This window comes from Sphingomonas sp. JUb134 (assembly GCF_004341505.2).
Classification (GTDB): Bacteria; Pseudomonadota; Alphaproteobacteria; order Sphingomonadales; family Sphingomonadaceae; genus Sphingomonas.
Window position 1 is genome coordinate 2,282,977 of sequence record NZ_SLYP02000001.1, and the last position, 55,892, is coordinate 2,338,868.

General features: G+C 67.1%; 55 protein-coding genes, 1 tRNA gene and 1 pseudogene (2 of these 57 only partly in view). 33 read left to right on the top strand and 24 right to left on the bottom strand.

The features are described from left to right. The 6 genes in view from EDF69_RS10500 to EDF69_RS10525 are tightly spaced (at most 22 nt apart) and all read left to right on the top strand, a layout consistent with a single transcriptional unit that may run on beyond the window. A protein-coding gene (locus EDF69_RS10500) for a sensor histidine kinase (protein WP_132883837.1) crosses the window boundary here: on the top strand, positions 1-1,351 show its 3' portion. 221 nt of this gene lie to the left of the window's left edge; 1,351 of the gene's 1,572 nt are visible here — the last part of the coding sequence; the start codon falls outside the window, past its left edge; the stop codon is at positions 1,349-1,351. Continuing rightward, positions 1,351-1,779 (top strand): HPr kinase/phosphorylase, encoded by a 429-nt coding sequence (locus EDF69_RS10505; RefSeq protein WP_204991444.1) that lies wholly within the window; start codon positions 1,351-1,353, stop codon positions 1,777-1,779. Before EDF69_RS10500 ends, EDF69_RS10505 begins: the two co-directional genes overlap by 1 nt. After that, on the top strand, positions 1,776-2,699 hold the full coding sequence (gene rapZ, locus EDF69_RS10510; RefSeq protein WP_125959612.1) for an RNase adapter RapZ: 924 nt from the start codon (positions 1,776-1,778) through the stop codon (positions 2,697-2,699). The genes EDF69_RS10505 and rapZ overlap by 4 nt, the downstream gene beginning before the upstream one ends. A 22-nt stretch (positions 2,700-2,721) precedes the next feature. Further along, the gene (locus EDF69_RS10515) at positions 2,722-3,129 is read left to right on the top strand and encodes a PTS sugar transporter subunit IIA (RefSeq protein ID WP_125959611.1); all 408 of its coding nucleotides are present in this window, start codon (positions 2,722-2,724) and stop codon (positions 3,127-3,129) included. Next, positions 3,126-3,398, top strand: a complete 273-nt coding sequence (locus tag EDF69_RS10520) for an HPr family phosphocarrier protein (RefSeq protein ID WP_125959610.1) — start codon at positions 3,126-3,128, stop codon at positions 3,396-3,398. Before EDF69_RS10515 ends, EDF69_RS10520 begins: the two co-directional genes overlap by 4 nt. Before the next feature lie 17 nt (positions 3,399-3,415). Next, positions 3,416-4,228, top strand: a complete 813-nt coding sequence (locus EDF69_RS10525; protein WP_132883835.1) for a TrmH family RNA methyltransferase — start codon at positions 3,416-3,418, stop codon at positions 4,226-4,228. Positions 4,229-4,277: 49 nt separating this feature from the next. Here the strand turns inward: EDF69_RS10525 and rmuC are convergent, their stop codons facing one another. Continuing rightward, positions 4,278-5,672: a DNA recombination protein RmuC gene (gene rmuC / locus EDF69_RS10530; RefSeq protein ID WP_132883834.1), complete on the bottom strand. Its 1,395-nt coding sequence runs from the start codon at positions 5,670-5,672 to the stop codon at positions 4,278-4,280. Between the two features lie 149 nt (positions 5,673-5,821). On the opposite strand from rmuC, the gene EDF69_RS10535 reads away from it, so the two are divergent. Continuing rightward, positions 5,822-7,486 carry a formate--tetrahydrofolate ligase gene (locus EDF69_RS10535; protein ID WP_132883833.1) on the top strand — a complete coding sequence of 555 codons (1,665 nt, stop codon included), beginning with the start codon at positions 5,822-5,824 and terminating at the stop codon, positions 7,484-7,486. Positions 7,487-7,522: 36 nt separating this feature from the next. Here the strand turns inward: EDF69_RS10535 and def are convergent, their stop codons facing one another. Both def and recR read right to left on the bottom strand, forming a co-directional pair. Continuing rightward, positions 7,523-8,047 carry a peptide deformylase gene (def, locus tag EDF69_RS10540; RefSeq protein ID WP_129341025.1) on the bottom strand — a complete coding sequence of 175 codons (525 nt, stop codon included), beginning with the start codon at positions 8,045-8,047 and terminating at the stop codon, positions 7,523-7,525. Between the two features lie 44 nt (positions 8,048-8,091). Further along, a complete protein-coding gene (gene recR, locus EDF69_RS10545) occupies positions 8,092-8,688 on the bottom strand; it encodes a recombination mediator RecR (RefSeq protein WP_125959606.1) in 597 nt (198 codons plus the stop codon). 54 nt (positions 8,689-8,742) lie between these two features. Here recR and fmt point away from each other — a divergent pair, with 54 nt between their 5' ends. Together fmt and truA are read left to right on the top strand one after the other, a co-directional pair. Next, the gene (gene fmt, locus EDF69_RS10550) at positions 8,743-9,645 is read left to right on the top strand and encodes a methionyl-tRNA formyltransferase (RefSeq protein WP_132883832.1); all 903 of its coding nucleotides are present in this window, start codon (positions 8,743-8,745) and stop codon (positions 9,643-9,645) included. After that, positions 9,642-10,391 (top strand): tRNA pseudouridine(38-40) synthase TruA, encoded by a 750-nt coding sequence (truA, locus tag EDF69_RS10555; protein WP_132883831.1) that lies wholly within the window; start codon positions 9,642-9,644, stop codon positions 10,389-10,391. Before fmt ends, truA begins: the two co-directional genes overlap by 4 nt. On the opposite strand, the gene EDF69_RS10560 is transcribed toward truA, so the two are convergent. The 7 genes from EDF69_RS10560 to EDF69_RS10590 form a co-directional block, all read right to left on the bottom strand. Next, complete coding sequence (locus EDF69_RS10560) at positions 10,381-11,571, bottom strand: class I SAM-dependent RNA methyltransferase (RefSeq protein ID WP_339538259.1); 1,191 nt, start codon at positions 11,569-11,571, stop codon at positions 10,381-10,383. The genes truA and EDF69_RS10560 overlap by 11 nt on opposite strands. Continuing rightward, positions 11,568-12,965: an NAD(P)H-hydrate dehydratase gene (locus tag EDF69_RS10565; protein WP_239555427.1), complete on the bottom strand. Its 1,398-nt coding sequence runs from the start codon at positions 12,963-12,965 to the stop codon at positions 11,568-11,570. Before EDF69_RS10565 ends, EDF69_RS10560 begins: the two co-directional genes overlap by 4 nt. Continuing rightward, on the bottom strand, positions 12,962-13,330 hold the full coding sequence (locus EDF69_RS10570) for a hypothetical protein (RefSeq protein ID WP_132883829.1): 369 nt from the start codon (positions 13,328-13,330) through the stop codon (positions 12,962-12,964). Before EDF69_RS10570 ends, EDF69_RS10565 begins: the two co-directional genes overlap by 4 nt. Then, positions 13,327-14,085: an N-formylglutamate amidohydrolase gene (locus EDF69_RS10575; protein WP_132883828.1), complete on the bottom strand. Its 759-nt coding sequence runs from the start codon at positions 14,083-14,085 to the stop codon at positions 13,327-13,329. The genes EDF69_RS10570 and EDF69_RS10575 overlap by 4 nt, the downstream gene beginning before the upstream one ends. Before the next feature lie 198 nt (positions 14,086-14,283). Beyond that, positions 14,284-15,114 (bottom strand): 4-(cytidine 5'-diphospho)-2-C-methyl-D-erythritol kinase, encoded by an 831-nt coding sequence (locus EDF69_RS10580; RefSeq protein ID WP_132883827.1) that lies wholly within the window; start codon positions 15,112-15,114, stop codon positions 14,284-14,286. After that, positions 15,111-16,610 (bottom strand): tetratricopeptide repeat protein, encoded by a 1,500-nt coding sequence (locus EDF69_RS10585; protein ID WP_132883826.1) that lies wholly within the window; start codon positions 16,608-16,610, stop codon positions 15,111-15,113. The genes EDF69_RS10580 and EDF69_RS10585 overlap by 4 nt, the downstream gene beginning before the upstream one ends. 115 nt (positions 16,611-16,725) lie before the next feature. Continuing rightward, entirely contained in the window at positions 16,726-18,387 is a 1,662-nt protein-coding gene (locus EDF69_RS10590) for an electron transfer flavoprotein-ubiquinone oxidoreductase (RefSeq protein ID WP_132883825.1), read from the bottom strand. Between the two features lie 117 nt (positions 18,388-18,504). Between EDF69_RS10590 and EDF69_RS10595 the strand changes: the two genes are divergently transcribed. Genes EDF69_RS10595 through EDF69_RS10615 form a run of 5 tightly spaced genes read left to right on the top strand, consistent with a single transcriptional unit; the run spans position 18,505 to position 24,137 of the window. Then, on the top strand, positions 18,505-19,239 hold the full coding sequence (locus EDF69_RS10595; RefSeq protein WP_132883824.1) for a uracil-DNA glycosylase: 735 nt from the start codon (positions 18,505-18,507) through the stop codon (positions 19,237-19,239). Positions 19,240-19,268: 29 nt separating this feature from the next. Continuing rightward, on the top strand, positions 19,269-21,014 hold the full coding sequence (locus tag EDF69_RS10600; RefSeq protein WP_132883881.1) for a lytic transglycosylase domain-containing protein: 1,746 nt from the start codon (positions 19,269-19,271) through the stop codon (positions 21,012-21,014). A 28-nt stretch (positions 21,015-21,042) separates the two neighbouring features. After that, positions 21,043-21,531: a molybdenum cofactor biosynthesis protein B gene (gene moaB, locus EDF69_RS10605; RefSeq protein ID WP_425336674.1), complete on the top strand. Its 489-nt coding sequence runs from the start codon at positions 21,043-21,045 to the stop codon at positions 21,529-21,531. A 46-nt stretch (positions 21,532-21,577) separates the two neighbouring features. Further along, a complete protein-coding gene (locus EDF69_RS10610) occupies positions 21,578-22,645 on the top strand; it encodes a PA0069 family radical SAM protein (RefSeq protein WP_132883822.1) in 1,068 nt (355 codons plus the stop codon). A gap of 55 nt (positions 22,646-22,700) precedes the next feature. Next, on the top strand, positions 22,701-24,137 hold the full coding sequence (locus EDF69_RS10615) for a M48 family metalloprotease (RefSeq protein ID WP_132883821.1): 1,437 nt from the start codon (positions 22,701-22,703) through the stop codon (positions 24,135-24,137). A gap of 3 nt (positions 24,138-24,140) precedes the next feature. Here the strand turns inward: EDF69_RS10615 and dnaE are convergent, their stop codons facing one another. Then, positions 24,141-27,656: a DNA polymerase III subunit alpha gene (gene dnaE, locus EDF69_RS10620; protein ID WP_132883820.1), complete on the bottom strand. Its 3,516-nt coding sequence runs from the start codon at positions 27,654-27,656 to the stop codon at positions 24,141-24,143. A 102-nt stretch (positions 27,657-27,758) separates the two neighbouring features. Here dnaE and EDF69_RS10625 point away from each other — a divergent pair, with 102 nt between their 5' ends. Continuing rightward, complete coding sequence (locus EDF69_RS10625; RefSeq protein WP_132883819.1) at positions 27,759-28,343, top strand: HdeD family acid-resistance protein; 585 nt, start codon at positions 27,759-27,761, stop codon at positions 28,341-28,343. A gap of 4 nt (positions 28,344-28,347) precedes the next feature. Here the strand turns inward: EDF69_RS10625 and EDF69_RS10630 are convergent, their stop codons facing one another. From EDF69_RS10630 to EDF69_RS10640, 3 genes are read right to left on the bottom strand one after another with little or no spacing between them, the layout of a single operon-like run. Beyond that, positions 28,348-28,833: a glutathione peroxidase gene (locus EDF69_RS10630; protein ID WP_132883818.1), complete on the bottom strand. Its 486-nt coding sequence runs from the start codon at positions 28,831-28,833 to the stop codon at positions 28,348-28,350. A gap of 13 nt (positions 28,834-28,846) precedes the next feature. Then, positions 28,847-29,521: an ABC transporter ATP-binding protein gene (locus tag EDF69_RS10635; RefSeq protein WP_125959589.1), complete on the bottom strand. Its 675-nt coding sequence runs from the start codon at positions 29,519-29,521 to the stop codon at positions 28,847-28,849. Next, positions 29,514-30,764, bottom strand: coding sequence for a lipoprotein-releasing ABC transporter permease subunit (locus EDF69_RS10640; RefSeq protein WP_125959588.1), 1,251 nt, complete (start codon positions 30,762-30,764; stop codon positions 29,514-29,516). The genes EDF69_RS10635 and EDF69_RS10640 overlap by 8 nt, the downstream gene beginning before the upstream one ends. 451 nt (positions 30,765-31,215) lie before the next feature. Between EDF69_RS10640 and EDF69_RS10645 the strand changes: the two genes are divergently transcribed. Next, positions 31,216-31,701: an Hsp20 family protein gene (locus EDF69_RS10645; RefSeq protein WP_132883817.1), complete on the top strand. Its 486-nt coding sequence runs from the start codon at positions 31,216-31,218 to the stop codon at positions 31,699-31,701. A gap of 114 nt (positions 31,702-31,815) precedes the next feature. On the opposite strand, the gene EDF69_RS10650 is transcribed toward EDF69_RS10645, so the two are convergent. After that, the gene (locus EDF69_RS10650; protein ID WP_132883816.1) at positions 31,816-33,447 is read right to left on the bottom strand and encodes a CTP synthase; all 1,632 of its coding nucleotides are present in this window, start codon (positions 33,445-33,447) and stop codon (positions 31,816-31,818) included. A gap of 94 nt (positions 33,448-33,541) precedes the next feature. After that, positions 33,542-33,910, bottom strand: coding sequence for a preprotein translocase subunit SecG (secG, locus tag EDF69_RS10655; protein ID WP_132883815.1), 369 nt, complete (start codon positions 33,908-33,910; stop codon positions 33,542-33,544). Between the two features lie 221 nt (positions 33,911-34,131). On the opposite strand from secG, the gene EDF69_RS10660 reads away from it, so the two are divergent. The 9 genes from EDF69_RS10660 (at position 34,132) to EDF69_RS10700 (ending at position 42,544) form a co-directional block, all read left to right on the top strand. Further along, positions 34,132-34,458 (top strand): MarR family transcriptional regulator, encoded by a 327-nt coding sequence (locus EDF69_RS10660; protein ID WP_125959725.1) that lies wholly within the window; start codon positions 34,132-34,134, stop codon positions 34,456-34,458. Between the two features lie 91 nt (positions 34,459-34,549). After that, positions 34,550-35,293 (top strand): hypothetical protein, encoded by a 744-nt coding sequence (locus EDF69_RS10665; RefSeq protein ID WP_204991362.1) that lies wholly within the window; start codon positions 34,550-34,552, stop codon positions 35,291-35,293. Next, positions 35,290-36,216, top strand: coding sequence for an N-acetyl-gamma-glutamyl-phosphate reductase (gene argC, locus EDF69_RS10670; RefSeq protein WP_132883813.1), 927 nt, complete (start codon positions 35,290-35,292; stop codon positions 36,214-36,216). Before EDF69_RS10665 ends, argC begins: the two co-directional genes overlap by 4 nt. Positions 36,217-36,299: 83 nt before the next feature. After that, positions 36,300-37,757 (top strand): glucose-6-phosphate dehydrogenase, encoded by a 1,458-nt coding sequence (zwf, locus tag EDF69_RS10675; protein WP_204991363.1) that lies wholly within the window; start codon positions 36,300-36,302, stop codon positions 37,755-37,757. Positions 37,758-37,844: 87 nt separating this feature from the next. Further along, complete coding sequence (gene pgl / locus EDF69_RS10680; RefSeq protein ID WP_132883811.1) at positions 37,845-38,552, top strand: 6-phosphogluconolactonase; 708 nt, start codon at positions 37,845-37,847, stop codon at positions 38,550-38,552. Continuing rightward, a complete protein-coding gene (gene edd, locus EDF69_RS10685; RefSeq protein ID WP_132883810.1) occupies positions 38,549-40,369 on the top strand; it encodes a phosphogluconate dehydratase in 1,821 nt (606 codons plus the stop codon). The genes pgl and edd overlap by 4 nt, the downstream gene beginning before the upstream one ends. 41 nt (positions 40,370-40,410) lie before the next feature. Further along, positions 40,411-41,379, top strand: a complete 969-nt coding sequence (locus EDF69_RS10690; RefSeq protein ID WP_132883809.1) for a glucokinase — start codon at positions 40,411-40,413, stop codon at positions 41,377-41,379. Further along, positions 41,376-41,987 carry a bifunctional 4-hydroxy-2-oxoglutarate aldolase/2-dehydro-3-deoxy-phosphogluconate aldolase gene (eda, locus tag EDF69_RS10695; RefSeq protein ID WP_204991364.1) on the top strand — a complete coding sequence of 204 codons (612 nt, stop codon included), beginning with the start codon at positions 41,376-41,378 and terminating at the stop codon, positions 41,985-41,987. The genes EDF69_RS10690 and eda overlap by 4 nt, the downstream gene beginning before the upstream one ends. Positions 41,988-41,995: 8 nt before the next feature. Continuing rightward, a complete protein-coding gene (locus EDF69_RS10700) occupies positions 41,996-42,544 on the top strand; it encodes a nucleoside 2-deoxyribosyltransferase domain-containing protein (RefSeq protein ID WP_132883808.1) in 549 nt (182 codons plus the stop codon). A 5-nt stretch (positions 42,545-42,549) separates the two neighbouring features. On the opposite strand, the gene mltG is transcribed toward EDF69_RS10700, so the two are convergent. From mltG to fabD, 5 genes are all read right to left on the bottom strand, one after another. Next, positions 42,550-43,518, bottom strand: a complete 969-nt coding sequence (gene mltG, locus EDF69_RS10705; protein WP_132883807.1) for an endolytic transglycosylase MltG — start codon at positions 43,516-43,518, stop codon at positions 42,550-42,552. 37 nt (positions 43,519-43,555) lie between these two features. Beyond that, on the bottom strand, positions 43,556-44,815 hold the full coding sequence (gene fabF, locus EDF69_RS10710) for a beta-ketoacyl-ACP synthase II (RefSeq protein WP_132883806.1): 1,260 nt from the start codon (positions 44,813-44,815) through the stop codon (positions 43,556-43,558). A 130-nt stretch (positions 44,816-44,945) separates the two neighbouring features. Further along, entirely contained in the window at positions 44,946-45,182 is a 237-nt protein-coding gene (locus EDF69_RS10715) for an acyl carrier protein (protein WP_125959575.1), read from the bottom strand. Positions 45,183-45,285: 103 nt separating this feature from the next. Beyond that, a complete protein-coding gene (gene fabG / locus EDF69_RS10720) occupies positions 45,286-46,023 on the bottom strand; it encodes a 3-oxoacyl-[acyl-carrier-protein] reductase (RefSeq protein WP_132883805.1) in 738 nt (245 codons plus the stop codon). A 14-nt stretch (positions 46,024-46,037) separates the two neighbouring features. After that, a complete protein-coding gene (gene fabD / locus EDF69_RS10725; protein WP_132883804.1) occupies positions 46,038-46,997 on the bottom strand; it encodes an ACP S-malonyltransferase in 960 nt (319 codons plus the stop codon). A 170-nt stretch (positions 46,998-47,167) separates the two neighbouring features. Here fabD and EDF69_RS10730 point away from each other — a divergent pair, with 170 nt between their 5' ends. The 5 genes from EDF69_RS10730 to EDF69_RS10750 all read left to right on the top strand — a co-directional run bounded on the left by EDF69_RS10730 (position 47,168) and on the right by EDF69_RS10750 (position 49,460). Continuing rightward, positions 47,168-47,551 carry an RcnB family protein gene (locus EDF69_RS10730; RefSeq protein WP_132883803.1) on the top strand — a complete coding sequence of 128 codons (384 nt, stop codon included), beginning with the start codon at positions 47,168-47,170 and terminating at the stop codon, positions 47,549-47,551. Positions 47,552-47,722: 171 nt separating this feature from the next. Then, entirely contained in the window at positions 47,723-48,139 is a 417-nt protein-coding gene (gene rpsF, locus EDF69_RS10735) for a 30S ribosomal protein S6 (protein ID WP_125959571.1), read from the top strand. A 12-nt stretch (positions 48,140-48,151) separates the two neighbouring features. Next, positions 48,152-48,376: a 30S ribosomal protein S18 gene (rpsR, locus tag EDF69_RS10740; RefSeq protein WP_125959570.1), complete on the top strand. Its 225-nt coding sequence runs from the start codon at positions 48,152-48,154 to the stop codon at positions 48,374-48,376. A gap of 12 nt (positions 48,377-48,388) precedes the next feature. Then, positions 48,389-48,982 (top strand): 50S ribosomal protein L9, encoded by a 594-nt coding sequence (gene rplI, locus EDF69_RS10745; protein WP_125959569.1) that lies wholly within the window; start codon positions 48,389-48,391, stop codon positions 48,980-48,982. Positions 48,983-49,385: 403 nt separating this feature from the next. Further along, positions 49,386-49,460, top strand: a tRNA-Glu gene (locus tag EDF69_RS10750). A 280-nt stretch (positions 49,461-49,740) separates the two neighbouring features. Here the strand turns inward: EDF69_RS10750 and EDF69_RS10755 are convergent. Then, a complete protein-coding gene (locus EDF69_RS10755; RefSeq protein WP_132883802.1) occupies positions 49,741-51,648 on the bottom strand; it encodes a hybrid sensor histidine kinase/response regulator in 1,908 nt (635 codons plus the stop codon). 133 nt (positions 51,649-51,781) lie between these two features. Continuing rightward, positions 51,782-52,444 (bottom strand): annotated as a pseudogene (locus EDF69_RS10760) (TolC family protein); the annotation flags it as partial. Positions 52,445-52,504: 60 nt separating this feature from the next. On the opposite strand from EDF69_RS10760, the gene istA reads away from it, so the two are divergent. Both istA and istB read left to right on the top strand, forming a co-directional pair. Next, positions 52,505-53,992 carry an IS21 family transposase gene (istA, locus tag EDF69_RS10765; protein WP_132884630.1) on the top strand — a complete coding sequence of 496 codons (1,488 nt, stop codon included), beginning with the start codon at positions 52,505-52,507 and terminating at the stop codon, positions 53,990-53,992. A 14-nt stretch (positions 53,993-54,006) separates the two neighbouring features. After that, positions 54,007-54,840 (top strand): IS21-like element helper ATPase IstB, encoded by an 834-nt coding sequence (istB, locus tag EDF69_RS10770; RefSeq protein WP_204991410.1) that lies wholly within the window; start codon positions 54,007-54,009, stop codon positions 54,838-54,840. Positions 54,841-54,893: 53 nt separating this feature from the next. Here the strand turns inward: istB and EDF69_RS10775 are convergent, their stop codons facing one another. Further along, the gene (locus EDF69_RS10775) at positions 54,894-55,628 is read right to left on the bottom strand and encodes a sugar-binding domain-containing protein (protein WP_204991365.1); all 735 of its coding nucleotides are present in this window, start codon (positions 55,626-55,628) and stop codon (positions 54,894-54,896) included. Between the two features lie 88 nt (positions 55,629-55,716). On the opposite strand from EDF69_RS10775, the gene EDF69_RS10780 reads away from it, so the two are divergent. Continuing rightward, positions 55,717-55,892 (top strand): IS5 family transposase gene (locus EDF69_RS10780; protein ID WP_125962533.1); it runs 582 nt beyond the window's last position. Within the gene, positions 55,717-55,892 belong to an annotated coding region that runs on past the window's edge; the region does not span the whole gene.

Sequence of the window (55,892 nt, forward strand, 5' to 3'; positions counted from 1 at the left end):
CGCGGTGGACCCGGAAGCACGTACCCGGCTCCTGCTGCGAATGGCCCGCGCCCAGGGTGCGCGACTGCGCGTGTATGACGCCGGTGGCATCGAGCGCTTCGACAGTCGCGCGGCGGGCGTGCAGAATTTCCGACTGCGGGATCCCGACAAGGAGCCGTGGCAGCAAGATGTCGCACGGCTGCTCGACGCGATGATCGACACCGTCGCCGGCACCCGCCGTGCCCCGCTGTACCGCGAACGCGGCAAGTCGGACGGGCTGAAATGGCCCGAGGTAGTCAGCGCAGCCGCCACGGGGAGAGGCGTCGCAACCGTCTGGCGCGCACCGGATCGCTCGCCGGTGATCACCGCCGCGGCGCCACTCGCGGCCGGTGCCACGCTGCACTCGACGGTGGACGCGCGTGACATCGTCCAGACCGTTCGCGCCGAACGCCTGCGGTTGAGCGTCGTCCTGCTGGTAGTGGCGCTCGTCTCCATACTGCTGTCGCTGTTCCTCGCGCGGACGATCGTGCAGCCGCTCCGGTTGCTCGCGCGTGCGGCGGTGCGCGTCCGCCTGGGCCGGGCGCGCGAGGTCGTCGTGCCCCGCCTGCCATATCGACGGGACGAGATCGGGATGCTGGCCCGCGCGATTTCCGACATGAGCGGCGCCCTGCGCGCGCGGATCGACGCAACGGAAGCCTTCGCCGCGGATGTGACGCACGAGCTCAAGAACCCCCTCGCCTCGCTGCGCTCTGCGATGGACAGCCTCGACCACGTCAAGGACCCTGCCTTGCAGGAACGGCTGATGGCGATCATGCGCGACGATGTGCACCGTTTGGACCGGCTGATCAGCGACATCTCGGATGCTTCGCGCTTGGACGCGCAGCTGAGCCGCGCCAAGTTCGAGCCGATCGACGTGGCGGCGCTGCTGGAGGCGCTGGTTCGCCTGCGCGCCGAACGCGAGCCGGTCAGAGGCGTGCGCGTCCGCTTCGATCGGCTCAGCGAAGGGCCTTTGCTCGTCTCCGGCGAAGGCTCGCGGCTGGAGCGGGTGTTCGAGAACCTGCTGGACAACGCCGTCTCTTTTTCGCCGGACGATGGACTCGTCACCGTGTCGGCGGTCGCCGAGGACAGCTCGATCGTGGTTCGCGTGGAGGACGAGGGTCCCGGCGTGCCCGAGGAAGCGCGGGACGCGATCTTCCGCCGCTTCCACTCGGTCCGTCCGGCCAGCGAGGCTTTCGGCACCCACTCGGGCCTGGGCCTTGCCATCGCACGCACCATTGTCGAAGGGCATGGAGGCATGATCGCCGTCGAATCCCGAGAAGACCGCCTGAGTGGTGCCCGCTTCGTCGTCCGCCTGCCGCAGGTCGCGGCGTGATGCCGGCTGCGGAGACACTCCACGCCTGCTGTGTCGCCATCGACGGCCGTGGCGTGCTGATCGAAGGACAGTCGGGCGCTGGCAAGTCCGACCTGACGCTCCGGCTCGTGGATCGCGGCGCCGAGCTGGTCAGCGACGACTATACGGTGCTCGAGGTGCAGGAAGCCCGCCTGATCGGTCGCGCACCGGAACGAATTGCGGGGCGGATCGAAGTGCGCGGGATCGGCATTGTCTCTCTGCCCTTCCGGAACGAGGTACCCGTCGCCATGATGGTCCGCATCGAGCCCACGCCAGAGCGGCTGCCGGAACGCCCGGAGCAGCGCTGCATCGCCGGTATAAAAATCCCGCTCGTGGCGCTTCCTGCCCTCGAGCCCTCAGCACCGATCAAAGTGGAACTCGCCCTTCGCATGTTCGCGGGCGCTGCATGAGCGCGCGGAACGAGCCTCAGCGCATTCTTCTCGTCACCGGCCTGTCCGGCGCGGGCAAGTCGACCGTGCTCAAGACGCTTGAGGATCTCGGGTGGGAAGTGGTCGACAACCTGCCGCTGCTGCTGCTCGATCGCCTCCTCGCGACCGAACAGCCGGTCACCCACCGCGAAGGCGGTCAGCCGCTGGCCATCGGCATCGGTTCGCGCACTCGCGGCTTCGACGCGGAGAGCATCGTCCGCCGCATCAAGCTCCTGAACGAGGAAGGCGGCCGCGACATCGGCACCCTGTTTCTCGACTGTGCCAGCACCGAACTGGAGCGCCGCTATGCGGAGACTCGGCGGCGGCACCCGCTCGCGCTCGATCGGCCGGCGAGCGACGGCATCGCGCGGGAGCGGGAGCTGCTGGCGCCACTGCGCCGCTGGGCGAGCCAGCTCGTCGACACCACCGACATGTCCGCGGCCGATCTGGCGCAGCAGGTCCGCGTCACTTATTCGATCCCGGGCCACGGCGAGCCGACGCTGTCGGTGCTTTCGTTCGGGTTCGCACGGGGACTGCCGCGCAACGCCGACATCGTCCTGGACATGCGCTTCCTGCAAAATCCCCATTGGGTGCCGGAATTGCGCCCCGGAACGGGACAGGACGCCGACGTTGCCGCCTATGTGGCGGAGGATCCGGCCTATCCAGCGGCGATGCAGGCGATCGAGACGCTGCTGGGCACCCTCCTCCCGCGCTACCGCGCCGAAGGAAAGGCCTATGTTACGGTCGCGTTCGGGTGTACCGGGGGGCGACACCGTTCGGTCCACGTCGCAGAACGGATGGCGTCATGGTTGCGCGACGCAGGATTTTCGCCCACGGTGACCCACCGCGATCTGGGAACAATTCCCCAGAACTCGCTGGAGGATGCACCGCAGGCTCCATGAATCGCTCGGGGGCTCGAGAGAAATGATCGGCTTGGTACTCGTGACGCACGGGCGGCTCGCAGAAGAGTTCGTCGTCGCGATGGAGCATGTCGTCGGCCGGCAGGAACGGATCGCAACCGTCTGCATCGGCCCGGAAGACGACATGGAAGAACGCCGCGCGGACATCGCGCACGGCATCGAGGAAGTGAACGACGGCAACGGCGTGATCGTGCTGACCGACCTGTTCGGCGGCACCCCGTCGAACCTCGCCATTTCGCTGATGGAGACGGGACGGATCGAGGTGATCGCCGGCATCAACCTGCCGATGCTGATTCGCCTCGGCGGTGCGCGCAAGACGATGAAGGTCGTCGAGGCCGTGGCGGCCGCGCGCGACGCCGGCCGCAAGTATATCTCCGTCGCCTCTGAAGTGCTTGGGGAAGCTGCTGCATGAGCGAGGTCCGCCGTGAGGTCCGCATCGCCAACCGGCGCGGCCTGCATGCCCGTGCCAGCGCGAAGTTCGTGACCCTGGCCTCGAGCCAGCCGATCCCGCTTACGGTGGAAAAGGACGGCTCGCAGGTTACCGCCACCTCGATCATGGGCCTGATGATGCTGGGCGCGGCCATGGGCGACACGATCGTGATCAGCGCCACCGGACCGGAGGCCGATCGGGTGGTCGGTGAGATGGTCGCCCTCGTCGAGGATCGTTTCGGCGAGGATTGATCCTCGCTCCTGCCGCCATGCCCAGAGAAATCACCGCCTATTCGAACCCGCTGGTGAAGCGGGTCCGCACCCTTCGCGACAAGAAGCACCGTCGGGACGAGGGGCTCTTCCTGGCCGAGGGGCTCCGCATCCTGACGGAGGCGCGGGAAGCCGGCCACCTGCCGCGCTACCTGTTCTACACGCGCGCGAGTGCCGACCATGCGCTGGTTCGGTCACTGGTCGCCGCCTGTGAAGCTGCGGGCGGCGAGGCGATCGAAACGAATGCTGACATCCTTTCCAAGCTTTCGGGCAAGGACAATCCGGGTGCGGTGCTCGGCGTCTATGACGAATTGCCGACTGCGCTCGATCGACTGGATCGCAACACCGCCCCCCTGTGGCTCGTGGCCGAGCGGCTCCGGGATCCGGGCAACCTGGGTACGATCCTGCGAACGGCGGATGCGACCGGCGCAGGCGGCGTGATCCTGCTCGACGACTGCGTCGACCCCTTCTCGGTCGAAGCCGTGCGGGCGAGCATGGGCGCGATCTTCACCGTGCCGTTCGCGCGTGCGCGATGGGACGAGTTCCGCGATTGGCTGCGCTCGGGTCCCGGCCAACTGGTCGGGCTCAGTCTCGACACGCAGCATGACTACCGCACGCCGGCCTATCAGGCGCCGACATTCCTGCTGACGGGCAACGAGGCCCAGGGAATGCCCGACTTCATGGCGGCGGAATGCGACCTGCTGGTCAAGATCCCGATGCGGGGCAAGGCCGACAGCCTCAACGCGGCCGTCGCAACCGCCGTGATGGCCTACACCGTACTGGATCGGCTGGAGCAGCCGCCGACCCGCTGATCGCCTGCCGATGTGCCGCCGGCGACACCGGCAGCACGTCGGAAGCACGTCACTCGGCCGGTTCGGGTTCCGCTGCCGGCAGGACCGCTGCCAGCTTGGTCAGCGGTCGGGTCGTCTGCTCCACGACCGGGAGCGGATCGAGCGACTTGCCCGCCGTATCGATGTTGAGCGTCTCGAAGCGCTTGGCGGAGGTCAGCACCTGCGACTCCAGGCTGCCGACAAAGGCATTGTAGGCGCTGGTCGCGGTCTCCAGGTTCTTGCCGAGCTTCGCGACATGGGCTCCCATGGTGCAGAGGCGGGTATGGAGCTCCTTGCCCAGCTCCGCGATCTGGCGGGCTTCGCCAGCGAGCTTCTCCTGCCGCCAGACCGCCGCCACGGTCCGGGCGATCGCGATCAGGTTGGTCGGGGTGGCGATCAGCACCCGACGGTCGAAGGCGAAGTCCCAAAGATCGGGCGCATGCTCCAGGGCCGCCGAGAGGAAGTGCTCGCCTGGCACGAACATGATGACGTAGTCGGGCGTGTCGTCGAACTGCGCCTGGTACGACTTCGCCCCCAGCTGCGTGATGTGCGTCTTCATCGACACCACGTGCGCCTGCATGTGGGTCGCGCGTTCGCGTTCGTCGAGCGCGCCATGCGCGTCCTGATAGGCGTTCAGCGACACCTTGGCGTCGATCACCAGGCTCTTGCCGCCGGGGACGCGGACGATGGCGTCCGGACGAAGCCGCCCGCCCTCGCTCTCGACGCTCACCTCCATCGCGAAGTCGGTGTGCTCGGCCAGCCCGCAGGTCTCCAAGACGTTGCGGAGCTGCTGCTCGCCCCAGCGTCCGCGCGCCTTGGGCGCGGAGCGCAGCGCGTTGACGAGCTTCGCCGCCTCGCTCTTCACCGACTCCTGCCCGATGCGCATCGCCTCCATCAGTCCCGCGAGATTGCCATAGGCCTCCTTACGCTCGCCCTCGACCTTGCTGACGTTCTGCTCATAACGCTGGAGCGTCTGCTCGACGGGTGCGAGCAGCGCCTTCAGCTTCATCTCGTTGGTCTCGCCGGCCTGCTGGAACCGCTCGCTCGCCCGCTCCAGGAAGGTCCGCTGCGCCCCGTCCAGCATCACCTGGGCAGTCTCGCGGAACTGCGCCGACATCGCCTCGCGCGCGTCCTTGAACTCCTGGAGGCGCTCGTCGAACGCTTCGGCGGTGGCCTTCAACCGGGCATGCTCGACCCGCTCCGTCTGGAGGTCGCGACGGAGCCCCTCGACCTCCTGGCGCAGGGTGCCCGCCTCTTTCGCGCGTTCGCTTGCGAGCGCGAGATCCGCGATCGCGGCCTTGAAATCGGCCTCACGCCGATCCCTCTCGCCCCGCGCCTCGGCGATGCCACGCTGCCCGAGGAACCAGCCAACCGCGAGCCCCACGACCATCGCCAGCACGATCACCAGCAGAACCACAGCGTCCATCAACTCAAACCCCTCACGCGAACGAACCCGGAACTTACGCGTCCGTCCAAGAGGTCACAAGCAGAACATCCACGGCCTCGCGGGCGCTCCGCACCAGAGCCTGTCCGACCACCCTTCCCGCCGACACCCCGCTCGCCTAAGTCGCACCGATGCCGACCGACATCGAAATCTCCCGCGCAGCAACCCTGCTCCCCATCGCCGAGGTGGCGGCGAAGCTCGACATCCCGCCTCAGGCGGTGGAGCCCTATGGCCACCACAAGGCCAAGATCGCAGTCGAAGCGCTGCCGAAGCGAGATACGACCGGCAAGCTGATCCTAGTCACGGCGATCAATCCCACGCCCGCCGGCGAAGGCAAGACCACGACCTCGGTCGGACTTGCCGACGCCCTTTCGCGGAGCGGCCGCCGCACCGCGCTGTGCCTGCGCGAGCCATCGCTTGGCCCCTGCTTCGGCACCAAGGGCGGGGCAGCCGGCGGCGGTTATGCGCAGGTCGTACCGATGGAGGACATCAACCTCCATTTCACCGGCGATTTCCATGCGATCACCAGTGCGCACAACCTGCTCGCCGCCATGATCGACAACCACATCTACTGGGGCAATGCCCTGGGGCTGGACGTGCGCCGCATCAGCTGGCGCCGGGTCGTCGACATGAACGACCGCGCGTTGCGCGACATCGTCCACTCCCTGGGCGGCGCCACCAACGGCTACCCCCGGGAATCCGGGTTCGACATCACGGTCGCGTCCGAGGTGATGGCGATCCTCTGCCTGGCGAGCGACCTCGCCGACCTGGAGACCCGCCTCGGGCGCATCATCGTCGGCTACACCGCCGACCGCCGCGCCGTCACCGCGCGCGACCTGCATGCGGCGGGGGCGATGGCGGCGCTGCTTGCCCAGGCCGTGAAACCCAACCTCGTCCAGACGCTGGAGGGCACTCCCGCCTTTGTCCATGGCGGCCCCTTCGCCAACATCGCGCATGGCTGCAATTCGGTGATCGCCACGCGCACCGCACTCGGCCTCGCCGATTATGTCGTGACGGAAGCGGGGTTCGGGGCTGATCTGGGCGCGGAGAAGTTCTTCGACATCAAGTGTCGGATGGCCGAGCTCGCACCGGATGCGGTGGTGATCGTGGCGACCGTACGGGCGCTCAAGATGAACGGCGGGGTCGCCAAGGCGGACCTTGCGGCGGCCGACGTTGCCGCCGTGCAGCGGGGTGGCGCGAACCTGATGCGCCACCTGGAGAACGTCGCCCAGTTCGGCGTACCGGCGGTGGTGGCGATCAACCGCTTTGCTTCGGACACGGAAGAGGAGATCGCGGCCGTGCGCGCGATCGCCGAGGCGCAGGGATGCGAGGCGGTGGTCTGCACCCACTTCTACGATGGCGGAGCGGGCGCTGGCGAACTGGCGGAGGCGGTCGCGGCGCTGGCCGATGCAGGCTCGGCCCGGTTCATGCCGCTCTATGACGATCGCCTGAGCCTGTTCGACAAGATCAACACGGTCGCGAAGCGGATCTACCGTGCCGAGGAGGCGGTGGCAGACGCGAGCGTCCTCGCGCAGCTTCGTCGCTGGGAGGCCGACGGCTTCGGCGACCTGCCGGTCTGCATGGCGAAAACCCAGTACAGCTTCTCGACCGATCCGACCCGGCTTGGCGCCCCATCGGGGCATGTGGTGCACGTGCGCGAAGTGCGCCTCGCCGCAGGCGCCGGCTTCGTAGTGGCGATCTGCGGGGAGATCATGACCATGCCTGGCCTGCCGCGGGTACCCGCGGCCGAAGGCATTCGCGTCAACGCGGCCGGGCAGATCGACGGACTCTCGTGAGAGTGCGGGCGGCGGGACCCAATCCCGCCGTCGCGATCAGGCGGCCTTGCGGGCCTTGTTGAGCCGCTTGATGACCATCTCCCGCTTCAGCCGCGAGAGGTGATCGATGAACAGCACGCCGTTGAGATGGTCCATCTCGTGCTGGAGACAGGTCGCGAGCAGCCCCTCGAGCCACTCGTCATGCTCGGCCCCCTGCTCGTCTAGCCAGCGCACGCGGCAGCGCGCCGGCCGCTCGACATCCGCAAACTGATCCGGGATCGACAGGCAGCCCTCCTTGTACAGGGAGCATTCGTCGGAGGTTTCGAGGATCTCGGGATTGACGAAGGCGCGCGGCTCCTTGACCGGCTTGCCCTCCTCATCCTCCTGCTCCTGAAGATCGATCACCAGTACCCGCTTGGGCACCGCAACCTGGATCGCCGCGAGGCCGATGCCGGGCGCGTCGTACATCGTGTCGAACATGTCGGCGATGAGCGTGCGAACCTCGTCGTCGACCGCATCCACGGGGGTGGAAATCAGCCGCAGGCGCGGATCGGGAATCTCGATGATGGGCAGGATGGCCATGGGCGCTAGCTAGGTAAGCCCCCCCGGCACGTCAAGCGATGCACTCACACCACCGGGCGTCGCGCTCGCAGCGCCTGTGCCAAGGTGCCCTCGTCCAGATAATCCAGCTCGCCGCCCACGGGCAAGCCATGCGCCAGCTGCGTGATCCGTACAGGATACGCCTCGATCCGCTCTGCCAGATAGTGCGCAGTCGTCTGTCCCTCCAGCGTCGCGTTCATCGCGAGCACCACCTCGTCGACGCCGCCATCGGCCACGCGCGCGACGAGCCGGTCGATGGCGAGATCCTCCGGGCGAACGCCCTCGAGTGCCGACAGCCGCCCGCCCAGAACGTGGAAGCGACCTGGGAACAAGCGGGAGCGCTCCAGCGCCCATAGATCCGCGACTTCCTCCACGACGCACAGCGCACGCGCGTCCCGCCGCGGATCGGCACAGACGGCGCAAGGGTCGCTGGTATCGACATTGCCGCAGACCGAGCAGGTGGACAGCCGCTCGCTTACCCGCTCCAAAGCGCCGAGCAGCGGAACCAGTGCCGTTTCGCGCTTCTTGATGAGGTGCAATACGGCCCGACGCGCGGAGCGTGGGCCAAGGCCCGGCAAGCGGGACAGCGCCTGCGTCAGCGCCTCGATCTCTGGGGAAGCCATCGCTACGACAGATAGGGGGTTGCGTGCCGCGCCGCTAGCGTGTCGAGAGCCACCATGCGCATCATCTTCATGGGCACGCCCGGCTTCGCGGTTACGATCCTGGACGCGTTGGTGGCTGCCGGACACGAGATCGTCACCGTCTACACACAGCCGCCGCGTGCAGGCGGCCGCCGCGGCAAGGCACCGACCCCGACACCGGTCCATGCCCGCGCCGAAGCGCTCGGAATCCCGGTCCGGCACCCGACGACGTTGCGCACTGCCGAAGCCCAAGCGGACTTCGCCGCCCTGGGCGCGGATGTGGCGGTCGTCGCGGCCTATGGGCTCATCCTGCCGCAGGCGGTTCTGGATGCGCCGCGGCTCGGCTGCCTGAACGTCCACGCCTCGCTGCTGCCGCGCTGGCGGGGCGCTGCGCCCGTGCAGCGCGCGATCCTGGCCGGCGACACCGAGACTGGCGTCGGCATCATGCAGATGGAGGCTGGCCTGGACACCGGGCCGGTGCGGCATGAGGTGCGCACTCCGATCGGCAGGGACACGGCGGCCGAACTAACCGACCGGCTTGCGCAGCTAGGGGGTGCGGCAATGGTCGAAGTGCTTGGCAACATCGACGCCTATCCCCCTGTTTCGCAGCCAGAGTCTGGCGTCACCTACGCCGCGAAACTCGACAAGTCGGAGGCGCGGTTGCGCTTCGATGCGGCAGCGTACGCGGTCGAGCGGCAGGTCCGGGCGTTTCATCCGACGGCATTCTTCGAAATCGATGGCGAGCGCTTCCGCGTCCTGACGGCGGACGTCTCGGACGAGAGCGGCGCGGCGGGTACCGTGCTGGACGAGCGGCTTACGATCGCGTGCGGCACGGGGGCGATCCGGCCCACGCTGCTTCAGCGTGCCGGCCGGGGCGCCATGCCTGCGGCAGACCTGCTGCGCGGCTTCCCCATTCCGACGGGTACGCGGCTGTCGTGAGCCGCTTCGCGCTGACGGTCGAGTTTGACGGCCGACCCTTCATGGGCTGGCAGCGGCAATCGCACGGCCCGAGTGTCCAGCAGGCGATCGAGGACGCAGCCTGGCGGGTGACCGGTGAGCAGGTCGCGGTGCACGCTGCCGGACGCACGGACGCAGGCGTCCATGCGCTCGCCATGCGCGCGCACGTCGAGATCAGAAAGGCGATCCTGCCCTTCCGCCTGATGGAAGCGCTAAACGCGCATCTGCGGCCGGACCCTGTCGCCATTCTCGCCTGCGAGGCAGTCGAGGACGACTGGCACGCCCGCTTCTCCTGCGTCGGCCGCTCCTATGAATATCGGATCGTTAACCGGCGGGCGCCGCTCACCTGGGAAGCGGGTCTCGCGTGGCAAGTACCGCAACCGCTCGATGTCGATGCGATGCAGACCGCGGCGCACTTCCTCGTCGGGCGGCACGACTTCACGACCTTCCGCTCCGCGCATTGCCAGGCGGAGAGCCCGGTACGTACTCTCGATCGTCTGGATGTCGAACGGCGTGGCGACCGCGTGCTCATCCACGCCGCCGCTCGTTCGTTCCTGCACCACCAGGTCCGGTCGATGGTCGGATGCCTCGCCTTGGTGGGGCAAGGACGCTGGCGCCCGGAGCAGGTGCGCGAAGTGCTCGTCGCGCGCGATCGCTCGCGGCTGGGCCTTAATGCGCCGCCGGACGGACTCTATTTCACCGGCGCCGTGTACCCCATTAGCGGCTGAGCCGCGCCACCAACTCGACATGGGTGGACCAGCGGAACTGACCTACCGGCTGCACCCAATCGAGCCGGTAGCCGCTCTCGCACATCGTCTTCACATCTCGTGCGAAGCTGCTGGGATTGCACGAAACATACGCCACGACCGGCACCTTGCTGGCGGCGATCGCTGCTGCCTGCTCGCGAGCACCGGCACGCGGCGGATCGATCACGACTGCCGAGAAGCGATCGAGTTCGGCAGGCGCCAGCGGGCGGCGGTAGAGGTCCCGATGCTCGGCAAATACGGGGCGGCCGGCGCGCGAGGCAGCGGCCTTTAGCGCCAGGATCGGCTCCCGGGCGGCTTCGCCCGCATACACCTTGGCGCGCTCTGCCAACGCGAGAGAGAAGGTGCCCAGTCCGGCGAACAGGTCTGCAACGATCGGAGCGCTCCCGACCGCATCCTTCACGCCTGCGACTAAGGCCGCCTCGCCCTCTCGCGTAGCCTGAAGGAAGGCACCCGGTTGAAGCGCGACCGGCACACCCGCGAAGCTGATCGTCGCGGGCTCCGGCTCCCACCGGGTCTCCGGACCATAGCCATCATCCACCGACAGGCGGGCGAGGCCGTGCCGCTCCGCAAAGCCGGTCAGCGCCTCCACTTCGGAGAGCTTATCACCGAGGAAGCCGGTGATCAGCACGTCGACGCCGCGATCGGTCTGCGCCAGATGCACGTCCGCGCGGCGCTCTCCCAGCATGGCCGCCAGCAGCGTCCTCAGCGGCGCGACCAGCGCGAACAGCTCCGGAAGCAGTACGTGGCATTCCATCATGTCGACGATGCGATGGCTGCCGGTCTCCGTGAAGCCAAGCAACACCTGGCGTCCGCGACGCTCGGCATGCAGCGTTGCGCGACGCCGGGTGCGCGGCGGCGAGACAAGCGCGAGACGAACTTCCGTCGCCAGGTTCTGGGTCGAAAGCGCGCCAAGCACGCGATCGCGCACGAACAGGGCGTAGCTTTCTTCGTCGAGATGCTGGAGTTGGCAGCCGCCGCACGCCGGGAAATGCCGGCAGGGTGGCACCTGATGATGGGAACCGCGCACCACGCTGTTGTCCGGGAGCAGCCGGTCGCCGGGGGCCGCGAAGGCTACGTGACGGCCATCGGCGGAGATGCCCTCGCCGCGGGCCGCCACGCGCACGATCAGATCGCCGCTCACAGGCATTCTCCCATTGCGACTGGGATCCGGCCGATCAGGTCGTCGGCTGCGAAGGCGGGGCCGGCAAGTCGCGCGGCGCGGCTGTGCAGCCACACGGCCTCGTCGGCGCTGCCACCGGCGGCGTGACGCGCGGCGACGAGCCCCGCCAGGACGTCCCCGGTACCGGCGGTCGACAGCCACGACGATGCCGCGGATGCGACCACGGCCTTGCCGCCGGCCCACGCGATCACCGTGTCCGCGCCCTTGTGGATCACTGTAGCGCCGCTGTTCCTGGCGGCAGCGAGTGTCGCCTCGATCTTGCTGCCGGCGGCATCGAACATGCGCGCAAACTCGCCCGCGTGGGGGGTAAGCAGCGTCGCGGCCTTGCGGGTACGCAGACGTTCGGCAGCCGCCTCGCCCAGCAGGCTGAGCGCGTCGCCGTCGATCACCAGATCCCGCTCGCAGCCAATCGCCGCCTCGAGGAGGTCCTTGGCCGCTTCGTCCCGGCCGAGGCCGGGCCCGATCACCACCGCGCCGATGCGCGGGTCGGTCAGCAACTCGGCGAGCGCATCCCTGCCCTCGATCGTGCGTTGGACGATCGCGTCTGGACCGCCAGTAGCAGGCTCCGGCGCCGCCAGGATCACATAGCCGGCGCCACCGTGGAGCGCCGCGCGCGCCGCGAGACGGGAGGCTCCGGCCATGCTGCCGGCGACCACGACCACCAGCCCACGATCATATTTGTGCGCTTGGGGTTCCGGAGCCTGTAGCCTCGGACGTGCGATGCTGCTCCAAATTGCGCCCGGCTCCACGCCGATATCGGCAAGCAGGACGTGGCCGCACTTGGAGACACCGGCGCCGAGCAGATGCGCCGGCTTGAGCGCGCCGAGCGCCACCGTGGCCGTGATCCCGTCCGGGGCGCCCAGATCGAGGCCGGTGTCGGTCTCGATGCCCGAGGGGATATCGATCGCCACTGAGACAGAGGCCGCGGCAACGAGCCGGGCCAGGTGGGCGGCTACGGGAGCGTCTAGAGCGCACGACATGCCGGTACCGAACAAGCCGTCCACCAGGACTGGCCTTGCGCTCACCTGCTCCAAGCTCTCCACCTTGCCCTGCCACGCGGCGGCGTTGGCTGCCGCCGCACCGCTCGTAGGCCGGCCGATCGCCGCGACTGCCACGTCATGGCCCCAGCCGCGCAGCAATCTCGCGACGCCATAGGCATCGCCGCCGTTGTTCCCCGGTCCCGCAAGCACCAGCGCCGGCTGCCCCGCGCCCAGCCGGGCGACTTCCCGCGCAACGGCGAGCGAGGCACGCTCCATCAGTTCGGATTGGGAAACGCCGGCACCGAAGCAGCGCTGCTCGGCAGCCCGCATCTCGTCTGCACGCAGGATGGGGGCGCCTGAAGGCAGGATCCTCATGCCCCAGCCGCTCCATCTACACGTGCAGGCAAACGGTACCGATCGCGGCCGATCTGCACCTCGATCTCGCTGGGCGACCGCAAGCGCACGACCGCCGGCTCCGCACCGTCCGCCGCCGTGACGCCGCTCCCGTCCCTGGCGACGAGAAGACGCCGGAAACCACCATCGGCACGCCGCACGGTCAGCACCAGGCCTTGCTGCCCCTCGCTTTGTTCGACCAAGCAGTTCTGCGCCAACTGCGTACCCTCCGTTGCGCAGGCGATCCGCAAGCCGCTGGGAGGCTCAGGCGGCCCGGCGTCGCCGCACGCTGCGAGCATCAGCGACAGAAGCCCGGTGCCGCCGCATCGCCAGAACGCCGCCGTCATCGCACGAGCTCCGCACGCACCTGCGCGATGACATCTGCGAGGATCGTCGACCACTCGGCTACGCCGTGTTCGTCTTGGATCAGGCCGTTGCGAACCTCGACGGACATGCTCGGGATGCCATGCGCCTCGGCATGGCGGTTGAGCGTCGCGTTGAGCTCGCGCCCGGAATAGGGCTCATTGTCTCCCGTGACAAAGCCCCGCTCCCGAAGCACCCGGATCGCGGGGTGCGCCGCCCGACTGTCCTCGTTGTAGAGAATCCCCACCTGCCAGGGCCGTTCGCGGCCATCGCTCGCGAGCCGTGGCGTGAAGCTGTGGATCGCAACGACCAGTTCGGGCCGATAGTCCTGCACCGCCTGTTCGATTGCGGCGTGGTAGGGAATGTGGAACCGCTCCACGCGGGTGGACCGATCTGCCCCCTGATTGCCGGGGATCACGTGGCCATCACTCAGAGCCGGGATGAGACCGCTGTGGTCGGGCTCCCGATGAAGGTCGATCACCAGCCGGGAAACGGTGCCGAGGACGGCCGGCACACCCAGGCTTGATGCGAGGCTGCGGGTCAGCGCGGCCGCGCCGATGTCATAGCCGATGTGCAGATCCAGCAAGGCGGGCAGCACGCCAAGGCTGATGTCCGCCGGGACGTGGTTGGAAGCATGATCGCATAGCAGCAGCACACCGCCTGCGATGCCGTCGATCCGCTCGGCGGGCGGAAGATCGTTCGGGTAGGAAGAGGATCCGGCAGGGCTGCGGTCTGACATGGCAGCGACCTGCCCCAGGAACGGCCGGCTGTCACCCCCTGGACGGGAGGATGGCGCCTGCACGAGGCAGGGGCCATCCACGGACGTCCGCTGACGGCGTCTGATCCGCCCCGCGTTTAGGCCCGAGCGCACACACGGCTGCAATCCTGCAAAAGCCCATCCTGCCGCACCACGTCGTCCCGCCGCGGGATTCTCGGCCTAGATCAGTGCCGTTTCGAGACACCACCAATCGGGTTCGGCGCTCCGGATCGCCTCGGCTGCCGCAGCGCAGGCGGGTGCGTCCTCGAACAAGGCGAAGCAGGTCGCGCCCGAACCCGACATCCGCACCAAACGGGTGCGGGGCTGGTGCTCCAGGAGGGCGAGCACGGCGTCGATGGCAGGTGCCAGCGACCGTGCCGGAGGCTCCAGGTCATTGCGGCCGGAACAGGCGACCTCCAGCAGGTCCCCGCTGCCGATCGGCCCGCGGTCCACACCGTCCCAGCTGCCGAACACCGCTGCCGTGGAGACACCCACGCCGGGGTTCACCAGCAACGCAGGAATGCCGGTGAGACCGTCCACCGGCACCAGATCCTCACCGCGCCCCCGGCCGATCGCCGTTCGGCTGAGCAGGCACGCCGGTACGTCCGATCCGAGCGCGTCCGCACAGGCAAGCAGGTCCGGATCATCGTGCCGTACCCCCGCGCGAGTCGCGAGCGCCCGAAGCGTCGCTGCCGCATCGGCCGATCCGCCGCCGATGCCGGACGCGACCGGAAGCCGCTTGTCGAGCAGGATTGCACATGGGCGATCATCACCGAAGGCCAAGCGGAAACGATCGCGGGCGCGCGTAACGAGATTGTCGCCCTCCGCCTGAAGCGTGCCTGCGAACGGGCCGGTGATGACGAAGCTGTCCGCCTCGGCGTCGGCGACCGTCAGCCGGTCGCCGTCCTCAACGAACGCGAACAGGGTCTCCAGAGCGTGATAGCCATCGGGACGGCGGTGCCGAACATGAAGCGCGAGGTTGAGCTTCGCGCGAGCCACTTCGTGGATCATGAGCGAGGCGACGCCGAGGCCGCGGGCAATCCTTGCAGGAGCTTCTCCGCCAATTTCGCATCCTTCGACGGGTCCGCGTCCAGACGGGCGGCGGACCAGGCATAGCGTGCTTCATAGCGGCGGCCGAGCCGCCAAAGCAGGTCTCCCAAATGTTCCTGCACTGTCCCGCTCACTTCGTTGGCACGGGCCGCCTGCTCCAGCAGCGGCAAGGCACGCGCTGCGTTCCCCTGTCGATAATAGGCCCATCCCAGCGAGTCCGCGATGTTGAGGTCCTCCGGGGCAAGCTGACGGGCCTGTTCGAGCATCGCGATGGCGGCAGGCAGGTTCTCGTTCCGCTCGACCTGGGCATAGCCAAGGTAATTGAGGGCCAGCGGCTCTGCGGGCGCGACCTCGACGGCGCGGCGCAAGACCGGCAGCGCCTCGTCCCACCGTCCCGCCTGCTCCAGCGCCGCCCCTCGCTGGAGCAGCAACGTCCAGTCCGGCGGCTCCCCTTCCCGGTCGAGCGCCGTCGCATAAGCGGCAGCAGCCTCCCCGAACCGACCCTCCGCGGTGAGCAGGTCGCCGAGCCGGCGTGCATCCTCCCCGCTGCTATCGGAGCCGGAGGAGAGCGCCGTGGCTGCAGCGATGGCGGCATCCGCCTCGCCGGCACGTGCCAGGACGGCCGCCTCTGCGGCACGCCCTTCGCGAGCAAAGGGGCTTCCATCGGGGATCGCCGCCAGCGCCTGATGCGCCTTGGCATCGGCGCCCTCCAGCGACAGCGCGTCGGCGAGTGCGATCCGTGCCCCGTCATAGCCCGGGTCGAGGACCAGGGCTGCACGCGCGAGCGCGATCGCGAGGGACGCGGTTTCGTCGGACGCGAGATCCTTGGCAACGCGTGTCAGAAAGCGCGAGGCCCCGAACCTGGCGTCGCCCTTTGCGCCCCGCCCCAGCCGCTGGCGATAGAGCGCGAGCACCGGATCCTCTCCAGCCAGCAAACCCCGCGCGGCGTCCCGCTTGCCCTTGCCCGCCAGCAGCGCGGCGGCAGCCAGCCGGAACTGCTGGTCCTCCTGCAGGGGGCCGAGCTGTGCTTGGACCGCCACCAGCCCCTCCGCCGTGCGACCGCTTGCGAGGAGGATCAGCGCGTGGTTCTCGGACGCATAGCGGCGGTCGAGGGCGTCGCCTTCTCGCGAGGCGAACTGCAGTGCGGCTGCCGGGTCGCCCCGATCAAGCGCAAGCCATGCGGCAAGCACGGGTTGCAGGAAGTCGAGCGGACCTTCGCCCAGCGTCTCCACTGCCCCAGACGCACGATCCGGCTGCCGAGCCACCACCGCATCCGCGAACTCGAGAACAGCGGCATCGGGCGGCGCAACGCCCGCACGCGTCAGCACCGCCAGCGATTTGCGGGCAAGCGCTAGGTCTCCGCTCGCCAGCCCCTCGCGATACGCGCGGATTGCGACCACTTCGCTGCCGGGCCGGGCAGCGAGCGCAAGCGCGTAATAGCGTGCAGCCGCGTCCACCGCGCCGTCTGCATCCGCCGCACGTGCACGAACGTAGGCGGGCAGGTTCTCCTCGGCGGCGGCAGGCGATGCAACGGCTACACCCGCTGAAGCGACGGCGCTCAGCAGCAGGCGCTTACATGTTAGGATAGTTCGGTCCTCCCCCGCCCTCGGGCACCACCCAGTTGATGTTCTGGGTGGGATCCTTGATGTCGCAGGTTTTGCAGTGGACGCAGTTCTGGGCGTTGATCACGAAGCGCGGCTTGGCGCCCTCCGTCTCCACCACCTCGTAGACCCCCGCGGGACAATAACGCTGCGCCGGCTCGTCGAACATCGGCAGGTCGTAATCGATCGGAATGTCGGGATCGCGCAGCGTGAGGTGGACCGGCTGATCCTCCTCATGGTTGGTGTTCGACAGGAACACCGAGGAAAGACGGTCGAACGTCAGCTTCCCGTCCGGCTTCGGATAGGCGATCGGCTGGACCTGGTCCTTGCGCCAAAGGCTCTCGTGATCCGGATGGTGGCGCATCGTGAACGGCATGCGGATGCCCCAGTGCTCGGCCCACATGGTGATGCCGGAGAGCCCCGAGCCGACGAAGTCGCCGAACTTCTTGACCAGCGGCACCACGTTGCGGACCTTGCGCAGTTCCTCATAGACCCAGCTCGCCTCATAGGCGCGGGGATATGCGTCGAGCGTGTCGCCGGCGCGTTCGGCCACGATGGCGTCGAACGCGGCCTCGGCCGCGAGCATCGCGGTTTTCATCGCCGTGTGCGTGCCCTTGATCCGGGGCACGTTCACGAAGCCTGCGGAGCAGCCGATCAGGGCGCCGCCGGGGAAGACCAGCTTGGGTACGGATTGCCAGCCGCCGTCGTTGATCGCACGCGCGCCATAGGACACGCGCTTGCCGCCCTCCAGGATCTTGGCGATCTCCGGATGCGTCTTCCACCGCTGCATCTCGTGGAACGGCGAAAGATGGGGATTGGAATAGTTGAGCCAGGTGACGAGGCCAAGCGCCACCTGCCCGTTCGCCTGGTGATACAGAAAGCCGCCGCCGTTGGTGCCGCGGGTTTCTGACAGTGGCCAGCCTTGCGTGTGGATCACCCGTCCGGGCACATGCTTTTCGGGCGCAATGTCCCAAAGCTCCTTGATGCCGATGCCATAGACCTGCGGCTGCGCATCCTTCGCGAGGTCGAAGATGCGGATCAGCTCCTTGCTAAGGTGCCCACGGACGCCCTCTGCCAGGAAGGTATATTTGGCGTGGAGCTCCAATCCGGGCTGCCAGTCCGGCTTGCGGGTACCGTCGCGCGCAATGCCCATGTCGCCGGTCGCGACGCCCTTGACCGATCCATCGTCGTGGAACAGCACCTCGGCCGCGGCGAAGCCGGGGAAGATCTCGACGCCGAGACCCTCGGCCTGTTCCGCCAGCCAGCGGCACAGGCTGCCGAGCGAGCAGGTATAAGTCCCCTCGTTCGACATGAACGGCGGCAGCGCGAAGTGCGGCATTTCCGTCTTGCCCGTGGCGTTCAGGATCCAGTGATGGTTCTCCGTCACCGGCACCGCTGCGAGCGGGCAGCCCTGATCGCGCCATTCCGGCAAAAGCTCGTCCAGCGCGCGCGGATCGATCACCGCTCCCGAGAGGATGTGGGCGCCGACTTCGGACCCCTTCTCCAGCACGCAGACCGCGATCTCGCGACCGGCCTCGTTCGCCAGCTGCTTCAGCCGGATCGCAGCCGACAGACCTGCGGGGCCCGCGCCGACGATCACGACGTCATAGGGCATTGATTCCCGCTCGTTCATGCACTCCTACTCCCACGCTCGCTGCGGCACCGTGTCGTCGCGTACCTGCAACGTCTTGTCGGCAGCGGAATTCATTCAGATTGACCGCGGCGTCAACCCGGTGGCCTATATAGGGTGATGGGGGCGGATCAGCATCTCGATTGGCGAAATATCGCGGCAAGCACACTGGATTGGTGGCTTGAGGCGGGTGTCGACACGCTGGTCGAAGAACGGCCGCGCGATTGGTTGGTTCCTGACGCTCTGCCGGCACCTGCTCCACTTCCGCCGGCAGCACCGGCGGCAGCGCCGAACCCAGGCTATCCGGTCACCTATGAGGAATTCCTCGCCTACCGGATGGGGGATCAGGCACCCGACGCAAAATGGGCGCTGGCGCGCGTTGCGCCGAGCGGGGACCCAGCCACTGCGGCGCTGATGGTGCTGACCGACGTTCCCGAAGAGGCGGACGCCGCAGCCGGGCACCTGCTTGCTGGACCCGAAGGCCGCCTGCTCGACCGGATGCTGGCGGCGATCGGTTTGGCCCGCGAACAGACGCTGATCGCCTCCGTCTGCGTCGCCCGCCCACTTGCGGGGCGGGTGCCGCGTGCGAGCGCCACCGAACTTGAGGCGATGGCCCGGCACCTGGTGGGGATCGTCCGCCCCAGGCGGCTGTTGCTGCTCGGCCAGATCGCAAGTCGCGCCGTGCTCGGCCCGAAGGCTGGAGCGCACGGCGACTGTTCGGACATGCTCAGCGATGACAATTTGGCGTGCAAGGCGGTCGCCACCTACCACCCGCGGGTGCTGCTGGAGCGACCGATGTGCAAGGCGGAGGCCTGGCGCGACTTGCAGCTGTTGATCGAGGAAAACGACGCGTGAAAATCGCTCTTGCGGTAAGCGCCCTGTTGATGGCCGCTCCTCTGGCCGCGAACGCCAGCGATCTCGACGAGGGTCGCGTCCTTGCGCGGGGCAGCGCGAAACACGGCGCTCTCGAGGGCGTCCCTCGCCAATTGAGCAGCGAAGAGCGCACAGCCTATCGCTCGGTATTCGCAGCGATCCGGGATGCGCGCTGGGCCGATGCACAGCTTCAGCTCGATGCGCTCAAGCCGGGCCCGCTGCACGCCGTTGCCCGTGCCGAGCTCTATACCGCGCCCAATTCTCCCAAGGTCGCGCTTGAGCCTTTGCTTGCGCTTCTGGCGGAAGCGCCCGAACTCCCGGAGGCGCCGCAGCTCGCCCGTCTTGCACAGCTTCGCGGCGCGGCCTCCCTTCCCGCGCTGCCCAGCCAACAGCGCATGACCTGGTTCGATGGTGCGCCGACGCGCGTCCGGACGCGCGCGGTCCGCAGCGACCAGGTGGCCGCCGAACTCGCCATCGCCATGAAGCCGTTCGTCAAGCTCGACGATGGCCCTGCGGCCGAGGCGTTGCTCAATCAGCGCGCGAGCGAGCTCACGCCTGAGGCGCTGACGGAATGGCAGCAACGCGTCGCCTGGATCTATTTCGTGGCCGGGGACGACGGCAACGCCCGCCGGGTCGCGCGGCTCGCACAGAGAGGGCAAGGCGACTGGGCCGCGCAGGCGGACTGGACGCAGGGCCTCGCCGCATGGCGGCAAAAGGACTGCGCCGCGGCGCAAGTGGCGTTCGGCGACGTCGCCCGTCGTGCCACCGATACCGAGCTGCGCTCCGCCGGCCTCTATTGGGCGACCCGGGCGGACATCGCGTGCGGTCGTCCGGACCTGGTGCAGCCGCGCCTGCAAAGCGCCGCGCAATATGGCGAAACCTATTACGGTCTGCTCGCCCGCCAGGCGCTGGGCATGGTCGACCGCAAGTCGGCCCCCGAGCGCGTGACGGCGGACTGGCAGGCACTGGAACGGCGCCCGAACGTCCGCGTCGCGGCCGCCCTGTCCGAGATCGGCGAAGCGTCACTGGCCGACCAGGTTCTGCGGCACCAGGCCAGGATCGGCGATGCCAGCGACTATGCTGCGCTCACGCGCGTCGCGGGCAGCATGAACCTGCCGGCAACCCAGCTTTGGCTGTCGCACAATGCACCTGTCGGGGCGAAGCCCGTCCTGGAGGCCCGTTACCCGGCACCAGACTGGACGCCGGACGGCGGTTGGCGTGTGGACAAGGCACTGGTCTATGCCCACGCCTTGCAGGAGTCGAAGTTCAACCCGCAGGTGGTGAGCCCCGCGGGCGCCTTTGGCCTGATGCAGATCATGCCGGCAGCCGCGAGCGACTTCGGCCGTGCCAAGGGCGTGACGATCGATCGCTCCGCCCTCGCCCGTCCTTCGACCAACATCGAAGTGGGTCAAAGCTATCTGGAAAAGCTGCGCGACATGCAGGCGACCGGCGGGCTGCTGCCCAAGGTGATCGCCGCCTATAACGCCGGGCCGAGTCCGGTGCAGGCCTGGGACCTGCAGGCGCACGACGGCGGAGATCCGCTCCTCTACATCGAGTCGATCCCCTATTGGGAGACGCGCGGCTACGTCATGTCGGTGCTGCGCAACTACTGGATGTACGAAAAGCAGGAGGGGAAAACCTCCGCCAGCCGCTCGGCGCTCGCGCAGGGCATGTGGCCGAAGTTCCCCGGAGCCAAGGGCGGCGGTGCGGTGCGTCTCAGCAGCAACGGCCGCTCGTCAGTCGCCCATGCCAATTGATCCAGCGCGGGCGTTCGTTCCGGTCCGCATCGCTGTCCTCACGGTTTCCGACACACGGACGCTTGCGGAGGATCGGTCGGGCGATACCCTTGTTGCGCTGTTGAGCGAGGCGGGTCATGTGCTCGCCGATCGCGCGTTGCTTCCCGACGATGTTGCCGCGATCGTAGGACGGTTGCACGGATGGATCGACGACCCCGCAATCGATTGCATCCTGACGACCGGCGGCACAGGCGTGACCGGGCGCGACGTCACGCCCGAAGCCGTCGAGCGCGTCGCGGACAAGATGATCCCCGGTTTCGGCGAGCTCTTCCGCTGGCTGAGCTATGCGAAGATCGGCACGTCGACCGTCCAGTCGCGCGCCTGCGCCTGCGTCTCGCGGGGCACCTATGTGTTCGCCCTTCCCGGCTCCACCGGAGCCGTTCGCGACGGTTGGGAAGGCATTCTCGCCTCGCAACTGGATAGCCGCCACACGCCCTGCAATTTCGTCGAGTTGATGCCCCGCCTGCGCGAACGCTGATTGTCGCGGGGTTGATTCCGCGTTCTGGCTATGTTCTTTCTGCGTCATGGCTCGCACTGCCCGTGGCGCAACGATCAACAGCACCAGCACCCGCTTCAACCTGCCGGAGCGGGAGGTGGATGGCGACTGGCTGGATGCCCGCGAGGCGATCGACGGTGCGCCACCGCCGGTGCGTACCAGCGTGGGCCTGCTCACGCCCCGCACGATCATCAGCTACAACCGGTCGCCCGACATCGGCTTCGATCGCTCGGTGAACCCCTACAATGGCTGCGAACACGGCTGCATCTACTGCTTTGCGCGGCCGAGCCATGCCTTTCATGATCTGTCCCCGGGCATCGACTTCGAAACACGGCTGTTTGCCAAGCCGGATGCGCCTGCGCTGCTCCGGGCCGAGCTTTCGAAGCCCGGATACCAGGTCCGGCCGATCGCCTTCGGCACCAACACCGATCCCTATCAGCCGATCGAAGCCGAGTGGCGGATCGCTCGGGCATGCATCGAGGTGCTGTCCGAGTGCGACCATCCGCTGACCATCACCACCAAGTCCGACCGCGTGGTGCGAGACCTGGATCTCCTGGCGCCGATGGCGACGAAGGGCCTCGTCTCCGTCGCGATGTCGATCACGTCGCTCGATCCTGTGATCGCCCGCACCCTGGAGCCCCGCGCGCCGCACCCGCGCAAGCGGCTCGCCGCCGTGGCCGCCCTCACCGCAGCCGGAATTCCCTGCTCCGTCTCCGTAGCCCCGGTGATCCCCGCGATCACCGATGGAGAGCTGGAGCGTATCCTGGAACAGGCGGCGGCCGCGGGCGCATGCGGCGCCTTCTTCCTCCCCGTGCGCCTGCCCTGGGAGGTCGCCCCGCTGTTCCGCGCATGGCTCGACACGCATTTCCCAGACCGTGCCGAAAAGGTGATGGCGATCATCCGCTCCTTGCGCGAGGGGCGGGTCAACGATCCGAGCTTCTTCACGCGCATGCAGGGCTCGGGTCCCTGGGCCGAGTTGATGCGGACCCGGTTCCGCATCGCGATCCGCCGCTACGGACTGGAACGCGGGCGTGCGCCGCTGAACTGCGACCGGTTCCGCCGGCCAAGGGGACCGCAGGGCGATCTGTTCGAGTAAGCGGGCGATGAGGGAACCGCCGGGGGCTCCGCGCGCTCTCCACCCCGGAGACGCCATGACCCGTACCTACATTGCCGCGGCGGTCGCTACCGCCTTGATCGTGACGCCGACGCTTCCTGCCTCGGCACAGACAGCCCGCACCATCTCCCGGTCCGACAAGGCTCAGGGTGCGCAGGCCCATCCCCAGCTGCTGTCGGAGTTCGGCGGCGCCTATACAGGGCCTCAGGCGGCGTTCGTCGAACGGGTCGGCAAGCGGGTGGCCGTTCAGTCCGGGCTCTCGAACGCGCAGGGCGACTTCACGGTGACCCTGCTCGACTCGCCGGTCGAGAACGCGTTCGCGATCCCCGGTGGCTATGTCTATGTCACGCGCCAGTTGCTGGCGTTGATGAACAGCGAGGCGGAACTCGCTGCGGTGCTCGGCCACGAGGTCGGGCATGTCGCCGCACGCCATTCGAACAAGCGCAACACGCGGGCGACCCTGGGCGGGCTTCTGTCCGCGGGAGTAGGCTGGCTCACCGGAAGCGACGTTCTCGGGCGCATCGCCAGCACTGGGACGCAGCTCTACACCCTGGGGTTCAGCCGCTCGCAGGAATATGAGGCGGACGGCTTGGGGGTCCGCTACGCCACCGCCGCAGGCTATGACCCTTATGGTATGTCCGCGATGCTTCGCCAGCTGAACGATGACCAGACGCTCGCCGCGCGGATCGAGGGGCGGCAGGCCGATGCGGTGCCGACCTGGGCGAGCACCCATCCGAACGGCGAAGATCGTGTCGCCCGAGCCCGCCAGCTTGCGCAGCAGATGCGCGCCGCACCCGCTTCGAACGTTCAGGACACCGCGTTCCTGCGAATGCTCGATGGACTTCCCTATGACGACAATCCGGCACAGGGGATCATCGACGGCCAGACCTTCCGCCATCCGCAGCTGCGGCTGCAGTTTACCGCCCCGGCAGGCTACAAGATCGACAACGGCACCGATGCGGTGACAGTGGCGGGAACCGGTGGACAAGCGCAGTTCCGGGCCGCGGCCGCCACCAGCGACCTGCCCGGCTTCGTGCGAGCGCGCCTGGGGGAACTTGGCGCTCGGAATACGTCCGGTGTCGAACTGCGGACCAGTGAGGTGAACGGGCTTCAGACGGTGCAGGGCACCGTCTCCGCCACTAGCAACGGCCGTGCGGTGGATGCGACGGTCGTTGCGTATCGCTTTCCGTCGGCGACCTACTACTTCCTCGTGGTGACGCCCTCGGGCAATCGCCTGGGGTCCTTTGCGAGCATGGTGTCCAGCGTTGCGCAACTGTCGCCGCAGGCAGCCGCCGCGATCAAGGGGAAGCGGATCCGCATCGTGACGGTGAAAGCCGGCGACACCATCGACAGCCTCGCGCGCAAGATGGCCTATCCGAGCTACCAGCGGGAGCGGTTCGTGACCCTCAACGGTCTTGAGGACACGCCCACGCTCACGCCCGGCCGGCTGGTCAAGCTGGTGGTCGCCGGCTGAGCTTCAGGCGACGGCCGCCAGTCGCTTCGAATCCGCCGCGCGCAGATTGGCGGAGGTGATCCCCGGCAGGCGCTCGACATGGCTGGTGAGCTCCCCGTCGAGCAGATAGTCGCGCCCCAGCAGCAGATGCGCCGTGGTCTCGCCGGCTGCGGCGACTTCGGCCCAAACCTCGCCGCGCGCACCCCGATGCCCGGCCAACAGGGTCGCCAGCGCCGGGAGCGCCGTGGCGTCCTCGACCTTGAGTTCGAGGGTCAGTCGAACGCTGTTTGCCAGCGCCTCGAACGGCTTCACTGCCTTCACGGTCACGCGCGCGCTTTCGTCTCCGGGACGACGATCGAGTTCGAGCGTCATGAGCCCGCACCCGCCGAGCTTGCTGGCTTCCTCCAGCGCATCGGCGGCGGCATCCTCGAAGCAGGTGGCGATGCACTGGCCGCTCGCGTCCGACAGGGTCGCCATCATGTACCGTTTGCCGCGCGCGGACGTACGCCAGCGCGCATCCTCGACCAATGCGGCGACCGTAGCCCCCGAACGACCGCCCTCCGGCACCGGCGTGTCGGCGAGCGCCGCGATGCTGCGCGCGCCATGGACCTTCGCGAGATGCGCATAGCGGTCGAGCGGATGGGCAGAGAAGTAGAAGCCGAACGCCTCGCGCTCTGCCGAGATCGCCTGCGTCATCGACCAGTGCGCATCCGGCAGTCGGATCGCCGGCTCGGCCGCGCCGCCGCCGATGCCGAAGAGGCCGCCTTGGCCGCTCAGCTTGTTCTCCTGCGTCCGCGCCGCGACCCCCAGGACGATCTCGGCAGCGCCTGCCACCGCGGCACGATCGGGCACGATGCTGTCGAAGGCACCGGCGGAAGCGAGCGTTTCCAGCTGCCGCTTGTTGAGCAGCCGCGGGTCGGCGCGATGGGCGAAGTCGTCCAGCGTCTTGAAAGAACCGTTTGCGCGGCGCTCCTCGACCAGAAGCTCCATCGCCCGCTCGCCCACGCCTTTGAGCGCTGCGAGGGCATAGCGAACCGCCAGCCCGTCGCCGTGCGGCTGCACGTCGAACTCCGCCTCGCTCGCATTGAGGTCGGGCCCCAGGCAGACGATGCCAAGCCGCTTCATGTCGTCGACAAAGATGGCGAGCTTGTCGGTCTGCGCCATGTCGAAGCACATCGACGCGGCGAAGAACTCGTGCGGGTAATGCGCCTTCAGCCAAGCAGTCTGGTAGGCGAGCAGCGCATAGGCCGCCGCGTGCGATTTGTTGAAGCCATAGCCGGCGAACTTGTCGATCAAGTCGAACAGCTCGTTGGCCTTCGCCTCGGGGATGTTGTTCACCTTGGCGCAGCCCTCGACGAAGATCGAGCGCTGCGCGTCCATCTCCGCCTGCACCTTCTTGCCCATCGCGCGGCGCAGCATGTCGGCGCCGCCCAGGCTGTAGCCGGCCAGGATCTGAGCGGCCTGCATCACCTGTTCCTGATAGACGAAGATCCCGTAGGTCTCCTTCAGGATCGGCTCGAGCAGGTCGTGCGGATAGACGATTTCCTCGCGACCCGCCTTGCGCGCGCCGAAGCTGGGGATGTTGTCCATCGGACCCGGCCGATAGAGCGACACGAGCGCGATGATGTCGCCGAAGTTGGTCGGCCGCACGGCAGTCAGCGTGCGGCGCATGCCTTCCGATTCCAGCTGGAACACGCCGACCGTTTCACCGCGCTGGAGGAGTGCATAGACGCCCTCGTCATCCCAGGGCAGGCTGTCCAGGTCGACGGTGACCCCGCGCTTGGCGAGCAGCTGCACGCCCTTCTTCAGAACCGACAGCGTCTTCAGGCCGAGGAAGTCGAACTTCACCAGCCCCGCCCCCTCGACATATTTCATGTCGAACTGCGTGACCGGCATGTCGGAGCGGGGGTCGCGGTACAGCGGCACCAACTCGGCCAGCGGCCGGTCCCCGATCACCACGCCGGCGGCGTGGGTGGAGCTGTGGCGTGGCAGGCCCTCAAGCCGCATCGCGAGGTCGAGCAGGCGGCGGACATCGTCCTCCCGCTCATATTGGTGCGCAAGCTCGCTGACGCCGTTGATCGCGCGTTCGAGCGTCCACGGATCGGTCGGATGGTTCGGGACCAGCTTGGCGAGTCGATCGACCTGGCCATAGCTCATCTGCAGCACGCGGCCCGTGTCCTTCAACACCGCGCGCGCCTTCAGCTTACCGAAGGTGATGATCTGCGCCACCTGATCGCGGCCGTACTTGCCCTGGACGTAGCGGATCACCTCGCCACGCCGGGTTTCGCAGAAGTCGATGTCGAAGTCGGGCATCGACACGCGTTCCGGGTTGAGGAAGCGTTCGAACAGCAAGCCGAGCTTGATGGGATCGAGGTCGGTGATGGTGAGCGCCCAGGCGACGGCGGAGCCTGCGCCCGAACCACGGCCCGGGCCTACGGGAATGTCGTGGTCCTTGGCCCATTTGATGAAGTCGGCAACGATCAGGAAGTAGCCGGGGAAGCCCATCTGGATGATGATGCCGACCTCGAACTCCAGACGTTCGAAATACTCCGGGAAGCGCGCACGCAAGGCGGGTTCGTCGAGCTCCGTCCCTTCCCCGTCTTCCAGTTCCACGATCTTGCGAAGCCGCGCCACGAGCCCGGCGAAGGCGTCTTCGCGCAGCCGCGTCGCTTCGCCTTCGCGATCACCGGCAAGGCTGGGGAGGATCGGCTTGCGCTTCGGGGCAGCCACGGCGCAGCGCTGCGCCACCACCAGCGTGTTCGCGATCGCCTCCGGCAGGTCCTCGAACAGGGCCCGCATCGTGTCCGCCGGCTTCATCCAGAGATCGGGAGAACTCCGCTGGCGGTCCTCGCTCGCGACATAGCTGGAACTCGCGATGCAGAGCATCGCGTCGTGCGCCTCGTGGAAATCGGGATCGGCGAAGCAACAGGGGTTGGTGGCGACCAGCGGCAAGTTGCGGTCATACGCCAGATCGAGCAGCGCCGCCTCTGCGCGTTGCTCGATCTCCTCGTTCCGCCGGCACAGCTCCACATAGAGCCGGCCGGGGAACAGCGCCTCGAGCTTGTCCGCATAGGCAAAGGCCGCTGCCTCCTGCCCCTCCGAGAAGAGACGGGCGAGCGCCCCCTCGCCGCCCGCGGTCAACGCCAGCAGGCCATCAGTGCACCCTTCAAGCGCCGAGAGTGGCACATGCGCCGGGATCTCGACCGGGCGATCGAGATGCGCCTTCGACACCAGCGCGCAGAGGTTTTCGTAGCCGCGCATGTCCTGCGCATAGAGTGCCAGCCAGTCGAGCGGCGGCTCCACCCCCTCCGGCACCGGGCGCGCAACGCTGAGAAGGGTGCCGATGATCGGCTGCACGCCCTCGGCCTTGCAGGCGTCCGAGAACGCCATCGCCGCGTAGAGGCCGTTACGATCGCTCAGGGCAATCGCGGGAAACCCGAGCTTGGCAGCCTTCTTCGCGATCACCTTGGGATCGATCGCGCCTTCGAGCATGGTGAAGGAGGAAAAGGTGCGAAGTGGTACGAACCCGGAATGCGGCATGCCCGACGCCTAGCCCAGATCGCGTGATTCTTCCAGCGCGCCGACCGGTGGAACGTCCGCTACGACCCGCCGTTCTGGTCCGAACCGAACGGGAGTTGCGCGATGGCCGATTTTCGAACTTCCCCCCAGGATCCGTTTACCGCCTTTCCCGGGACAGGCGCCGGGTGGGGCTGGATCCTCCTCTATGGGATCGCCTCTGCCATTCTAGGGCTGCTCGCCTTCGCCTGGCCCTTCTCCGCCACCGTCGCGGTCACGATCGTGGTCGGAAGCTTCTTCCTGATCTCCGGCGTCCTCGCGATCATTGCAGGCTTCGCGGGGAGAGGACATGACGTCCGCGGCTATTCGATCGCCTACGGCATCCTTTCGGTCATCGTGGGCCTGATGCTGATGTTCCGGCCCGTGGCCGGCGCGATCTCCCTGACCCTGCTAGTCGCGATCTGGCTTGCGGTGCGCGGGCTGATGGAAATCCGCTGGGGCCTGAAGCTGCGCCGGCTCCGTGGGCTGATGCTGGTCCTCGGCGCGGTCAATCTGGTGCTGGCCATCCTGATCCTGGCGACCGTGCCGTTCTCGGCACTGACGCTGCCCGGCTACATCCTCGGCTTCAGCTTCCTGCTCGGCGGCATCACGGCGATCGCGAGCGCGATCAGCCACCGGGCGGGAGCACCCGCCTTCGACGTACCCCGCTGAACGATCAGGCGCCGAGCAGGCGCTCGATATCGGCGGCGATCGCCTCTGGCTTAGTGGTGGGAGCATAGCGCGCCACCACCTTGCCGGAGCGATCCACCAGGAACTTGGTGAAGTTCCACTTGATCGACTTGCTGCCAAGCAAGCCGGGAGCCTCGGCCGCAAGAGTGCGGAAAAGCGGTGCTGCATTCTCCCCGTTGACGTCAATCTTCGCGTACAAGGGGAAGGTGACATCATAGGTCAGCGAGCAGAAGCTCGCGATTTCGGCAGCGTCCCCGGGCTCCTGGGCGCCAAACTGGTTGCAGGGGAACCCCAGCACCGAAAAGCCCTGGTGGGCATACCGCCGCTGGAGCGCCTCGAGCCCCTCGTACTGCGGCGTGAAACCGCACTTCGACGCAACGTTGACGATCAGCAGGACCTCGCCTGCATGGTCAACAAGCGTGCCGACACTGCCGTCCGAACGCGTGACGGGAAGATCGGTGATCGTCGTCATCGGCGGCTCCTGCTCAGTCCAACTTGCCTTCGTGCAGGCGCACGACACGATCCATACGCTGGGCGAGGCGCTCGTTGTGGGTGGCGATCAGCGCCGCGGACCCCTCATGGCGCACCAGGCGCAGGAACTCGGCCAGGACCACATCGGCCGTCGCCTCGTCCAGGTTGCCGGTAGGCTCGTCAGCGAGCACCAGCGCCGGCTGCGTGGCCAAGGCACGCGCCACCGCCACCCGCTGCTGTTCGCCGCCGGACAACTGGCTGGGGCGATGCCCAAGTCGATGGCCAAGCCCCAATGCCGTCAGCAGCGCCTGGGCGCGTGCCTCGGCGTTCGGCCGATCACTTCCCGCGATCAACTGCGGCAGCACGACGTTCTCCACCGCGTTGAAGTCCGGCAGCAGGTGGTGGAACTGGTAGATGAAGCCCAGCCGCTCCCGCCGCATCGCCGTGCGTCCGGCGCTGTCCAGGCGCGCCGCCTCGACGCCGGCAATCCGGATCGATCCTTCGAACCCGCCTTCGAGCAGCCCTACCGCCTGGAGCAGGGTCGACTTGCCGGAACCCGACGGGCCGAGGAGGGCGACGATCTCGCCGGGCTGGACCAGCAGGTCGACGCCACGCAGCACGTGGATCGTCTGTTCGCCCTGGGTGAAGCTGCGGCGCAGCTCCTGGGTCTGCAGGACGGGATCAGTCATAACGGAGCACCTGCACGGGATCGGTGTTGGCGGCCTTCAGGGCCGGATACAGCGTGGCGAGGAAGGCCAACAGCAGCGCGACGACGGAGATGGCGGTGATTTCCACCGGGTCGACCTTCGACGGCAGCGTGGTCAGGAAGCGGACGGTCGGGTCCCAGATGTTCTGGCCCGTCACGAGCCCGATGAACCCGACCACGCTCTGGCGGAAGTGGAGGAACACGAAGCCCAGCACGAGCCCTGCCCCGACGCCGAGCGCCCCGACGGTCGTGCCGACCGTCATGAAGATCCGCAGCAGGCTCGCCCTGCTTGCCCCCATCGTCCGCAGGATCGCGATGTCCCGCGTCTTGGCGCGCACCAGCATGATCAGCGAGGACAGGATGTTGAACACGGCCACCAGGATGATGATCGACAGAACGGTGAAGGTGACGATGCGGTCGACCGCGAGCGCCTCGAACAGCTGCGAGTTAAGCTGACGCCAGTCGACCAGTCGTCCGCGCGCACCCACCTTGTCGGCCAGGGGCGCCAGGATGCGCTCGACGCGATCGGCATCGTTGGTGTTGATCTCGACCATGTTCACGCCGTCGCCGAGCATCAGCAGGGTCTGCGCATCCTCCATTGGCATGATGACGAACGCCTTGTCATAGTCGTAGACGCCGACCTCCACGATCGCTCCGACCCGATAGCTCACCATCCGGAGCGCGGTGCCGAAGGGCGTCGCCGGGCCTTGCGGGTTGATGATCGAGATGTCGCTCCCCACCGACGCGCCCAGGGACTCCGCCAGGCGCGACCCGATCGCAACGGTTCCGCTGTTGGGCACGAGCGAAGTGAGCGAGCCGGCCTTCACATTGTCACGGATCGTGGGATTGCCCAGGATGTCCGGCACCTCCATGCCGCGCACCAGCACGAAATCGGACCTGCCTTCCAGCGTCGCGAACAACGGCTGCTCGATCAGCGGGGTTGCCGAAGTCACGCCGGGCGTCTTGCGCGCGTCGTCCAGAACCTGCCGCCAGTCCCGCAGCACGCCGTTGTAGCCTTGCACCACCGCGTGGCCGTTCAATCCCACGATCTTGTCGAACAGCTCCGCACGGAAGCCGTTCATGACGCTCATCACGATCACCAGAGCGGCGACGCCCAGCATCACGGCGATCAGGCTGATCCCGGCGACGAGGGCGATGAACGCCTCTCCCCTTCCGGGCAGGAGGTAGCGTCGGGCGATCATGCGCTCGTAGCTGGACAGGAGCATCGGCTGGGCAGGTCTCGCAAGAGAAACAGATGAGCACGCCTGTAAGTGGCGTGGCGGAGAGAGGCAATCTGCCCTGTTGCCGAATGAACACACGGTTAAGCGATTCTCTTAGGAGAGCGGCGGAGGCTGGTGACAAGGTCCGGCGCGCGACGTAGCAAGTCCCCACGAAACGCAGGCAAACAGGCCGTGGTTCGGGGAGGCTTTCAAGCCCCGCTGTCCTTAAGGGGAAGCAGCGCGCGGGCAGGAAGCTGACAAGGGGGCTGACGAGCGATCGTCACGCAGGCGCTCGGATCGGAAACGGTCCGAGCGTTTGTCATTTTGCCTCTTGGCGATCCCTTGAAAGACCATGCCGCTTCACCAAATCCCTTGATGAGCGATGCCTTCGGGGTCGCTCGGGAGCCGGGCAGATGCCGGCATCCCAGACAAGCAACTTGCTCATTGGAGGATTTGCATGCGCCAGTTCGATTTCACCCCCTACCGTCGTTCGACGATCGGCTTCGATCGCCTTTTCGACATGCTGGAGGCTTCGGCCCGGCAGGCCTCGTCGGAGAATTACCCGCCGTTCAATCTCGAGCGCCTCGCCGAAGACCGCTATCGCATCACACTTGCGGTCGCCGGCTTCAAGTCCGACGAGATCGACATCACCGCACAGCAGAACATGCTGCTGGTGACCGGCAAGAAGGCCGCCGAGACGGATGCACAGCGTAGTGCATTCCTGCACCTTGGCATCGCCAACCGCAGCTTCGAGCGTCGCTTCGAGCTCGCCGACTTCGTGCGGGTGGAAAGCGCCAACCTCGCTGACGGCCTGCTCGTGATCGAGTTGGTTCGCGAGGTTCCGGAAGCAATGAAGCCGCGCAAGATTGCGGTCTCGACCGGTGCGGCTCCGGCCGTGGAGCATCGTCCGGCCGGTGACCATCAGGAGGCACAGGCCGCCTGATCCAATTTACCGACTAAGGCGCGTCGCTCCCTTGCGCGCCGAAGCAGGGGCGCTCGGGCGATGGCCCGGGCGCCCTTTGCATGTCGGGGCTGGCGCGATGCCAGCCTTCCCCGCTCAGACGAGCCGCGACTGCCGGACCGCGGCCTCGATGAAGCTCGCGAACAGCGGGTGCGGATCGAACGGCTTCGACTTGAGCTCCGGGTGGAACTGGACGCCCACGAACCAGGGGTGATCCGGCCGCTCGACGATCTCAGGAAGCGTCTCATCGGGCGAGGTACCCGACACCACCAGGCCGCCGCGCTCCAGCACATCGCGATAATGCGTGTTCACCTCATAGCGGTGACGGTGCCGCTCGCTGATCTCGGTGCTGCCGTAGATCGACGCGACGACGCTGTTGCCCGCAAGCTTCGCCGGATAGGCGCCGAGGCGCATCGTGCCGCCGAGATCGCCGCCGGCCTCGCGCTTCTCCAGGCCTTTTTCCGACATCCACTCGGTGATCAGACCCACCACCGGCTCCTCGGTCGCTCCGAACTCGGTGGTCGATGCCTTGGCGATACCCTGCTCCCGGGCTGCCTCGACGCACGCCATCTGCATGCCGAGACAGATCCCGAAGAACGGCACCGCGCGTTCGCGTGCGAAGCGGACGGAGGCGATCTTGCCCTCGGACCCGCGCTCGCCGAAGCCGCCGGGCACCAGGATGGCGTGCATCGGCTCGAGCTGGCTGGCGATGGTCTCCTCGTCGCGCTCGAACAGCTCGGCGTCGAGCCAGCGGACGTTGACCTTCACCCGGTTGGCGATGCCGCCATGCACCAGCGCCTCGTGCAGCGACTTGTACGCGTCGGGAAGGCCGACGTACTTGCCCACCACGCCGACCGTCACTTCGCCCTCGGGGTTCGAAAGTCGCTCGACGATGTTCGACCAGCGGTCGAGCCTGGGCGGTTCGCCCGGCTCGATGCCGAAGGCGCGCAGGACCTCGGAGTCGAGCCCTTCGCCGTGATACTGGAGAGGCACCGCGTAGATGCTGGACGCATCGAGTGCCGGGATGACGGCTTCCTTGCGGACGTTGCAGAACAGCGCGATCTTGGCGCGCTCGCCCTCCGGCAACGGCTGCTCGCAACGGCAGACCAGCACGTCCGGCTGCACGCCCAGCGCCGCCAGCTCGCGCACCGAATGCTGCGTCGGCTTGGTCTTCAGCTCGCCGGCGGCCGAGATATAGGGCACCAGCGTCACATGAACGCTGATCGCCTGGCCGCGGCCCAGTTCGTTCTTCAATTGGCGGATCGCCTCGATGAACGGCAGCGATTCGATGTCGCCGACGGTGCCGCCGATCTCGCACAGCACGAAGTCGAGATCGTCGGTATCCGCCTGGGCGAACGCCTTGATCGCATCGGTGACGTGCGGGATCACCTGGACGGTTGCACCCAGATAGTCGCCGCGCCGCTCGCGCGTGATGATCTGCTGATAAATACGGCCCGAGGTGACGTTGTCCGACTGATGCGCCGCCACGCCCGTGAAGCGTTCATAGTGGCCAAGGTCGAGGTCGGTCTCAGCGCCGTCGTCGGTCACATAGACCTCGCCGTGCTGATAGGGCGACATCGTGCCGGGATCGACGTTCAGATACGGATCGAACTTGCGGATGCGGACCTTGTAGCCCCGCGCCTGAAGCAGCGCCGCGAGGCTAGCTGCCATGAGTCCTTTGCCGAGCGACGATACCACGCCGCCGGTGATGAAAATATACCGCGCCATGGGAGGAAACGCCTAACGTGTAGCAGCCGTGCTGCGCAAGCGCGCGATGGCTCGCGCGCTCAACAAAAGCGACGGATGGTTTGAAAGAAGAAGGTTAGCGGGCGATCGGTACCGCGCCGTTCTCGGCCGGAGCCGGAGCCGCGAGGTTCGCGGGCGCGCCTGCATCCGCCGGAGCGGTCGGTGCCGCCGGAGCGACCGCAGGAGCCGTTGGGCGAGCAAGCGACGTGTCGATCGCATCGTGTCGCGTGGCCGCCAGCACCGCGAGCAGGATGCTCATCGCGATGAACAGCCCCGCCAGGATCGCGGTGGAGCGCGTGAGAAAATCGGCCGCGCCGCGTGCCGACATCAGGCCCGACGGGCTACCGCCCGTGGTGAGGCCGCCCCCTTCCGAACGCTGCATCAGGATCACCGTCACGAGGAGCGCAGCGATGATGGCATGAACGACGAGCAGGAAGGTGAACATGTCGGGACAGCGATCCGAATTTTTCTGGGATGGCGGCGACATAGGCGAGCGCAGGCGGTGGATCAACCGGAACGGATCGACGCACCCGTAACATTTCGCAAGCGGCGGGAAACTTGCCACTCTCAAGGGCGTTCATCTCCCGGTCAGCTCCAGCGCGGACGAAGCATAACGTCATGGGAGAAAACGTGAAACCGTTCTCCGAGAACTCGCTCGGGAGGTGGATGCGCGGACTGGTCGATTACGTCCGGTCCGGTGAACCCGACCTGACCAATCGCCAGATGGCGCTGATGCTGCTTGTCTATCTCGAGCCGGGCCCGCATACGGTGCGCGGCTTGGCGCGGGCATTGAACGTGTCGAAGCCGGTCGTCACGCGCGCCTTGAACAGGCTGGGCACCCTCGGCTATCTGCGCCGTCAGCGCGACGAGGCGGACAAACGCAACATCTTCGTCGCACAAACCAGCGAAGGGGCAGATTTTCTTGCAGAGTTCGGGCATTTCCTCGCGGACGATCGAGTCAGCGAGCTCGTTGCCCGAAGGGCAACCGCGTAGCCGGTTTTCGCTCGCGGGACGCTCTTCGATCCTGGACGCGCGCGTTGATGCCGCGCGGCGCGACCTAGCCGACATCCGCCTCGCAACGCGCGTGTTCGCGCCGCATTACGCCCTGTCGGTGCCGCGCACCGCGGGCCGCAGCACACCGGTTCTTGCGCAGGCCGGCGTCTTGGAAAGCGTGCGTTCGGAAGTGCTTGCGGGCGAACCCTTCGACGCGCTGGAATTCTCCGGCAACCATATCTGGGGCGTATCGCCGGTCGACGGGAGCGTTGGCTTTGTCGACGCAAACGCCTTTACGGCATTCTGGGCACCGACCCACATTGTCGCCGTGCGAAGCGCCAAGGTTCGGGCGCTGCGGTCGCTCGACAGCAACAGCGTCGGCGAACTGGAGATGGGAAGTTGCGTGGCTGCGCTCCGTTCCGGCGAATCGGCATTCGAAGTGGACGGCGGTTATGTCGACGCCGACGCGCTGCTGTCGCTCGACGCTCTTTCCTTGGACATCGCGGCGGCAGCCGAGCGCCTGGTGGGCGCCCCAGCGCGTCCTGGTGGCCGCTCCGGCGCCGGCCTCGACGCCGCGGGGCTGGTCTTTCTCTCGCTTCGGCTTGCCGGCATCGAAGCGCCCCGCTTCCTGGATCTCCAGTCGACGGAGATGGGGATGAACCTGGCCGAGACCGCGCCTTTCGTGCGGGGCCAGATCCTCTTCTTCCAGGACGATGCGGCAGTCGTGGTGGATGCGCAGAACGCGGTTCATGTCGACGCGATGGGCGTCGCACGGGCACCCATCGCGGCGTTGATCGCCACCCATGGCCCCATTGTCCGGAGGCGGCAGCCTTGACCGCGACCATATTCATCGACGGTGCCGCCGGAACCACGGGTCTCGAGATCCGCGAACGACTGGCTGGTCGGCCTGAAATCGCGCTGGTCACGCTCGACGACAGTCGGCGCAAGGATCCGGTCGCACGGCGGGAAGCGCTGAACGACGCCGATTTCGTCATCCTCTGCCTCCCCGACGACGCTGCTCGCGAGGCCGTGTCGCTGATCGAAAACGATCGCACGCGGGTGATCGACGCCTCGACCGCGCATCGAACGGCTGAAGGCTGGGTCTATGGAATGGCGGAACTGGAACCTGCCCAACCGGCCCTGATCGCCGAAGCCGCACGGGTGGCGAACCCGGGCTGCTATCCCACCGGTTTCCTCGCGCTGGTGCGCCCGCTCGTTCGCGCAGGGCTCATCCCGCACGACTGGCCCGTCAGCGTGAATGCCGTCTCCGGCTTTTCCGGCGGCGGTCGATCGATGATCGAGGAATACCAGCAGCCGAACCCGCCGGCGTTCCGCGCCTATGCAATGGCGCTCGGCCACAAGCACGTCGCCGAGATGCAGCGCCACGCACGACTCGCGCATCCACCGATCTTCACCCCCGCCGTTGCGAACACTTATCGCGGGATGGTGGTGGAGGTTCCGCTGCCGCTTCACGCGATGACGCCCCGCCCCACGCTCCCAGCGATCGAGGGGGCGCTCCAGGACGCCTATCGTGGCTCTCCTGTCGTGCGTGTCGGGTCGGCGGAGGCGCCGACCGTATCGATCGAGGAAAATGCCGGATCGGACCGGCTGACCGTACGCGTCTTCGGCAATGCCGTGACCGGCCAGTTGCGGCTCGTCGCCACGCTGGACAACCTCGGCAAGGGGGCGGCAGGTGCCGCGGTGCAGAACCTCAACATCATGGCCGGGTTCGATCCCGCCGCTGGACTGGTCCTCTAAGCGCAGCCGTTTGGCGATCCTGCGGGTTGCGCGCCGCGGCGGGCCGGCTATCGCAGGCCCGGAGCTAGAATAAGGGAGTGTATATGAGACAGCCGGTCGGCAAGCTGCTGCTGTTCGGGGCCACGGGCGACCTGGCGCAGCGCATGTTGCTGCCTTCGCTGTACGGCCTCCATGCCGACGGCCTGCTCCCGGAGGGGCTCACCATCACGGGCACCGCACGTCACGACCATGACGACGCCGGCTACCGCGCGTTCGCCAAGACGGCACTGGACGAGCATCTCCCGGCGGACCGGCAGGACGAGGCGGCCGTCGCCGGCTTTCTCGACCGCCTGCACTATCACGCCATGGACGCATCCCAGGTCGAGGGCTTCGCCGGCCTCGCCGAGAAGCTGGGTAACATCTCCGGCGGCCTCGCGATCTTCCTGTCCACCGCCCCGTGGCTGTTCGCACCCACGATCAAGGGGCTCGAATCGGCAGGCCTCGCCGGCTCCAATGTGCGCATCGGGCTTGAGAAGCCGCTCGGCAACGACCTGAAATCGAGCCGCGAGATCAACGACATTGTCGCCGAGGCTTTCCCCGAGGATCGCACCTTCCGGATCGATCACTATCTGGGCAAGGAAACGGTCCAGAACATTCTGGCGCTGCGCTTCGGCAACGCCATGTTCGAGCCGATCTGGAACGCCCGCGGCATCGACCACGTCCAGATCACGGTTTCGGAAACCGTCGGCCTCGAGGGTCGCGCCGGATATTATGACGATGTCGGCGCGCTGCGCGACATGGTCCAGAACCACATGCTGCAGCTGCTCGCGCTGATCGCGATGGAGCCGCCGGCCCGCTTCGACGGCACCGCCATTCGCGACGAGAAGGTGAAGGTGTTGCGTTCGCTCCGGCCGATCGGCCCGGCCGAGGTCCAGTCGGAAACCGTCATCGGCCAGTATCGCGACGGCGCCGTGAACGGGGAAATCGTCCGCGGCTATGTGGACGAGCTCGAAAAGCCCTCCAACACCGAGACCTTTGTCGCGGTGAAGGCGCATGTGGACAGCTGGCGCTGGCAGGGCGTGCCCTTCTACATGCGTACGGGGAAGCGGCTGGCAGCCCGCCAGTCGGAAATCTCCATCCAGTTCAAGCCGGTGCCTCACTCGATCTTTGCCGAGCGCGGCGGCATGCTCCAGCCCAACACGCTGGTGATCCGCCTGCAGCCGGAGGAGTATATCCGCCTGCTGGTCATGGCGAAGGAGCCGGGGCTCGACCGCGAAGGCATCCGCCTGCGGGAGGTGCCGCTGGATCTCTCGCTGACCACCGCCTTCGCTAGTACCCGTCGCCGCATCGCTTATGAGCGCCTGCTGCTCGATCTGATCGAGGGCGATCCGACGCTGTTCGTGCGCCGAGACGAGGTCGAAGCGCAATGGGCCTGGATCGATGCGATCCGCGCGGGCTGGAAAGCGAACGACATGAAGCCCAAGCCCTATGCCTCCGGCAGCTGGGGCCCCACTGCCAGCGTCGCGCTGACCGAGCGCGACGGGGTGACGTGGAACGAGTGAACCTTCCCCGCCCCGCTCCGTTGGTTCGGAGAGGAGCGCAGGACCAGCTCCGGTCCTGCGCCGGCGGCCGGCAAGCAGGATGATCGAATGACCGAGATTGAATGGTGGGAATATGACGACGCGGCGGAGATGGCCGACGCCGTCGCCGGGGACGTGCAGTTCATCATCGAAAGCGCGATCGACGCCCGCGGCGCGGCGGTGATCGCGCTGCCGGGCGGCAAGACGCCCCAGCCCATCTACGAGAAGCTGGCGAAGGCCAAGCTCGACTGGAAGCGGGTGACGATCGTCCCGACCGATGACCGTCTCGTGCCGATGGGCGATGAGCTGTCGAACGTCACGGGCATCGCCAAGGTATTCCTGCCCAAGGGCGCACGCGTGCTGCCGCTGACCAGCGAAAAGGCGGCCGATTATCGCGCGGCAGGCCGGGCAGCGGATGCCCGCCTTCAGGACGTGCACTGGCCGCTAGACCTTTGCCTTCTCGGCATGGGAACGGACGGGCACACCGCGTCCATCTTCCCCGGACCCGATCTCGACGAAGCGCTTCAGGGCCCCAAGGAGCGCCGTGCGCTTGGCGTCATGCCGGACCCGCTGCCGCCAGAGGCGCCGGTCGGTCGCGTGACCCTTTCCCACTCCGCAATCGCCTCCTCGCGCTCGCTGATGATCGCCATCAGCGGCACGAAGAAGCGCGAGGTGCTGGAGCGCGCGATCAGCGAGGGCGCCGGCTCGACGCTGCCGATCGGGCGCGTGCTGTCCGAGGTCGAACTGCCCGTCGACGTGCACTGGAGCGAATCATGACGCTGCACTCCGAAATCGCGGCGGTCACCGACCGCGTCATCGCCAACTCGCGCGACCGCCGGGCAGCCTATCTGTCGCTGATCGACCGGGAGCGCGAGAGCGGCGTCGACCGGCCGATGCTGGGCTGCGCGAACCTCGCGCACGGCTATGCGGGCACGGATGAAGATCGCGACTTCATGCGCCCGGCGAAGAACATGAACGTGGGCATCGTCACCGCCTACAACGACATGCTGTCCGCGCACGCTACCTACTACCGCTACCCCGAGCAGATGAAGGTCTGGGCGCGCGAGGCGGGCATCACCGCGCAGGTGGCCGGCGGCGTTCCGGCGATGTGCGATGGCGTAACCCAGGGCTATCCTGGCATGGAACTGTCGCTGTTCAGCCGCGACACCATCGCCCTCTCGACGGCAATCGCCCTCAGCCACGGGATGTTCGAGGGCGCAGCATTGCTCGGCATCTGCGACAAGATCGTGCCGGGCCTGCTGATGGGGGCGCTGCGCTTCGGCCACCTCCCGATGGTCATGGTGCCCGGCGGCCCGATGCGGTCGGGCCTCGCCAACAAGGACAAGGCCGCGGTCCGTGAGCGCTATGCCGAGGGCAAGGCGACGCGCGAGGAACTGCTCGACGCGGAAATCGCCGCCTATCACGGCAAGGGCACCTGCACCTTCTACGGCACCGCCAACTCGAACCAGATGATGATGGAGGCCATGGGCCTGCACGTCCCCGGCGCCGCGTTCGCCAACCCGGGCACCAGGCTGCGCCAGGAACTGACGCGCGCCGCGGTGCATCGCCTGGCGGAGATCGGCTGGGATAGTGAAGACTATCGTCCGCTCGGACGCTGCGTGGATGAAAAGGCGATCGTCAACGCGGCCATCGTGCTGCTGGCGACCGGCGGCTCCACCAACCACCTGATCCACCTGCCCGCGATCGCACGCTGCGCCGGCATCGTGCTGGATTGGGAGGATTTCGATCGGCTGTCGAAGACCGTGCCGCTGCTTGCGCGCGTCTATCCGAACGGCGCCGCGGACGTGAACATGTTCGAGGATGCCGGCGGCCCCAGCTTCGTGATCCGCGAACTGCTGGGCGCAGGCCTGCTGCACGGCGACGTGATGACGATCGCAAAGGACGGCATGGCCGCCTACGGCCGCAAGGCCGAGGTCGAGGCCGACACGCTCGTCTGGCGCGAGCATGGGGAGCGTTCGGGGGACGAGGCGATCGTCCGCACCGTTGACGCGCCCTTTTCGCCGGAAGGCGGGTTCCGCATCCTCCAGGGCAATCTCGGCCGCGCCTGCATCAAGGTGTCGGCGGTCGAGCGGGACCGCTGGATCATCGAGGCGCCCGCCCGGGTCTTCTCTGACCAGGCGCAGGTGCAGGAAGCGTTCAAGGCCGGCGAGCTCGACCGCGACGTGGTGGTGGTCGTCCGCCACCAGGGTCCGCGCGCCAACGGCATGCCCGAACTCCACAAGCTGACCCCGCCGCTCGGCGTGCTCCAGAACCGCGGCTTCCGCGTGGCGCTCGTCACCGACGGTCGCATGTCGGGCGCGAGCGGCAAGGTGCCGTGCGCGATCCACCTGTCGCCCGAAGCTTTGGGCGGCGGTCCGATCGGCAAGGTGCGCGATGGCGACATCGTCCGCCTCGATGCCGAAGCGGGGGTGCTCACCGCGTTGGTGGATCCGGCGGAGTGGGACGCACGCGAACTGGCGCCGGCACCGGCGGCTGCGGACGGCACCGGCCGCGAGCTGTTCGCGCTGATGCGCCACGGCGCCAGCGAGGCCGAGGCCGGCGCTTCGGCGATGCTTGCGATGGCAGGCTTCTGAAAACGACCCGCGGAAAACCGGGCACAGGGAGAGGATGCGGAATGGAAGTCGTTGCGGTTGATATCGGGGGCACGCACGCGCGCTTCGCCATTGCCGAGGTAGAGGGCGGCCGCGTCGTCCACCTCGGCGAGCCGGTGACGCAGAAGGTGGCCGAACACGCCACCTTCCCGCTCGCCTGGGCAGCCTTTGCCGAGCAGCTGGACCGCCCGGTCCCGCGCGCGGCGGCGATCGCGCTCGCCTCACCGATCAACCCGGAGCTCATCAAGCTCACCAACAACCCGTGGATCATCCGGCCGCCGCTCATCAAGGAGCGGCTGGACGTCGACGCCTATTCGCTCATCAACGACTTCGGCGCGATTGGGCACGCTGTCGGGCAGCTCGACGGAGACGCCTATGTGCATCTCTGCGGCCCGGACGTACCCTTCCCGGAGCGCGGCTCCCTCACCGTTTGCGGCCCAGGCACCGGCCTGGGCGTAGCGCAGGTGTATCGCGAGGCCGGCGAGTACCACGTCATCGCCACCGAGGGGGGGCATCAGGACTATGCGCCGCTCGATGAGATCGACGACGCGATCATCCGCCGCCTCCGTCCGACCTATACCCGCGTATCGGCCGAGCGGGTCTGCGCGGGTCCCGGCCTCGTCCACATCTACGAGACGCTGGCGCAGATCGAGGGCAAGCCGTTCGTCCATTTGGACGACAAACGGCTTTGGCAGCTCGCGTTCGAGGGCGGGGACAAGCTCGCCGTCGCCGCCCTCGACCGCTTCTGCGTGTCGCTCGGCGGGGTCGCCGGCGATCTCGCGCTCGCACACGGGCCGACCGGGGTCGTCATTGCCGGGGGTCTCGGGTTGCGCCTCAAGGATCGACTGATCGAATCCGGTTTTGGCCAGCGCTTCGTGGCAAAGGGGCGTTTCCAGCAGCTGATGAACACGATCCCCGTCAAGATAATCACCCATCCCCAGCCCGGCCTGTTCGGTGCCGCGGCTGCCTTTGCCCAGGAGCACGCACGATGACCTTCCCCGAGATCCAGACCATCATGAACGCGGGTCCGGTCATTCCGGTGCTGGTGATCGAAGACGCCGCGACGGCCCGGCCGCTTGCCGAGGCTCTGGTCCGCGGCGGGATCCGGACGCTGGAGGTGACGCTGCGCACTCCGGCTGCGCTCGACGCGATCCGTGAGATGAAGAAGGTCGAGGGCGCGATCGTCGGCGCGGGCACGGTGGTGAACCCGCAGCAGTTCGCAGACGCCGTGGACGCCGGCGCCGAGTTCATCGTGTCGCCGGGTCTGACCGAAAAGCTCGCGGCACCGATCATCGAGAGCGGCGTGCCGTTCTTGCCGGGCATCGCCAACGCGGGTGATATCATGCGCGGGCTCGACCTCGGCCTCACCCACTTCAAGTTCTTTCCCGCAGAGGCATCGGGCGGGCTGAAGGCGCTGAAGGCGCTGGCCGCTCCCTTCTACCAGGCGCGCTTCTGCCCGACCGGCGGCATCACGCTCGCGAGCGCTCCCGAATGGCTCGCGTTCGATCCGGTGCTCTGCGTCGGCGGCAGCTGGCTTGCGACCGGCACGATGGAAGAAGTCGAGGCAAAGGCGCGTGCGGCTGCTGAGCTGAAGGGCTGAAATCAGGCGTGGGTCGCCTGCTGTCCGCACTGCTGCCGGCGCTCGCGGTCGTCCTCTCGGGGACGGCTGCGGCCCAGCCGCGGCTGATTACGTCCCCCGCGCCGCTTCCCCAGGATCATGCGCACCCGCGCGTGTTCCTGGCCGGCAGCATCGACATGGGCAAGGCGACGGACTGGCAAGCCGAGTTCGTGAAAGCACTCGGTGACCTCGATGTGACGATCCTCAATCCGCGTCGGACGGACTGGAACCCGGCCTGGAAGCCCGATGCGAGCGAACCCCACTTCCGCGAACAGGTCGAGTGGGAACTTAGCGCGCTCGAGTCCGCCGACGTCATCGTTCTCTATCTCGCACCCGCCACCCAAAGCCCCGTCAGCTTGCTGGAGATGGGACTGCATGCGCGGTCGGGCAAGCTGATCGTGCTGTGCCCACCCGGCTTCTGGCGCAAGGGCAACGTCGACATCACTGCCGAACGCTACGGCATCCGGCAGGTGGACAGCATGGAAGCGCTCACCGCGGAAGTACGCCGGCGGCTCACGGGCGCCAAGCGACCGAACTAGACGATCTACATCTCCCCGCGAGCGCGGCGGATCGCGTACCACTTGCGCACGTTGGCGTTGTGCTGTTCGAGCGTGTCCGCGAACACATGCCCGCCCGTGCCGTCCGCGACGAAGTAGAGCGCGCTGGTCGCGGCGGGATTGAGCACCGCGTCGATGGACTCCCGCCCCGGGTTGGCGATGGGACCGACCGGCAGCCCGGGAGATGCGTAGGTGTTGTAGCCGTTCTTCGCGCTCAGTTCCGATCGCAGGATCCGCCGGCCGAGCGGCCGCCCCTTGGTCACCGGGTAGATGACGGTCGGATCCGCCTGCAGCGGCATGCCCTGCTTGAGCCGGTTGCTGTAGACGGCTGCGACGATGCGGCGCTCGGCCGCCTTGCCGGTCTCCTTCTCCACGATCGAGGCGAGAGTCAGAACCTCACGCGGGGTCTGAACTGCGGCCGTCGGCTTGCGCTGTTTCCAGGCGGCGGCGAGATAGTCGCGCATCGCCTTCTGCATCTGGTTCAGGACCTGCTGCCGGGTGTCACCGCGCTGGTAATTGTAGCTGTCCGGAAGGACGCTGCCTTCTTCGGGGATCGCAACCGACCCCGTGAGATACGGCGCCCGCATCAGCGTCTCATGCACAAGAACAGAGGGCATGCCCTCCGGCACGGTGACCCGACGCTGGATGACCTTGCCGCTCTGGAGGAGCTCGAGCACATCGGACTGGCTCGCGTGCGCTGGAACCTCATACTCGCCCGCGCGAATGGGAGCGTCCGAGCCGAACACGCGGGCGAACAACAGGAACCGGTTGGCAGAGCGGATCGCGCCAGCCTTCTCCAGTTCGGTCGCCGCGCGGGAAAGGCTGGCGCCGCTGGGCACCACCACCGCCAGGTTCTTCTCTGCGGGGCCCGCACCGGTCCAGCTGCTGGCCACCCCGAAGAGGGCAGCCAGCAACGCCAGCGCGAGCACCATTCCCAGACATCCCGGACGGCGCATCAGCCGCAAATCCTGGTGTGCGGCGATGCGTCGTTCATCAGATCGCCTTCATCACCAGCGAGGCGTTGGTGCCGCCGAAGCCGAACGAGTTGTTCAGGATCGCCTTGACCTTGCGCTCCTTGGCCACGTGCGGGACGAGGTCCACGCCCGCGCAATTCTCGCTGGGATTGTCGAGGTTCAGCGTCGGCGGAACGATACCGTCGCGCATCGCCAAGATGCAGAAGATCGACTCGACCGCACCCGCGCCGCCGAGCAGATGGCCAATCGCCGACTTGGTCGAGCTCATCGAGACCCCGTCCATCGCGCTGCCGAACAGGCGGCGGACCGCCCCCAATTCCAGCTCGTCGCCGAGCGGCGTCGAGGTCCCGTGCGCGTTGATATAGTCGATGTCCGACAGCGACAGACCCGACTTGCGCAGCGCCATCTCCATCGAGCGGAACGCGCCCGAACCTTCCGGATGCGGTGCCGTCACGTGATAGGCGTCGCCCGACAGGCCATAGCCAATGACCTCGGCATAGATCTTCGCGCCGCGCTTCTTGGCGTGCTCATACTCCTCGAGCACGACCACGCCCGCGCCTTCGCCCATGACAAAGCCGTCGCGGTCACGGTCATAAGGGCGGCTGCCCTTGGTCGGATCGTCCCGGAACCCGGTCGACAGCGCACGCGCCTGGCCGAAGCCCGCGATGCCGATCGGGCAGATCGCACCTTCGGCACCACCCGCGAGCATCACGTCCGCGTCGTCCATTGCGATCATCCGGGCGGCGTCGCCGATCGAATGGGCACCCGTCGAGCAGGCGGTGACCACCGCATGGTTCGGCCCCATCAGGCCGTACTTGATCGAGACCTGGCCTGAGATCAGGTTGATGAGGCGACCGTGCACGAAGTGCGGCGAGACGCGCTTCGGACCCTTGGCGGCGAGCACCAGCGACTCGCTTTCGATCCCCGGAAGGCCGCCGATGCCGGAGCCGATCGAGCAACCGGCGCGGTAGCGCTCCTCCTCGCTCATGTCGGTAAGGCCGGCGTCCTCGATCGCCTGACCGGCGGCATCGATGCCATAGACGATGAACGGATCGACCTGACGCTGGACCTTGTGGTCCACGCGCTTGTTCGGGTCGAAGCCATACTCATGGTCGGCCGGCTTCACCTCACAGGCATAGTTGCTGTGAAAATCGGTCGCGTCGAAGCGGGTGATGGTGGCGGCGCCAGACTTGCTGGCGATGATGTTCTTCCAGGCCGTTTCGACATCGGCACCCAGCGGGGTGACGAGGCCGAGGCCGGTCACGACTACGCGGCGCATGGCAACTCTCCGTCTGTGCTCTCAAATGCGAACGGCCCCCCGCCCCTCGCTTGTCGCGGCGGGACGGAGGGCCGTTCCTGATCGGCGTCAGCCGCGGCCCCGTCGCTTAGTGCGACCGGGCCGGCAAGGCTCAGCCCTTGTGCTCGTCGATGTAAGCGATCGCGTCCTTGACGGTCGTGATCTTCTCGGCGGCGTCGTCCGGAATCTCGACCCCGAACTCTTCCTCGAACGCCATGACCAGCTCGACGATGTCGAGGCTGTCCGCGCCCAGGTCGTCGATGAAGCTGGCGTCCTCGGTCACCTTCTCGGCTTCGACGCCCAGATGCTCGACGACGATCTTCTTCACGCGATCGGCGGTCTCGCTCATTCCCTGTTCCTCTTTCAAAATGCAGTAACGCGTATTCCTGAACGCACCTAGAACGGCGTCCGTTCGCTTGCAAGGGCCCCGGCGCGCCGGAGCGTGCCGGACGTCAGATCATCGCCATCCCGCCGTTGACGTGCAGGGTCTGGCCGGTGACGTAGCCCGCTTCGCGGCTGGCGAGATAGACGACGGCTGCACCGATGTCCTCGCCGGTGCCGAGGTCACCCGCCGGAATCTTGCCCAGCAGCCCCTGCTTCTGTGCGTCGGGCAGCACGTCGGTCATGGCCGAACGGATGAAGCCCGGAGCCACGCAGTTCACGGTGATCCCGCGGCTCGCCAGTTCCTGCGCCAGCGCCTTCGACATGCCGACCAGGCCCGCCTTCGACGCGGCGTAGTTTGCCTGGCCCGGATTGCCGGTCTGGCCCACCACCGAGGTGATTGAGACGATGCGTCCGAAACGGGCCTTCATCATCGGCTTGGCGGCAGCGCGCGCGAGGCGGAACGCCGCCTCCAGGTTGACGCGGATCACCTGATCCCACTCGTCGTCCTTCATCCGCATCGCCAGATTGTCGCGGGTGACGCCGGCATTGTTGACGAGGATGTCGAGCTTGCCCAGCGCCTGCACCGCCTGGGGCACGAGCTGGTCCACCGCGGCGCCGTCGGAGAGATTGCACGGCAGCGCCACGTGATCGCCACCCAGCTCCGCCTTGAAGGCCTCGAGCTTGTCGAGGTTGGAGCCCGAGAGCGCGAGGCGCGCACCCTGCCCCGCCAGAGCCTTGGCGATCGCCGAACCGATGCCGCCCGACGCGCCGGTCACCAGCGCGGTCATGCCTGTAAGATCGAACATATCCTGATCCCTGTTCAAAGGCGCGCTACGAGCGCCTCGATGTCGTCCATCGTCACGACGCTGGTCGTGGTCGCGTCGGGTGCGATCCGCTTGACCATCGGCCCCAGCACCTTGCCGCCAAGCTCCACGAAGTCGCTCACGCCGGCATCCTGCATCGCCAGCACGGATTCGCGCCAGCGCACCATGCCGGTAACCTGCTGTACCAGCGCCACGCGGATCGCACCCGGATCGGCGATCGCCACTGCATCGACATTGGCATAGACCGGTACCAGCGGTGCCCGCAGGTCGGCGTCGAGCAGCGCATTCTCCATCGCCTCTGCCGCCGGCTGCATCAGCGGGCAGTGGAACGGCGCCGAAACCGGCAGCAGCAACGCACGCTTGGCGCCCATTTCCTTGGCGAGCGCCACCGCGCGTTCGATTGCCTGGCGATGGCCGGAGATCACCACCTGGCTCGGATCATTGTCGTTCGCGACCGTGGAGACGAGCTGCGGCCCACCCTCGGCCAGGATCGAATCGGCGGCAGCGTCGGCGATCGTCTGCGCCTTCTCCAGATCGACGCCCAGCAGCGCAGCCATGGCGCCTTCGCCCAGCGGCACCGCTGCCTGCATCGCCTGTCCACGCAGCCTGAGCAGCCGGGCGGCGGTTGCAAGGTCGAAGGCGCCGGCTGCGCAAAGGGCGGTATATTCACCCAGCGAATGGCCGGCGACAAAGTCCGCCTTCTCAGCCAGGCGCACGCCGCCTTCCTTCTCCAGCACGCGCAACACCGCGATCGCGTTTGCCATGATCGCCGGCTGCGCGTTCTCGGTCAGCGTCAGCTCGTCGGCCGGGCCTTCGCTCATCAGCCGGAAGAGGTTCTGGCCGAGCGCGTCGTCGACCTCTCCGAACACCTCGCGGGCATGGGGCGAGGCAGCGGCGAGCGCCACCCCCATGCCGACAGACTGGCTCCCCTGGCCAGGAAAGATGAAAGCGCGCACGTGCCTCTCCTTGAAACGTGAGGCGCCGTTAGGCCGAGCACGAAGATGAACGCAAGCCCATGGGCCGCGACAGGTTGCGACCATTTTGCGGCATCGACGACAAACGCTTGCGACAGCCAACCCCCAGATTGCCTTCATCGCCACTGAGGGTGATGAAGGAGTAGGTTCCCATGAAGAAGTTCGTTCTCGCCGCCGTCGCTGCTTCGCTGCTCGCGACGCCCGCCATGGCCGCGCCGCAGCGTTCGGACCATGGACCGCACCGCACCGTGGAGCGGACCACCGTCGTCAAGAAGCAGGTGACCCGCACGCCCCAGCGCCATTATCAGCAGCAGCCCAGCCGCCAGCAGTATCAGAACGTCCGCAGCTGGCAGCGCGGCGAACGGTTCGACAGCCGCTACGCCCGCAACTATCGCCAGATCGACTACCGCGGCAGCAGCCGGCTCTATGCTCCGCCCCGCGGCTACCAGTGGGTGCAGTCGGGTAATGACGCGGTGCTGGTCGCATTGACGAGCGGGTTGATCGGAGCCGTGATCGGCGGCGTGCTTGCCAACTGATCGCAGGCGGGTTCGCCAACTAAACACCTTGCCTTTCGCCGCTTTTGCGGTACAGGCACGGGTCCTCGGGGGTGGAAGGCACGTCCTTCCGCCCTCGTTTGATTTTGGGACGACAGCCGGAGGGGCGCCGCACGGGGCGGCGTCAGCGATCGGCCAACATAGGTAAGCAGCATGGCTCTGTACGAGCATGTGTTCCTTGCGCGCCAGGATCTGGCACAGGCGCAGGTGGACCAGCTGGCGGAAACCGCCACGAAGATCATCGAAGACAACAACGGCAAGGTCGTGAAGACCGAGACCTGGGGGCTGCGTTCGCTGGCCTACCGGATCGCCAAGAACCGCAAGGCGCACTACGTCATGCTCGAGATCGACGCGCCGGCAGGCGTGGTCGCCGAGCTGGAGCGCCAGACCCAGATCAACGAGGACGTGATCCGCTTCATGACTGTCAAGGTCGACAAGCTGGAAGACGGCCCGACCGTGATGATGCGCAAGAGCGAGCGTTCGGAGCGTGGCGACCGTGGTGGTCGCGGCCGCGACCGCGACGATCGTGGTCCCCGCGAGGACCGCGGCCCGCGCCGCGAAGAAGCGTAAAGGAGCATCATCATGGCACGACCGTTTTTCCGCCGCCGCAAGAGCTGCCCCTTCTCGGGCAAGGACGCTCCCCGGATCGACTATAAGGACGTCCGTCTGCTCCAGGGCTTCGTGTCCGAGCGTGGCAAGATCGTCCCGTCGCGCATCACCTCGGTGAGCGCAAAGAAGCAGCGCGAACTGGCCCAGGCCATCAAGCGCGCACGCCATCTGGGCCTGCTGCCCTACATCGTGAAGTAAGGAGCGCCCGACATGGACGTCATTCTGCTGGAGCGGGTCGAGAAGCTCGGCCACATCGGCGACGTGGTGAAGGTGAAGGACGGCTTCGCCCGTAACTTCCTCCTCCCGCGCAAGAAGGCGCTGCGCGCCAACGAAGCCAACCGCAAGGTCTTCGAAGCCAACCGTGAGCGCATCGAGGCCGAGAACGCCTCGCGTCGCACCGACGCACAGGCCGAAGCCAAGACGCTCGAGGGCGTGTCGGTGACCCTGATCCGTCAGGCGTCGAACACCGGCCAGCTGTACGGCTCGGTCGCGGTGCGCGACCTGGTCGAGGCGCTGGTTGCCGATGGCCACAAGGTCAACAAGGCACAGGTCGTGCTCGATCGCCCGATCAAGGCGATCGGCCTGCACGAAGTCCGCGTCGCGCTGCACCCGGAAGTCGCGGTGACCGTCAAGGTCAACGTCGCACGTTCGCCGGAAGAGGCCGACATGCAGGCGCAGGGCGTCGACGTGATGGCTGCGATGTTCGAGCAGGACACCGCCGGCTTCACCGAGGACTATGACCCCAACGCCGAGCCGGGCGAGATCGCGCGCGACGAAGCGCCGGTCGAGGGCGAAGAAGCCTAAGCCACTCGCGGCAACGCAAAACAGGAAGGGCCGCCGGGATCACCCCGGCGGCCCTTTCTTTTTGCCTTCTCCGCGGGAGCGAGCGCTCCAGGGCTCGATCAGTGCACCATCACATAGGCACTGACCACCGCCACCAGGGGCACCGAAGCGAAGACCACGGGAACGAACTTGAACATCACATCACCTACAAGGTTGTTGCTGCTTCAATGCGCGACCGAGGGAAAGGTTGCCAAAGGATGAACGGCAAGTCCGGGCTCCGCATCAGTGCAAGCTCGGAAACGCGGAGCCAGAAGACTCGTTTTTCCTCGCGCTTTCCGAGAGTTAAGAAAAAGAGATGGCGAAGCGAATTGGTTGCTTGACGTGCTCAGCCTCCGACCGTAAACGGCCACCTCACCAAGCGATTGGCCCCTTCGTCTAGCGGTTAGGACGTCGCCCTCTCACGGCGAAAACACGAGTTCGATTCTCGTAGGGGTCACCATCTTCGGCGCAAACGCCACTGCGGGTGACAAGTCTCACTAGAGGCACCAGCATTCAGCTCTCCTGACGGAATACGCGGCAGCCGCCGCATGGCAGGTGCCTGCGGGATCATCGCATGGGCTAGCGCGGACGGGCTATACCCGGCACCTGCCGCACCTATATCAAAGCTGGCAGACGGCGGTGGCCTGGCGAAGGTCGCGGCGCCGTAAACACGCCTCTCGGCGGCCCCTGCTCAGGCGCTCACCCGCTTCCTGATCTCGCTGCGCACACGCCCTACCCCGTTAGGCCCGGTTCTCCAGCAGCTGCTTCACTCCTGCTGCGAGAGTCTCGAGCTTGTAGGGCTTGCGGAGGATCGGAAACTCGCGCTCGTCGGCAGGGATAAACTGCTTGCTGCTGTAGCCGCTCGCGAGCAGCACCGGCAGCGAGTAGCCGAGTTCCCTCGCGCGTTGCGCCAGGTCGAGCCCGCTGAGCCTGGGCATCACGATGTCCGAGAAGATGATGTCGAACGTATCCGACTGGAGCAGCGCCAGCGCTTCTTCGCCATCGGACGCCTGGGTGACCACGCAGCCGAGATCCTCGAGCAGCTGGCGGGCGAAATAGCGGACGTGCTCACTGTCCTCGACCAGCAGTACCCGAAGCCCGTGTGGAATCGAGATATCCCCTGCGTCACTGACGTCGTCGCGGGCCGCCTTTTCCGTACGCGGCAGAAGCATGTGCACCGCGGTTCCGACGCCGACCTGCGACTCGATTTCGACGGCGCCGCCGGACTGCACGGCGAACCCGTGGATCTGCGAGAGCCCGAGCCCCGTCCCCTTGCCCGTGGGCTTGGTGGTGAAGAACGGCTCGAAGACGCGCTCCAACCGCTCGGGGGGAATACCCTCGCCCGTGTCGCTGATCGACAGCCGGACCATGTCGCCGCTGGGCGTCGACCAATTGCGGGTCGAGATGGTGATGCGCCCGCCGTTCGGCATCGCGTCGCGCGCGTTCAGCACCGCGTTGAGAAGCGCCGTTTCAAGGCCCGTGGGATCGATCTCGACCCGCCAGAGCGCCGGAAACAGGTCCAGCTGCAGGTCGTACTGGCTCCCGAGCGTGCGCTGGAGCATCTCGCCCAGCGCATCCAGGCGGACGCTCAGGTCGATCACCTCCGGCTCCAGCGGCTGGCGCCGGGCAAAGGCAAGAAGCTGTGAGGTGAGGCTCGTCGCCCGCTCGGCGGTTTCCAGCATCACATGCAAATAGCGGCTGCGCTTTTCGACCGGCAGATCCGGCTGCCGCAAGAGAAAGTCGGCGGCGCCGCGCATGACAGTCATCAGATTGTTGAAGTCGTGCGCGATGCCCCCTGCCAGCTCACCCAGCGCCTGAAGCTTCTGCGATTGGAGCAGGGCAGCCTGGGTCTGTCGCAGTTCGTCGCTTGCACGAACCTTCTCGCTGATGTCGCGCGTGATCTTCGCGAAGCCAACGTGCTGGCCGGCGCCGTTGTAGATCGGATCGATCACCACATGCGCCCAGAACAGCGAACCGTCCTTTCGGACCCGCTGCGCCTCGGCCTCGAACTTGCCTTGGCCCAGAGCGGTGGCCAAGGCTGCCGCCGGCGCACCGCGGGCGCGGTCCTCTTCGGTGTAGAAGCGTGAGAAATGCTGGCCCAGCACTTCCGCTTCCTCATACCCCTTGATCGCCCGTGCACCCGAATTCCAGCTCGTGATCCGGCCGCTGCGATCCAGCATGTAGATCGCATAGTCGCGCACGCCCTGGACGAGCAGGCGGAACTGGAGTTCACTGTCGTACGTCGCGCGCTCTAGCCGGCGCTTTTCAGTAATGTCGCGCGTGATCTTGGCATAACCGAGCAACGTCCCGTCCTCGGCCCGGATCGGGTCGAGAACGGCATGCGCCCAGAATTGCCCGCCGTCCTTGCGCACGCGCCATCCTTCGGCTTCGAACCGGCCTTCGCGGGCGGCGATCCGCAGCGCCCGCCCCGGCAGGTCCGCCGTGCGATCCTCCGAGGTGAAGAAGCGCGAGAAATGCTGGCCGACGATCTCGTCGGGGGAATAGCCCTTGAAGCGTTCGGCACCAGCGTTCCAGGTGACGATGCGGCCTTCCGGATCGAGCATGTAGATCGCGTAGTCGGTGACGGACTGTACCAGCAGCTCGAACCGGCGGTTCGCGACATGATCCTCAAACGCCGATGCGGCCATTCCAAATCCTAAGCATCACCACCGCCCCCGAACCCCAGTGCTTGCAGCCAAATCGGTCACGAAATCAAGCTCGTTACGCAGCCGCATGCATCCGCGGTTCGGCAGGATTTGCAAATGGCGTCGGACTACGCAGTCATGCGGCTTCTTCATTTTGCCAGCCCCCGCCCAGGGCGCGGAAGAGATCGACCTGGGTGTCGGCGATGAAGGCGTCGGCGTTCGCCAGCGCGGCTTCCGCATCGGCAAAGGTGCGTTCCGCATCGAGGAGTGCGAGAGAGTCGATGTCGCCCTCGCGCTGCCGCGCCCGCGCGATGTTTACGGCGGCTTCCGCTTCATTGCGCGCGGCCTGGAGTGCCGTCCGCCGGTCCAGCGCATTGGCGTAGGCTGAGAGCGCCGTCTCCGTCTCTTGCAGTGCCCGGAGGACGGAGCCGTCGAAGTCTGCCAGAGCCTCTCGGCTCTCCGCCTCGGCGGCCGCCACACGGGCCCGCGCGGGTCCCGGGTTCACCGCCCAATTCAGCAAGCCTCCCACCAGCCACCGCAACGGCCCCGCACCGAAGACGTCGCCGATATCGGTCCCGGTCGAACCTCCGGACGTTCCGAGGGTGATCCGCGGATACAGGTCCGCGGTCGCCACGCCGATCCGCGCGGTCGCGGCGGCGAGCCTTCGCTCTGCTGCGCGGACGTCCGGACGCCTGGCGAGCAGTGCAGCTCCGTCGCCCACTGGGATCGGCTGATTCAGCCGAAGCGTGGATGTGAAGGGCGGTGACAAACCAGGCCACAGGACCGCCGGCGCAGTGCCGTCGGGGGCGGAGTAAAATCCGGCCAGTTGGTAAGCTGCTCCCTTTGCGGAGCGGCGGGGATGTTTGTCGTGGAGAGCTACGCAGCGGTCAGACGGTTTGTATTTGTCGAGGGGCATAGTCGCCGGGAAGCGGCGGAGGTGTTCGGGCTGAACCGGGATACGGTACGCAAGATGTGCCTGTATTCGGCGCCTCCTGGATACCGCCGGACGAAACCTCCGACCAAGCCGAAGCTCGGGACGCTGCTACCGGTTATCGACGCAATCCTGGCAGCCGACCGCGAGGCGCCGGGCAAGCAGCAGCACACGGCCAAGCGGATCTTTGAGCGGCTGCGCGACGAGCATGGCTATACGGGCGGCTACACGATGGTGAAGGACCATGTGCGGCTGTGCAGGGCCCGCGGGCGCGAGACCTTCGTGCCGCTGGCGCACCCGCCGGGGCATGCACAGGTCGACTTTGGCGAGGCGGTCGCGGTCGTCGGCGGGGAGCGGATGAAGATCCACTATTTCTGCATGTCGCTGCCGCAGTCGGATGCCTGCTTCTTCAAGGCGTATCCGCGCGAGACGACCGAGGCGTTTCTTGACGGGCACGTGTCGGCATTCGCGTTCTTCGGGGGCGTGCCGCTGTCCATCCTCTACGACAACACAACCATCGCCGTGGCAAAGATCTGCGGCGATGGAACGCGCGAGCGCACACGCGCCTTCACCGAGTTGGTCAGCCACTACCTGTTTCAGGACCGTTTTGCGCGTCCAGCGCGAGGCAACGACAAAGGCAAGGTCGAGGGGCTGGTGAAGTTTGCGCGCAACAACTTCATGGTGCCCGTGCCGGTCGCTGCCAATTTCGATGTCCTGAACGCCAGGTTCGAGGAGTCCTGCCGTACGCGCCAGGGCGAGCATGCCGGTCAGCACGCGCAGACCATTGCCGAGCGGCTGGCGGCAGACGTATCGGCATTGCGCACGCTGCCGTCCGTACCACTGGAGCCATGCGAGAAACGCGCGGCGCGCGTGTCGTCGACCGCGATGGTGCGCTACCGGACCAACGACTATTCGGTGCCGACCGCGTACGGCTACCGCGACGTGATGGTGAAGGGGTTCGTCGACGAGGTCGTCATCATATGCGCGGGCGAAGAGATTGCCCGGCACGCGCGTTGCTACGACGAAGGCGTATTCGTCTCCAACCCACTGCACTATCTCGCGCTCATCGAGACCAAGCCCGGTGCGCTCGACCAGGCGGCAGCCCTTCAGGACTGGAACCTGCCGGACATCTTCCAGCATCTGCGCCACCTGCTCGAGGCCCGGATGGGCAACAAGGGTAAACGCGAGTTCATCCAGGTGCTGCGGCTGCTCGAGGCGATGCCGCTTCCCATCGTCACGGATGCCGTGACCGAGGCAGTCCAGTTGGGCGCACCTGGTTTTGACGCGGTAAAACTCATCGCGCTGGCGCGTATCGAGCGCCGTCCGCCGCGCCTGGATTTAGCGGCGTATCCGCACGTGCCCAAGATGGACGTCAAAACGACGTGCGCGGCCGACTATGCGGTGCTGGCAGCATGACGGACAAGGACGCCATGCCGGTGGGCACGACCGCAGGTACGCCACAGGTGCTGCTCGCCCATCATCTCAAACAACTCAAACTGCCAACCGTTCTGCGCGAGTACGAAAAGGTCGCGCGCGAATGCGCGCAAGGCGGGGTCGACCACACGCGCTACCTGTTGCGGCTTATCGAGTTGGAGCTCATCGACCGCGAGCGCCGGACCATCGAGCGACGGATCCGCGCAGCCCGTTTCCCGGCTGTGAAGAGCTTCGACACCTTCGAGTTCACCGCCATCCCCAGCCTGAACAAGATGATGGTGGTCGAGCTCGCACGGTGCGAATATATCCTGCGCCGCGAGAACGTCATTGCGCTCGGCAACAGCGGGACAGGCAAGACGCATGTAGCCCTCGCGCTCGGCCTGGCGGCTTGCCAGAAGGGCTTCACAGTCGCCTTCACTACCGCGGCCTCGCTGGTGAACCAGTTGATGGAGGCGCGAGACGAGCGACGGCTGCTCAAGCTCCAACGCGAGATGGCGGCCGTGAAGCTGCTCGTCGTCGATGAACTCGGCTACGTCCCGTTGTCCCCGACCGGCGCCGAACTGCTCTTCGAGGTGCTGTCGCAGCGCTACGAGCGCGGCTCGACCATCATCACCTCCAACCTGCCGTTCGAGGACTGGACGCAGGTGCTCGCCTCCGAGCGGCTGACCGGCGCACTGCTCGACCGGCTCACCCACCATGCCACCATCCTGACCATGAACGGCGACAGCTATCGCCTCAAGCAGTCCACCGGACGCAAACGTCGCGGGGCGGAGCAAAACCAGGCCAGTGCCCTGTCCGACCCGGACACCGGTGAGATATTATCTTCCTGACCATCAGGCCGAGGACGGCAACGATATGAAAAGGGCCCCGATCGGGGCCCTTTTCATATCGTCAGCGCGCGCCTCAAGTGGCCTGCTTTTACTCCGCCCCGCTGGCCTGGTTTTGCTCCGCCGTTGACAGGCTCCAGCCACACGGTCTGCCAGATGCCGCTGACGGGCGTGTACCAGATACCCTGCGGCGCCAGCGTCTGCTTGCCGCGCGGCTGCACGCCATCGGAAGTGGGATCGGCGACCTGGACCACCAGCTCGTTGTCTCCGCTCCGCAGATGTGCGGTGATATCGAAGCTGAAGGTGGCGGAGCCGCCCTTGTGCGCCCCCACATAGGCGCCGTTCACCCAGACGGCCGCTTCATAGTCGACGGCGCCGAAGTTCAGAAGCACGTGCTGCCCGGCCCAATCGGCCGGCACAGCGAAACTGCGCCGATACCAGATGCGGTCGTCCGGAAGAACGGGACGCTGCACGCCCGAAAGCTTCGATTCCACCGCGAAAGGGACTAGGATCTTGCCCTGCATCTGCGCGGGCCGGGGTGTGCCCGCTTTCGCAATCGCATAGTCCCATTGGCCGTTGAGATTGAGCCAACGGTCCCGCACGCGCTGCGGACGCGGATAGCTGCGCCACGCGTTCTCCGGCGTGACCTCCCGGCCCCACTTCGTCGTCAGCGCAGTCTTGTAGACGATCGCGTCCGGCGCGGCGGGAACCGTGCGCTGAGCCAACGCCGGAACGCCGCTGGCAAAGCTGAGCGTGGTCCCCAGCAACAAGGCCGTGCGGAAAAATGCCATCAGATCCTCCCTTTTTCTTTCCAGCCTAGGGTCAGGACCCATTGATGTGAGCGTCGCGATCTGATTCAGGCTCCGCAAGGAGACCGGGATGAGTGACCTGTTTTGGCTGACGAACGAGCAGATGGAGCGGCTGCGGCCGTTCTTTCCCAAGAGCCACGGGAGGCCGAGGGTAGACGATCGGCGGGTGCTGAGTGGCATCGTATTCGTCAATCGCAACGGGCTGCGCTGGCGAGATGCACCCGGCGAGTACGGCCCGCACAAGAC

Bases quoted from the DNA above. Each gene is read 5' to 3' on its own strand.
- secG (WP_132883815.1), bottom strand. From the start codon at position 33,910: ATGTTCACCTTCCTGCTCGTCGTTCATGCCATCATCGCTGCGCTCCTC.
- fabF (WP_132883806.1), bottom strand. From the start codon at position 44,815: ATGCGCCGCGTAGTCGTGACCGGCCTCGGCCTCGTCACCCCGCTGGGT.
- pgl (WP_132883811.1), top strand. From the start codon at position 37,845: ATGACCGAGATTGAATGGTGGGAATATGACGACGCGGCGGAGATGGCC.
- EDF69_RS10715 (WP_125959575.1), bottom strand. From the start codon at position 45,182: ATGAGCGAGACCGCCGATCGCGTGAAGAAGATCGTCGTCGAGCATCTG.
- recR (WP_125959606.1), bottom strand. From the start codon at position 8,688: ATGGCTTCCCCAGAGATCGAGGCGCTGACGCAGGCGCTGTCCCGCTTG.
- fmt (WP_132883832.1), top strand. From the start codon at position 8,743: ATGCGCATCATCTTCATGGGCACGCCCGGCTTCGCGGTTACGATCCTG.
- EDF69_RS10600 (WP_132883881.1), top strand. From the start codon at position 19,269: ATGGCCGCTCCTCTGGCCGCGAACGCCAGCGATCTCGACGAGGGTCGC.
- EDF69_RS10595 (WP_132883824.1), top strand. From the start codon at position 18,505: ATGGGGGCGGATCAGCATCTCGATTGGCGAAATATCGCGGCAAGCACA.
- EDF69_RS10570 (WP_132883829.1), bottom strand. From the start codon at position 13,330: ATGACGGCGGCGTTCTGGCGATGCGGCGGCACCGGGCTTCTGTCGCTG.
- EDF69_RS10645 (WP_132883817.1), top strand. From the start codon at position 31,216: ATGCGCCAGTTCGATTTCACCCCCTACCGTCGTTCGACGATCGGCTTC.
- EDF69_RS10515 (WP_125959611.1), top strand. From the start codon at position 2,722: ATGATCGGCTTGGTACTCGTGACGCACGGGCGGCTCGCAGAAGAGTTC.
- EDF69_RS10660 (WP_125959725.1), top strand. From the start codon at position 34,132: ATGCGCGGACTGGTCGATTACGTCCGGTCCGGTGAACCCGACCTGACC.
- rpsF (WP_125959571.1), top strand. From the start codon at position 47,723: ATGGCTCTGTACGAGCATGTGTTCCTTGCGCGCCAGGATCTGGCACAG.
- EDF69_RS10650 (WP_132883816.1), bottom strand. From the start codon at position 33,447: ATGGCGCGGTATATTTTCATCACCGGCGGCGTGGTATCGTCGCTCGGC.
- EDF69_RS10625 (WP_132883819.1), top strand. From the start codon at position 27,759: ATGGCCGATTTTCGAACTTCCCCCCAGGATCCGTTTACCGCCTTTCCC.
- EDF69_RS10635 (WP_125959589.1), bottom strand. From the start codon at position 29,521: ATGACTGATCCCGTCCTGCAGACCCAGGAGCTGCGCCGCAGCTTCACC.
- EDF69_RS10775 (WP_204991365.1), bottom strand. From the start codon at position 55,628: ATGGCATTTTTCCGCACGGCCTTGTTGCTGGGGACCACGCTCAGCTTT.
- EDF69_RS10730 (WP_132883803.1), top strand. From the start codon at position 47,168: ATGAAGAAGTTCGTTCTCGCCGCCGTCGCTGCTTCGCTGCTCGCGACG.
- EDF69_RS10520 (WP_125959610.1), top strand. From the start codon at position 3,126: ATGAGCGAGGTCCGCCGTGAGGTCCGCATCGCCAACCGGCGCGGCCTG.
- EDF69_RS10535 (WP_132883833.1), top strand. From the start codon at position 5,822: ATGCCGACCGACATCGAAATCTCCCGCGCAGCAACCCTGCTCCCCATC.
- rmuC (WP_132883834.1), bottom strand. From the start codon at position 5,672: ATGGACGCTGTGGTTCTGCTGGTGATCGTGCTGGCGATGGTCGTGGGG.
- rplI (WP_125959569.1), top strand. From the start codon at position 48,389: ATGGACGTCATTCTGCTGGAGCGGGTCGAGAAGCTCGGCCACATCGGC.
- EDF69_RS10690 (WP_132883809.1), top strand. From the start codon at position 40,411: ATGGAAGTCGTTGCGGTTGATATCGGGGGCACGCACGCGCGCTTCGCC.
- rpsR (WP_125959570.1), top strand. From the start codon at position 48,152: ATGGCACGACCGTTTTTCCGCCGCCGCAAGAGCTGCCCCTTCTCGGGC.
- EDF69_RS10640 (WP_125959588.1), bottom strand. From the start codon at position 30,764: ATGCTCCTGTCCAGCTACGAGCGCATGATCGCCCGACGCTACCTCCTG.
- def (WP_129341025.1), bottom strand. From the start codon at position 8,047: ATGGCCATCCTGCCCATCATCGAGATTCCCGATCCGCGCCTGCGGCTG.
- EDF69_RS10615 (WP_132883821.1), top strand. From the start codon at position 22,701: ATGACCCGTACCTACATTGCCGCGGCGGTCGCTACCGCCTTGATCGTG.
- istB (WP_204991410.1), top strand. From the start codon at position 54,007: ATGCCGGTGGGCACGACCGCAGGTACGCCACAGGTGCTGCTCGCCCAT.
- EDF69_RS10575 (WP_132883828.1), bottom strand. From the start codon at position 14,085: ATGTCAGACCGCAGCCCTGCCGGATCCTCTTCCTACCCGAACGATCTT.
- mltG (WP_132883807.1), bottom strand. From the start codon at position 43,518: ATGCGCCGTCCGGGATGTCTGGGAATGGTGCTCGCGCTGGCGTTGCTG.
- EDF69_RS10630 (WP_132883818.1), bottom strand. From the start codon at position 28,833: ATGACGACGATCACCGATCTTCCCGTCACGCGTTCGGACGGCAGTGTC.
- rapZ (WP_125959612.1), top strand. From the start codon at position 1,776: ATGAGCGCGCGGAACGAGCCTCAGCGCATTCTTCTCGTCACCGGCCTG.
- istA (WP_132884630.1), top strand. From the start codon at position 52,505: ATGTTTGTCGTGGAGAGCTACGCAGCGGTCAGACGGTTTGTATTTGTC.
- fabG (WP_132883805.1), bottom strand. From the start codon at position 46,023: ATGTTCGATCTTACAGGCATGACCGCGCTGGTGACCGGCGCGTCGGGC.
- EDF69_RS10755 (WP_132883802.1), bottom strand. From the start codon at position 51,648: ATGGCCGCATCGGCGTTTGAGGATCATGTCGCGAACCGCCGGTTCGAG.
- EDF69_RS10590 (WP_132883825.1), bottom strand. From the start codon at position 18,387: ATGAACGAGCGGGAATCAATGCCCTATGACGTCGTGATCGTCGGCGCG.
- EDF69_RS10565 (WP_239555427.1), bottom strand. From the start codon at position 12,965: ATGAGGATCCTGCCTTCAGGCGCCCCCATCCTGCGTGCAGACGAGATG.
- dnaE (WP_132883820.1), bottom strand. From the start codon at position 27,656: ATGCCGCATTCCGGGTTCGTACCACTTCGCACCTTTTCCTCCTTCACC.
- edd (WP_132883810.1), top strand. From the start codon at position 38,549: ATGACGCTGCACTCCGAAATCGCGGCGGTCACCGACCGCGTCATCGCC.
- zwf (WP_204991363.1), top strand. From the start codon at position 36,300: ATGAGACAGCCGGTCGGCAAGCTGCTGCTGTTCGGGGCCACGGGCGAC.
- EDF69_RS10610 (WP_132883822.1), top strand. From the start codon at position 21,578: ATGGCTCGCACTGCCCGTGGCGCAACGATCAACAGCACCAGCACCCGC.
- EDF69_RS10505 (WP_204991444.1), top strand. From the start codon at position 1,351: ATGCCGGCTGCGGAGACACTCCACGCCTGCTGTGTCGCCATCGACGGC.
- eda (WP_204991364.1), top strand. From the start codon at position 41,376: ATGACCTTCCCCGAGATCCAGACCATCATGAACGCGGGTCCGGTCATT.
- EDF69_RS10580 (WP_132883827.1), bottom strand. From the start codon at position 15,114: ATGATCCACGAAGTGGCTCGCGCGAAGCTCAACCTCGCGCTTCATGTT.
- EDF69_RS10525 (WP_132883835.1), top strand. From the start codon at position 3,416: ATGCCCAGAGAAATCACCGCCTATTCGAACCCGCTGGTGAAGCGGGTC.